Annotated in this window: 56 protein-coding genes and 1 pseudogene (1 of these 57 only partly in view); 31 read left to right on the top strand and 26 right to left on the bottom strand. The window is 74.2% G+C overall.

Annotated features, from left to right (window positions below; all coding sequences use genetic code 11):
• The 4 genes from ABZY13_RS28585 to ABZY13_RS28570 form a co-directional block, all read right to left on the bottom strand.
• Nucleotides 1-1496, bottom strand: the 5' portion of a protein-coding gene (locus tag ABZY13_RS28585; RefSeq protein WP_356635748.1) for an NHLP family bacteriocin export ABC transporter peptidase/permease/ATPase subunit. The gene continues 724 nt to the left of window position 1, outside the view; only the first 1496 of its 2220 coding nucleotides appear in the window; its start codon is at nt 1494-1496; its stop codon lies off the left edge, out of view.
• Nucleotides 1493-2299 (bottom strand): HlyD family efflux transporter periplasmic adaptor subunit, encoded by an 807-nt coding sequence (locus ABZY13_RS28580; RefSeq protein WP_356635746.1) that lies wholly within the window; start codon nt 2297-2299, stop codon nt 1493-1495. The genes ABZY13_RS28585 and ABZY13_RS28580 overlap by 4 nt, the downstream gene beginning before the upstream one ends.
• Before the next feature lie 94 nt (nt 2300-2393).
• Entirely contained in the window at nt 2394-2609 is a 216-nt protein-coding gene (locus tag ABZY13_RS28575) for a type A2 lantipeptide (RefSeq protein WP_356635744.1), read from the bottom strand.
• 440 nt (nt 2610-3049) lie between these two features.
• The gene (locus ABZY13_RS28570; protein WP_356635742.1) at nt 3050-3463 is read right to left on the bottom strand and encodes a PaaI family thioesterase; all 414 of its coding nucleotides are present in this window, start codon (nt 3461-3463) and stop codon (nt 3050-3052) included.
• Between the two features lie 155 nt (nt 3464-3618).
• Between ABZY13_RS28570 and ABZY13_RS28565 the strand changes: the two genes are divergently transcribed.
• On the top strand, nt 3619-3783 hold the full coding sequence (locus tag ABZY13_RS28565) for a hypothetical protein (protein ID WP_356635740.1): 165 nt from the start codon (nt 3619-3621) through the stop codon (nt 3781-3783).
• Nucleotides 3784-3831: 48 nt separating this feature from the next.
• On the opposite strand, the gene ABZY13_RS28560 is transcribed toward ABZY13_RS28565, so the two are convergent.
• Entirely contained in the window at nt 3832-5967 is a 2136-nt protein-coding gene (locus ABZY13_RS28560) for a SpoIIE family protein phosphatase (RefSeq protein WP_356635738.1), read from the bottom strand.
• A gap of 246 nt (nt 5968-6213) precedes the next feature.
• On the opposite strand from ABZY13_RS28560, the gene ABZY13_RS28555 reads away from it, so the two are divergent.
• The 5 genes from ABZY13_RS28555 to ABZY13_RS28535 all read left to right on the top strand — a co-directional run bounded on the left by ABZY13_RS28555 (nt 6214) and on the right by ABZY13_RS28535 (nt 11154).
• Nucleotides 6214-8688, top strand: coding sequence for a SpoIIE family protein phosphatase (locus ABZY13_RS28555; protein ID WP_356635736.1), 2475 nt, complete (start codon nt 6214-6216; stop codon nt 8686-8688).
• Nucleotides 8689-8759: 71 nt separating this feature from the next.
• The gene (locus ABZY13_RS28550) at nt 8760-9155 is read left to right on the top strand and encodes a CBS domain-containing protein (protein ID WP_356635734.1); all 396 of its coding nucleotides are present in this window, start codon (nt 8760-8762) and stop codon (nt 9153-9155) included.
• A 72-nt stretch (nt 9156-9227) separates the two neighbouring features.
• Nucleotides 9228-9548, top strand: coding sequence for a DUF6479 family protein (locus ABZY13_RS28545; protein ID WP_356635732.1), 321 nt, complete (start codon nt 9228-9230; stop codon nt 9546-9548).
• Between the two features lie 89 nt (nt 9549-9637).
• Nucleotides 9638-10609 (top strand): dTDP-glucose 4,6-dehydratase, encoded by a 972-nt coding sequence (gene rfbB / locus ABZY13_RS28540; protein ID WP_356635730.1) that lies wholly within the window; start codon nt 9638-9640, stop codon nt 10607-10609.
• Nucleotides 10610-10635: 26 nt separating this feature from the next.
• Nucleotides 10636-11154 carry a metallophosphoesterase gene (locus ABZY13_RS28535; protein ID WP_356635728.1) on the top strand — a complete coding sequence of 173 codons (519 nt, stop codon included), beginning with the start codon at nt 10636-10638 and terminating at the stop codon, nt 11152-11154.
• 9 nt (nt 11155-11163) lie between these two features.
• Here ABZY13_RS28535 and ABZY13_RS28530 read toward each other — a convergent pair whose 3' ends face one another.
• On the bottom strand, nt 11164-12432 hold the full coding sequence (locus ABZY13_RS28530; RefSeq protein ID WP_356635726.1) for a YncE family protein: 1269 nt from the start codon (nt 12430-12432) through the stop codon (nt 11164-11166).
• Between the two features lie 151 nt (nt 12433-12583).
• On the opposite strand from ABZY13_RS28530, the gene ABZY13_RS28525 reads away from it, so the two are divergent.
• A complete protein-coding gene (locus tag ABZY13_RS28525) occupies nt 12584-13243 on the top strand; it encodes a TetR/AcrR family transcriptional regulator (RefSeq protein ID WP_356635724.1) in 660 nt (219 codons plus the stop codon).
• 84 nt (nt 13244-13327) lie between these two features.
• On the opposite strand, the pseudogene ABZY13_RS28520 reads toward ABZY13_RS28525, so the two are convergent.
• Nucleotides 13328-13681 (bottom strand): annotated as a pseudogene (locus tag ABZY13_RS28520) (nuclear transport factor 2 family protein); the annotation flags it as partial.
• A 151-nt stretch (nt 13682-13832) separates the two neighbouring features.
• Here ABZY13_RS28520 and ABZY13_RS28515 point away from each other — a divergent pair.
• The gene (locus ABZY13_RS28515; protein ID WP_356635722.1) at nt 13833-14084 is read left to right on the top strand and encodes a hypothetical protein; all 252 of its coding nucleotides are present in this window, start codon (nt 13833-13835) and stop codon (nt 14082-14084) included.
• Nucleotides 14085-14101: 17 nt separating this feature from the next.
• On the opposite strand, the gene ABZY13_RS28510 is transcribed toward ABZY13_RS28515, so the two are convergent.
• The gene (locus ABZY13_RS28510; RefSeq protein ID WP_356635720.1) at nt 14102-15856 is read right to left on the bottom strand and encodes an ABC transporter ATP-binding protein; all 1755 of its coding nucleotides are present in this window, start codon (nt 15854-15856) and stop codon (nt 14102-14104) included.
• 114 nt (nt 15857-15970) lie between these two features.
• Between ABZY13_RS28510 and ABZY13_RS28505 the strand changes: the two genes are divergently transcribed.
• The 3 genes from ABZY13_RS28505 to ABZY13_RS28495 all read left to right on the top strand — a co-directional run bounded on the left by ABZY13_RS28505 (nt 15971) and on the right by ABZY13_RS28495 (nt 18723).
• Nucleotides 15971-17059 carry an S-(hydroxymethyl)mycothiol dehydrogenase gene (locus ABZY13_RS28505; protein ID WP_356635718.1) on the top strand — a complete coding sequence of 363 codons (1089 nt, stop codon included), beginning with the start codon at nt 15971-15973 and terminating at the stop codon, nt 17057-17059.
• A complete protein-coding gene (locus ABZY13_RS28500; RefSeq protein WP_356635716.1) occupies nt 17059-17688 on the top strand; it encodes an MBL fold metallo-hydrolase in 630 nt (209 codons plus the stop codon). Before ABZY13_RS28505 ends, ABZY13_RS28500 begins: the two co-directional genes overlap by 1 nt.
• Before the next feature lie 120 nt (nt 17689-17808).
• Nucleotides 17809-18723, top strand: a complete 915-nt coding sequence (locus tag ABZY13_RS28495) for an SDR family oxidoreductase (protein WP_356635714.1) — start codon at nt 17809-17811, stop codon at nt 18721-18723.
• Here the strand turns inward: ABZY13_RS28495 and ABZY13_RS28490 are convergent.
• Nucleotides 18714-19253 carry a hypothetical protein gene (locus ABZY13_RS28490; protein WP_356635712.1) on the bottom strand — a complete coding sequence of 180 codons (540 nt, stop codon included), beginning with the start codon at nt 19251-19253 and terminating at the stop codon, nt 18714-18716. The genes ABZY13_RS28495 and ABZY13_RS28490 overlap by 10 nt on opposite strands.
• A 143-nt stretch (nt 19254-19396) precedes the next feature.
• Between ABZY13_RS28490 and ABZY13_RS28485 the strand changes: the two genes are divergently transcribed.
• A complete protein-coding gene (locus tag ABZY13_RS28485; RefSeq protein ID WP_356635710.1) occupies nt 19397-20092 on the top strand; it encodes a L,D-transpeptidase in 696 nt (231 codons plus the stop codon).
• Nucleotides 20093-20214: 122 nt separating this feature from the next.
• On the top strand, nt 20215-20406 hold the full coding sequence (locus tag ABZY13_RS28480; protein WP_356635708.1) for a hypothetical protein: 192 nt from the start codon (nt 20215-20217) through the stop codon (nt 20404-20406).
• Between the two features lie 34 nt (nt 20407-20440).
• Here ABZY13_RS28480 and ABZY13_RS28475 read toward each other — a convergent pair whose 3' ends face one another.
• Together ABZY13_RS28475 and ABZY13_RS28470 are read right to left on the bottom strand one after the other, a co-directional pair.
• Nucleotides 20441-21769 (bottom strand): S1 family peptidase, encoded by a 1329-nt coding sequence (locus ABZY13_RS28475; RefSeq protein WP_356635706.1) that lies wholly within the window; start codon nt 21767-21769, stop codon nt 20441-20443.
• Nucleotides 21770-21883: 114 nt separating this feature from the next.
• A complete protein-coding gene (locus ABZY13_RS28470) occupies nt 21884-22714 on the bottom strand; it encodes an SAM-dependent methyltransferase (RefSeq protein ID WP_356635704.1) in 831 nt (276 codons plus the stop codon).
• Nucleotides 22715-22871: 157 nt separating this feature from the next.
• Here ABZY13_RS28470 and ABZY13_RS28465 point away from each other — a divergent pair, with 157 nt between their 5' ends.
• Nucleotides 22872-23255: a PPOX class F420-dependent oxidoreductase gene (locus tag ABZY13_RS28465; protein WP_356635702.1), complete on the top strand. Its 384-nt coding sequence runs from the start codon at nt 22872-22874 to the stop codon at nt 23253-23255.
• A 37-nt stretch (nt 23256-23292) separates the two neighbouring features.
• Here the strand turns inward: ABZY13_RS28465 and ABZY13_RS28460 are convergent, their stop codons facing one another.
• Together ABZY13_RS28460 and ABZY13_RS28455 are read right to left on the bottom strand one after the other, a co-directional pair.
• Nucleotides 23293-23619: a zinc ribbon domain-containing protein gene (locus tag ABZY13_RS28460; RefSeq protein ID WP_356635762.1), complete on the bottom strand. Its 327-nt coding sequence runs from the start codon at nt 23617-23619 to the stop codon at nt 23293-23295.
• 311 nt (nt 23620-23930) lie between these two features.
• On the bottom strand, nt 23931-24539 hold the full coding sequence (locus ABZY13_RS28455) for an ANTAR domain-containing protein (RefSeq protein ID WP_356635700.1): 609 nt from the start codon (nt 24537-24539) through the stop codon (nt 23931-23933).
• 131 nt (nt 24540-24670) lie between these two features.
• Here ABZY13_RS28455 and ABZY13_RS28450 point away from each other — a divergent pair, with 131 nt between their 5' ends.
• Complete coding sequence (locus ABZY13_RS28450) at nt 24671-25024, top strand: helix-turn-helix domain-containing protein (protein WP_356635698.1); 354 nt, start codon at nt 24671-24673, stop codon at nt 25022-25024.
• 21 nt (nt 25025-25045) lie between these two features.
• Here the strand turns inward: ABZY13_RS28450 and ABZY13_RS28445 are convergent, their stop codons facing one another.
• The 4 genes from ABZY13_RS28445 to ABZY13_RS28430 form a co-directional block, all read right to left on the bottom strand.
• Nucleotides 25046-27433 carry a SpoIIE family protein phosphatase gene (locus ABZY13_RS28445; RefSeq protein ID WP_356635696.1) on the bottom strand — a complete coding sequence of 796 codons (2388 nt, stop codon included), beginning with the start codon at nt 27431-27433 and terminating at the stop codon, nt 25046-25048.
• 81 nt (nt 27434-27514) lie between these two features.
• On the bottom strand, nt 27515-27895 hold the full coding sequence (locus tag ABZY13_RS28440) for a hypothetical protein (protein WP_356635694.1): 381 nt from the start codon (nt 27893-27895) through the stop codon (nt 27515-27517).
• A gap of 265 nt (nt 27896-28160) precedes the next feature.
• Nucleotides 28161-29081 carry a MurR/RpiR family transcriptional regulator gene (locus ABZY13_RS28435; protein ID WP_356635692.1) on the bottom strand — a complete coding sequence of 307 codons (921 nt, stop codon included), beginning with the start codon at nt 29079-29081 and terminating at the stop codon, nt 28161-28163.
• Nucleotides 29082-29449: 368 nt separating this feature from the next.
• Nucleotides 29450-30088 (bottom strand): nucleoside/nucleotide kinase family protein, encoded by a 639-nt coding sequence (locus ABZY13_RS28430; RefSeq protein ID WP_356635690.1) that lies wholly within the window; start codon nt 30086-30088, stop codon nt 29450-29452.
• Between the two features lie 77 nt (nt 30089-30165).
• On the opposite strand from ABZY13_RS28430, the gene ABZY13_RS28425 reads away from it, so the two are divergent.
• Nucleotides 30166-30930 (top strand): beta-phosphoglucomutase family hydrolase, encoded by a 765-nt coding sequence (locus ABZY13_RS28425; protein WP_356635688.1) that lies wholly within the window; start codon nt 30166-30168, stop codon nt 30928-30930.
• A 23-nt stretch (nt 30931-30953) separates the two neighbouring features.
• On the opposite strand, the gene ABZY13_RS28420 is transcribed toward ABZY13_RS28425, so the two are convergent.
• Nucleotides 30954-31169 (bottom strand): hypothetical protein, encoded by a 216-nt coding sequence (locus ABZY13_RS28420; protein WP_356635686.1) that lies wholly within the window; start codon nt 31167-31169, stop codon nt 30954-30956.
• 306 nt (nt 31170-31475) lie between these two features.
• On the opposite strand from ABZY13_RS28420, the gene ABZY13_RS28415 reads away from it, so the two are divergent.
• Nucleotides 31476-31949 (top strand): DUF5709 domain-containing protein, encoded by a 474-nt coding sequence (locus ABZY13_RS28415; protein WP_356635684.1) that lies wholly within the window; start codon nt 31476-31478, stop codon nt 31947-31949.
• Nucleotides 31950-32309: 360 nt separating this feature from the next.
• On the opposite strand, the gene ABZY13_RS28410 is transcribed toward ABZY13_RS28415, so the two are convergent.
• Entirely contained in the window at nt 32310-32516 is a 207-nt protein-coding gene (locus ABZY13_RS28410) for a hypothetical protein (RefSeq protein ID WP_356635682.1), read from the bottom strand.
• Nucleotides 32517-32636: 120 nt separating this feature from the next.
• On the opposite strand from ABZY13_RS28410, the gene ABZY13_RS28405 reads away from it, so the two are divergent.
• On the top strand, nt 32637-32960 hold the full coding sequence (locus tag ABZY13_RS28405) for a hypothetical protein (RefSeq protein WP_356635681.1): 324 nt from the start codon (nt 32637-32639) through the stop codon (nt 32958-32960).
• Between the two features lie 120 nt (nt 32961-33080).
• Nucleotides 33081-33368: a GlsB/YeaQ/YmgE family stress response membrane protein gene (locus ABZY13_RS28400; protein ID WP_356635679.1), complete on the top strand. Its 288-nt coding sequence runs from the start codon at nt 33081-33083 to the stop codon at nt 33366-33368.
• Between the two features lie 81 nt (nt 33369-33449).
• On the opposite strand, the gene ABZY13_RS28395 is transcribed toward ABZY13_RS28400, so the two are convergent.
• Nucleotides 33450-34337 (bottom strand): Gfo/Idh/MocA family oxidoreductase, encoded by an 888-nt coding sequence (locus tag ABZY13_RS28395; protein WP_356635677.1) that lies wholly within the window; start codon nt 34335-34337, stop codon nt 33450-33452.
• 336 nt (nt 34338-34673) lie between these two features.
• Here ABZY13_RS28395 and ABZY13_RS28390 point away from each other — a divergent pair, with 336 nt between their 5' ends.
• The 9 genes from ABZY13_RS28390 (at nt 34674) to ABZY13_RS28350 (ending at nt 47719) form a co-directional block, all read left to right on the top strand.
• Nucleotides 34674-35600, top strand: coding sequence for an alpha/beta hydrolase (locus ABZY13_RS28390; RefSeq protein ID WP_356635675.1), 927 nt, complete (start codon nt 34674-34676; stop codon nt 35598-35600).
• Between the two features lie 221 nt (nt 35601-35821).
• A complete protein-coding gene (locus ABZY13_RS28385) occupies nt 35822-39340 on the top strand; it encodes a LuxR family transcriptional regulator (protein WP_356635673.1) in 3519 nt (1172 codons plus the stop codon).
• A gap of 62 nt (nt 39341-39402) precedes the next feature.
• On the top strand, nt 39403-40677 hold the full coding sequence (locus tag ABZY13_RS28380) for a helix-turn-helix domain-containing protein (RefSeq protein WP_356635671.1): 1275 nt from the start codon (nt 39403-39405) through the stop codon (nt 40675-40677).
• Between the two features lie 1093 nt (nt 40678-41770).
• Nucleotides 41771-42553, top strand: a complete 783-nt coding sequence (locus tag ABZY13_RS28375) for an ABC transporter ATP-binding protein (RefSeq protein WP_356635669.1) — start codon at nt 41771-41773, stop codon at nt 42551-42553.
• Nucleotides 42550-43350 (top strand): ABC transporter ATP-binding protein, encoded by an 801-nt coding sequence (locus tag ABZY13_RS28370; RefSeq protein ID WP_356635667.1) that lies wholly within the window; start codon nt 42550-42552, stop codon nt 43348-43350. Before ABZY13_RS28375 ends, ABZY13_RS28370 begins: the two co-directional genes overlap by 4 nt.
• A complete protein-coding gene (locus ABZY13_RS28365; RefSeq protein WP_356635665.1) occupies nt 43347-44243 on the top strand; it encodes a branched-chain amino acid ABC transporter permease in 897 nt (298 codons plus the stop codon). The genes ABZY13_RS28370 and ABZY13_RS28365 overlap by 4 nt, the downstream gene beginning before the upstream one ends.
• A gap of 46 nt (nt 44244-44289) precedes the next feature.
• Entirely contained in the window at nt 44290-45411 is a 1122-nt protein-coding gene (locus ABZY13_RS28360) for a branched-chain amino acid ABC transporter permease (protein ID WP_356635760.1), read from the top strand.
• The gene (locus ABZY13_RS28355; RefSeq protein ID WP_356635663.1) at nt 45408-46685 is read left to right on the top strand and encodes an ABC transporter substrate-binding protein; all 1278 of its coding nucleotides are present in this window, start codon (nt 45408-45410) and stop codon (nt 46683-46685) included. The genes ABZY13_RS28360 and ABZY13_RS28355 overlap by 4 nt, the downstream gene beginning before the upstream one ends.
• 206 nt (nt 46686-46891) lie before the next feature.
• Entirely contained in the window at nt 46892-47719 is an 828-nt protein-coding gene (locus tag ABZY13_RS28350) for an SAM-dependent methyltransferase (protein ID WP_356635661.1), read from the top strand.
• Nucleotides 47720-47773: 54 nt separating this feature from the next.
• Here ABZY13_RS28350 and ABZY13_RS28345 read toward each other — a convergent pair whose 3' ends face one another.
• A complete protein-coding gene (locus ABZY13_RS28345; protein WP_356635659.1) occupies nt 47774-48694 on the bottom strand; it encodes a helix-turn-helix transcriptional regulator in 921 nt (306 codons plus the stop codon).
• A 93-nt stretch (nt 48695-48787) separates the two neighbouring features.
• Entirely contained in the window at nt 48788-49009 is a 222-nt protein-coding gene (locus ABZY13_RS28340; RefSeq protein ID WP_356635657.1) for a DUF397 domain-containing protein, read from the bottom strand.
• A gap of 228 nt (nt 49010-49237) precedes the next feature.
• Here ABZY13_RS28340 and ABZY13_RS28335 point away from each other — a divergent pair, with 228 nt between their 5' ends.
• The 3 genes from ABZY13_RS28335 (at nt 49238) to ABZY13_RS28325 (ending at nt 52033) form a co-directional block, all read left to right on the top strand.
• Nucleotides 49238-49780, top strand: coding sequence for a hypothetical protein (locus ABZY13_RS28335; protein ID WP_356635655.1), 543 nt, complete (start codon nt 49238-49240; stop codon nt 49778-49780).
• 134 nt (nt 49781-49914) lie between these two features.
• On the top strand, nt 49915-51681 hold the full coding sequence (locus ABZY13_RS28330; protein WP_356635653.1) for an ABC transporter ATP-binding protein: 1767 nt from the start codon (nt 49915-49917) through the stop codon (nt 51679-51681).
• A gap of 112 nt (nt 51682-51793) precedes the next feature.
• On the top strand, nt 51794-52033 hold the full coding sequence (locus ABZY13_RS28325) for a DUF5133 domain-containing protein (RefSeq protein ID WP_356635651.1): 240 nt from the start codon (nt 51794-51796) through the stop codon (nt 52031-52033).
• A gap of 15 nt (nt 52034-52048) precedes the next feature.
• Here the strand turns inward: ABZY13_RS28325 and tgmB are convergent, their stop codons facing one another.
• The 4 genes from tgmB to ABZY13_RS28305 all read right to left on the bottom strand — a co-directional run bounded on the left by tgmB (nt 52049) and on the right by ABZY13_RS28305 (nt 55178).
• Nucleotides 52049-53032, bottom strand: coding sequence for an ATP-grasp ribosomal peptide maturase (gene tgmB / locus ABZY13_RS28320; protein WP_356635649.1), 984 nt, complete (start codon nt 53030-53032; stop codon nt 52049-52051).
• A gap of 16 nt (nt 53033-53048) precedes the next feature.
• The gene (gene tgmA, locus ABZY13_RS28315) at nt 53049-53240 is read right to left on the bottom strand and encodes a putative ATP-grasp-modified RiPP (protein WP_356635647.1); all 192 of its coding nucleotides are present in this window, start codon (nt 53238-53240) and stop codon (nt 53049-53051) included.
• 333 nt (nt 53241-53573) lie between these two features.
• Entirely contained in the window at nt 53574-53891 is a 318-nt protein-coding gene (locus ABZY13_RS28310; RefSeq protein WP_356635645.1) for a YkvA family protein, read from the bottom strand.
• A 114-nt stretch (nt 53892-54005) separates the two neighbouring features.
• Complete coding sequence (locus ABZY13_RS28305; protein WP_356635643.1) at nt 54006-55178, bottom strand: hypothetical protein; 1173 nt, start codon at nt 55176-55178, stop codon at nt 54006-54008.
• Nucleotides 55179-55353: the final 175 nt, after the last annotated feature.

The following is a 55353-nucleotide window of genomic DNA, read 5'->3' as shown; positions in this document are numbered from 1 at the left end:
CGCGCCGACCCGTCCGTCCTGCGGGCGTACAGCGGGTCCGCGCGGAAGTCCTCCACGTCCTTCAGCCGTGCCACGTCCGCCGCGAAGTCCTGGATGCGGCCCGCGACGCCGTTGAGCCGGGTCAGCGGCGCGGTGAAGCGGGTCACCAGCGCCTGGAAGGCCACCAGCAGACCGACCGAGACGTGCCCCTCGATCGCCCGCATCCCCCCGATCCACAGGATCAGCGCGCTGTTCAGCGTCGCCAGCGTCGGCGCGACCACGCCCAGCCAGGCGCTCGGCACGCCGAGGCGCTGCTGCTCCTCCAGCGTCGTGGCGTGCTGTCCGGCCCACTTGCGGAAGTAGCCGTCCTCGCTTCCGGTCGCCTTCATCGTCTCGATCAACTGGAGGCCGGTGTACGCGGTGTTGGTCAGCCGCGCGTTGTCCGCGCGCAGCTTCGCCGTACGGGTCGCCCGCAGCCGTACGACGACGCGCAGGGCGACGACGTTGAGCAGGGCCACGCCGACGCCGACGAAGGTCAGCTGCGGGTCGTAGGTGTAGAGCAGGACGGCGTACAGCACGACGACCACCGCGTCCACGCCGGCCGTCGCGAGGTCGCGGGCCAGCGTCTCGGCCACGGCGTCGTTGGACTGGAGGCGCTGGACCAGGTCGGCGGGGCTGCGCTGGGAGAAGAAGGTGACCGGCAGCCGCAGCAGATGACGCAGGAAGCGGGCGCTGGACAGGGTGGAGGACACGATCCGGCCGTAGTGCAGATTGGCCTGCTGGAGCCATGTCAGCACCAGGGTGAGCAGCACGCAGGCGGCCATGGACGTGAACAGCACGCCCAGCAGGGAGGTCTGACCGCCGATCAGGAACGTGTCGATGTAGGTGCGGCTCAGCGCGGGCACCGCGGCGCCGACCAGGACCAGCAGCAGGCTCGCCAGTACGGCGGCCGGCAGGGTGCCGGCGGTGCCGCGCAGCCGGGCGGGCATCGCGCCCCACACCCCCGGCCTCCGGCCGCCCTCGGTGAAGCCGTCGCCGGGCTCCATGGTGAGCACGACACCGGTGAAGCTGCCGTCGAACTCCTCCATCGGCACGAAACGCCGCCCCTTGGCGGGGTCGTTGACGAAGACGCCGCGGCGGCCGTAGCGGCGGCCCATGCCGTCGTAGACGACGTAGTGGTTGAACTCCCAGAACAGCACCGCGGGCGCCCTCACCCCGGCGAGCGCGGCCAGGTCCATCTGCATGCCCTTGGCGGTCAGGCCGTAACCGCGGGCCGCCTTCAGCAGGTTGGAGGCGCGCGAGCCGTCGCGCGAGACGCCGCACGCGATGCGCAGTTCCTCCAGCGGGACGTGCCGGCCGTAGTGGGCGAGGACCATGGCGAGGGCGGCGGCGCCGCACTCGACGGCCTCCATCTGGACAACGGTGGGCGTGCGCACCGCCTTCCGGCGGCTCTTGGGGACCGCGCGCCGGGGCGGGGCGGCGCGGCGGCGGCCCCGGGTCTCCTGTGCGGTGGTCACGGCAGCAGCCAATCGACGGGACGCCGATCGGCCAGCCGGATCGAGCCGGTGGCCATGGTCATGGAGGCGAGCGCGTACGGCGGCCCGCCCGCCGACGACCACCGGTAACCGCTTTTCGTCCTGGCCGACTTCTCCAGGCGGACCAGGACGGCCACCGGGCGGCCGTTCCGCGTGAGCTGCTCGCCGAACCGGTCGTCGCCGAGGAACCGCGCGATCGTCTGCGCGGACTGCGGGGAACGGCCGACCGACTCGACCCGGCCGCGCAGCACGCCGTACCGCTGCGCGGGGACCGACTCCACGGTCAGGTCGACGGGCGCGTTCGAGGGGATGGCGCCGGCGTCGTGGGCGGGGACGTACACCGTCGCGTAGAGCGGGTCGCCGGCGTGCGCCGTCTTCTCGACGGCGGCGACGTTCGCCCCGGTGGTGACGATCCGGCCGAGGTCGGCGGCGAGCGCGGTCACGCGGCCGGCGGCGAGGGTGCGGACCTCGGTCTCGCCCCGCGTCGTGCGGACCCTGATCAACGGGGAGCCGGCGGGGAGCCGTTCGCCCTCCTCGGCGAGCACGGCGGTCACCTGGCCCGCGACGGGGCTCTGCACGAGGTAACTGCCCCTGCCGTGGGTCAGCACGGCGGGCGCGGCGACGGTGGTGGCGACCGATCCGGTCACGGCCCACACGGACGCGGCGGCCAGCGCCAGCACGGTCACGGCCAGGACGAACCGGCCCTGCGGCCGGGCGAGACGGACCGGGAGGTCCAGCTCCTCGGGCGACTGGAGCTTGGCGAGGGCCTGTTGGCGGAACTGCACGGGACTTTCCCTCACCGGGTGGACGTGCGGGACGGCAGCCGCCGAGTCCCGGAGCCGTGGGGGAGACTCCGGGACCCGGCGGCACTCGGGCGGGTCAGAGACCGGCGACCAGGCCGGTGATCGGCGCGGTGTTCAGGCCGGTGACGCCCTCGACGGTGCCGACGGCGGTGTTCAGCACGCCGGAGACCGGGGCGATGCCGTCCACCAGGCCGGTGACGGTGCCGACGGCGTTCACGTGCAGACCGCCGGAGACGGCGTCGAGGTCGGCGTCGGAGATCTCGGCGGTCTCGACCTGGGGGGTGGAGTTCATGGTGGAACTTCCCTTCGTATGAATGCTCTTCAAGGGGGAGCGGCCTCGTCCGGCGACGGACGGGACGGCCGCGAACCGCGGCGGCCGGGGCGCCCTGCGGCTGCGCGGTGCGATGGATCAAAGCACGCGCCGACCGGGCCCTTCCACTCGATCACCGCTCCCACCAGGGCTGTTGCGGTCCGGCTTGGGGCACTGGTGCAGGGCCGGGCACGGCTTGTCGGTGACTTCTTCACACCGTGTCCGGCATCGTCGCGGACTCCTCACGCGCCGGCCCTGCGGCGAACCCGGCACTTGGCCCACAACGGCGCGACCCGGACGGAACGCCGGTAAAGGTCCTCGCGCGCCGGTGACTTGGTTGGGCACGGGATGTGCAGATTCGCTGAAGCGGGGATTCCGTTCCGGATGGACACCACAGGGTCAGGGGGCGATCGCGGAGCGTGTCAGCCGAGCAGGGCGTAGACGGTGGTGGCGCGGGCCGCCAGTGCGCCCGTCGCCTCGGCCGTCAGCGCGATCTCCGCGAACGCCGTCCGCCGCCCCAGCTTGGTCAGGACCGCCTCGACGAGGACGTCGCAGTCCGTCACCGGGCGCTGGAAGGACGTCGACTGCTGGACCGTCGTCATCGGACCGTAGGCGCCGCGCGCCGCGGAGACGGCGATCACGGTCGCGGTGTCGGCGGCGGCCATCAGGGCCTGCCCGGACAGCCCGCCGCCCTCCCGGGCCAGCCGCGCCGACCAGGGCAGCCGCAGCACCGCCCGGTGATCGCCCAACTCCACGACCGACAGGCCCAGATCGAGGACCCAGGGGGCGAAGTTGTCGGTGAGAATGCGGTCCGCCTCGGCGGTGGTCATCGTCATGGGGGGATTGTTCCCGGCCGGACGCCCCCGCGCGCGGCCGATGGGCCGATCCGGTGACGCGAACCGGCCCCCGCGGCAGCGCAGTTGAACGCCCAGGGCGGCCTCCCGCGTATCAGTGGCCATCCAGGCGCCCCCCAACAGGAGGTCGAAGAGTCGTGAGTCACCATCGAATACCCCGGCACAGGGCCGCGATCACGGTGGGCGGCGTGGCGGCGCTCGGGGCGGCGGCCCTCCTGCCGCCGAGCGCCGGCGCGTCCCAGGACGGCGCCCGGGACACGGCAGCGCCCAGGACCCGGGCGGCCCCGGCCCGGCCCGCGTGACCGAGCGGTCCGTGCGGGTGGCTGAGCCGCCGGGGTCCGCCGCATGGCTCAACCGCCCGGCCCCGCCCGCAACAGCAGCAGCGCCACGTCGTCGATCCGTTCCGGCGCCCCCGCCTCCCGCCCCACCAGCACGTCGGCCAGCTCGTCCAGCGGCAGGTCCCCGGCCTGCGCCAGCCGCCGCCCCAGATCGGCGAGCGCGTCCTCGATGTCGACGCCGGGCGCCTCCACCAGCCCGTCGGTGTAGAGGGCGAGCACGGAACCGGGCGGCAGCTCCACCTCGGTCGTCGGATAGCTCGCGTCGCCGTCGATGCCGAGCAGCGGGCCGCCGGCCAGGTCGAGCACCCGCACCCGCCCGTCCGGCCGGCGCAGCAGCGGGGGCGGATGACCGGCGCGGGCCATCACGACCCGCCCGCGCGCGGGGTCCAGCCGCAGGTACAGACAGCTGGCGAACAGGTCGGAACCGAGGTCGATCAGCAGCCGGTTGGTGCTGCGCATGACCTCCTCCGGGGCCTGGCCGACGGTCGTGTACGCCCGTACGGCGGTACGGATCTGGCCCATCAGCCCGGCCGCGGTCACGTTGTGCCCCTGCACGTCCCCGATCACCGCCGCCGCGAGTCCTCCGCCGACCGGCAGGACGTCGTAGAAGTCGCCGCCGATGTCCATGCCCCGGGTGCCCGCCAGATAGCGGGCGGCAGCGCCGATGCCGGGCAGGGGCGGCAGTGACGGCGGCAGCAGGGCGGCCTGGAGGCCGTGTGCCAGCCGGTGCTTGGCGTCGTAGAGCAGCGCGCGTTCCAGGGCGAGGGCGATCAGCCCGCCGAGGCTGGTGAGCACCGCGCGCTCGTCCGCGGGGAACGGGTGCGGTTCGGCGTAGGCGAACACGCAGGTGCCCACCGGGCGGCCGGAGGCGATCAGCGGCAGATACGCCCAGGCGGCGAAGCCGTCCGGAGTGGCGTGGCGCAGCGGGTACAGCCGCTCCAGTTCTTCGCGCGACTCGAAGAAGGCGGGGACGCCGCTGTTGAGGACGTGCACCCCGGGCGTCGGCGCGCTCATGGGCACACCGTCGAAGCGTTCCACGACGCGCGGGTCGGGATAGCCGCGGTGGCCGAGCACGTGCAGCCGGTCGGCCCGGGAGCCGAGGATCACCAGGGCCCGGCCGCCGATCGCCGGGGTGATCTCCTCGGCGACCAGCTGGACGACGTCGTCCACGCCCGCCGCCTCGGTCAGGGAACTGGCCAGGCTGAGCACCTGCGAGATCGTGACCAGGCGGGAGGGCGCGTCGTCGGCGGGGGGCCGGGCCCGGTTCATGTCGGACACGGCCTTCGCCCGGGTCACGCGGACGGTCAGGCCCGTCGTGCTGGGGTACAGCCGGAACGACAGCCACTCGCCCGGCGGGCGCAGCGCCACGAACGAGGTGGGCTGCTGACTGAACAGGGCGGCCCGGTAGCGGTCCTCGTAGGCCGGGTCGTTGAGCCAGGGCGCCACGGCCCACAGCTGGGTGCCGAGCATGCGGGAGACGGGCACGTCGATCAGCTCGGCCGCCGCCGTGTTCGCGTACGCCACCCGTCCGTGCAGGTCGAGCGAGCACAGCCCGTACGGCAGCCGCGCCACCATTTGCGCGGCCTCGACCGTGCCGAGGGCGCCGGCGAGGGGGCCGGACGGCGCCGCGGCCAGCAGGTCGGGCTCCGGCATCACCGGGCGGCTCTGCCCGGCGGCCCGTTCCAGGCGTACGGCGAGCCGCTCGCAGGCCGCGGTGAGGTGCTCGCGCTCCCGGTCGGTCAGCTCCTGGGGGTGGGAGCCCGGCCAGGTGACGAAGACGGCCCCGTGGACCGTCGTCGAGGTGGCGACCGGCAGGGCGGCCAGGGCGAAGGGGTAGGGCAGGACGACCGCGACGCGGGGGTAGCGGCGGGCCATGTCCTCCTCGCCGCCGACCCACACCAGCCGCCGCTCGCGCGCCGCGTCGGCGACCGGGAGGCGGGCGTTCAGGCCGACGCGCTCCCAGGGCGCGGCGAACGCCCTCGGCAGCCCCGCCATCATCGCCATCTCCAGCACGGGCTCGTCCGGGGAGAGCAGGTAGACCGCGCCGGAGTGGGCGTCGACGCCGTCCATCATCGTGGCCAGCGCCAGCGACAGCAGCGGGCTCCCGGCCGGTGCGGTCCGCCCCACGGCCGTTCGCCCATCGGACATGCCGCCACCTCCTCGCCGCCGCGCAACGTCCCCAGCCCCAAATCTCCCTCCCCGCGCCCCGGCGCGCACGGCGAGCGCGGCGCGCGGCGGCCCGCTCCGCGCCGGTCACGTGTCCCGGCCACGCGCGGAGCGCGCCCCGCGCGCGGCGCGCAGGGCGCGGGACCCGGCCCCGTCCGCCGCCCGGAGTCGCCGCGTCGGTGCGCCGGACGCGCACAGGGGCTGCGCGTTCGTGGCATACGCGCTGTAATGACGGACGTGGTCAGTGACGGCGCTGCGGAACGCGGAACCAGGGTGCTGCGTGCCGAGGACGCCCTGCACACGCTCATGGCCGATCCCGACTCACCCGTCCGGCCCAGGCGCGTCCTCGAGCTCGCGCTCGTCTTCGCGGGCGCCACCTTCGCCGGGGTGTACACCCCGGGCGGCGACGGCGGCGACCTGCTCTGCCTCGCGGAGTCCGTCGGAGTGCCCCGCACCCTGTACGGGCTGCGCGACGGCTACGAGCTGCCCGGCGGATCCCCCCTCGCGGACGCCTACCGCACCGGGCGACCGGTGTGGCTGGGCCCCGGCGAGCTGGCCGACCGCGCCGAGTCCCGGCGGACCGGCTCGCGGGGCTTCTCGCTGGCGGCGCTGCCCGCACACCCCGGCGACGGCGGCGGCTGCCTGGTCGCGGTGAGCGAACGCGCCGACGGATTCGACCCGGAGGACCGCAAGTGCCTGGAGCTGATCGCCGACGCCGTGGGCCTGCCCGTCCCCGTGGCCCGCGCCGAGGGCGGCGAGCTGCCGCCGGACGCGTTCAGCCTCGCCATGGACAGCGGCCGGGTGGAGGTCGGCGACCGCATCCTGGAGCTGTTCGGGCTCACCCGGACCGAGTTCGACGGCAAGGTCGAGACGCTGCTCGGCCACACCGTTCCCGAGGACGTGCCCGCCCTGATGTCCGTGGTCGAGGCCGACCACATGACCATCGGCGAGCGCGAGCTGGAGTTCCGCGTGCTCCAGCCCGGCGGCCGGCCCGCCTGGCTGCGGCTGCGCGGGCGGCTGCTGCCCGGCGGCGAGGGCCGCCCGGCCCGCCTCGTCGGCACCGTCGACGACGCCGCCAAGCTCCGCTCCGGCGTCACCGACGTCGCCCGCGTCCAGCGTCTGGCCGCCGCCCTGGCCACCGCCGGCACCGTCCGCGACGTCAGCCAGGCCGTCGTGACCGCCCTGCGCCGCCCGCTGCACGCCGACCGCATCGCCCTGGCCGAACTGGAACACGACCGGCTCGTCGTCACCGTCCTCGACCCGCCCGAACCCGAGGCATGGCCCGACGTGTGGCGCCTGGAATGGCGCACCGAATGGCCCGACGCCCCGGTGCGCGACATGCCCACCCTCGCCACCGCCCTGCGCGAGGGCCGCGCTCAGATCTGGCCGGCCGGCACCGTCCTGGAGCCGGCGCTCGCCGAGGTCGGCCCCGGCGGGCTCGCCGTGCTGCCGCTGCCCGCCGGCGACCGCATGGCCGGCGCCTGCCTGATCGGCTGGGACCGCCCGCACGAGTTCGGCCCCGACGAACGCGCCCTGCTCACCGCCTCCGCCGGCCTCGCCGGACAGGCCCTGATGCGCGCCCACGCCTTCGACGCCGAGCACGAACTCGTCGGCATGCTCCAGCGGCAGCTCCTGCCCCGCCGCCTGCCCAGGCTCCCCGGCGCGGTCGCCGTCGCCCGCTACCTGCCCGCCACCGCCGGCCTGGAGGTCGGCGGCGACTGGTACGACGTCATCCCGCTGCCCGACAACCACGTCGCGCTCGTCATCGGCGACGTCCAGGGCCACAGCGCGGGCGCCGCCACCCTCATGGGCCAGATGCGCACCGCCCTGCGCGCCTACGCCGTCGAGGGCCACCCGCCCGACGTGGTCGTCTCCCACGCCAACCGGCTCCTCGTCGACATGGAGACCGACCTCTTCGCCACCTGCGCCTACGTCGACGTCGACATGGAGGAGGGGTCGGCCTGGTGCGTGCGCGCCGGGCACCTGCCGCCGGTGCTGCGTCACCCGGACGGCGGTACGCACATCGCCGAGGCCGAGGGCGGCCCGCCGCTGGGCGTCGCCGACCGGGCCGACTTCCCGATGAGCCCGCTGCGGCTGCAGCCCGGCACGCTGATCGCCCTCACCACCGACGGCCTGGTCGAGTCGCCGCGCTCCGACATCGACGAGGGCATGGCCCGCTTCGCCCACGAGCTGGCCGTCTCCGACCCCACGCACCTCGGCCTGGTCGCCGACGCCCTGCTCGGCAACGCCCAGCGCGACGACGACGTCGCCCTGCTGCTGATGCGCTACGACGGGATGGCCGTACGCCCGCGCCGGGAGAGCTGGACGGTCTGGCGGGTGCCGGAGGCCGTACGGCACGCCCGCCGCTTCGCCCGGCGCTCCCTGCGGGCCTGGAGCGTGCCCGAGGACGAGACGGACGCCGCCCTGCTGGTCGTCTCCGAACTGGTCACCAACGCGCTGGTCCACACGGGCGGCCAGATCCGCCTCGACCTGACGCTGGTGGGGGAGCGGCTGCGCGTCGCCGTCGCCGACTCCTCGCCGCGCACGCCGGTGAAGCCGACCAACATCGGCTGGGAGGCCACGGGCGGGCGCGGTCTGCTCCTGGTGGAGGCCGTGTCGGCGGCCTGGGGGGCGGTGCCGGTCAGTGGCGGGAAGCAGGTGTGGAGCGAGATCTGCTGGGGCGGTGACGACCCGGGACACTGAGGGGTACCCGGGCCGCACGGACCGCCGACGACCGGGAGGCGCCCGCCAGGGCCCAGTACGTCCGCGACATCATGACCTCGGCTCCGGTGACCGTCGAGCCCCGGGCGTCCGTCGCCGCCGTCGCCCGCGTCATGCGCGACCAGGACCTCGGCGCCGTGCTGGTGACGGACGGCGAGCGGCTGCGCGGCCTGGTCACCGACCGCGACCTCGTGGTGCGGGTCCTCGCCGAGGGCGCCGACCCGGAACGGACCACCGTGGCCCGCGCGTGCAGCGACGACCTGGTGACCGTCCGGCCGGACGACGCGCTGGACCGGGCCGTGGGCACGATGCGCGAGCACGCGGTGCGCCGGGTCCCCGTCGTGGAGGACGGCCGCCCCGTCGGCATCGTCTCCCTCGGCGACCTGGCGATGGAGCGCGACCCGGACTCGGCGCTCGGCGACATCAGCGCGGCCCGCCCCAACACCTGACCGCCCCGGCCCCCGGGCGATCCCGGCGCCGACGCCGGTCATCGACCCGTCGACTGCGGGTACCCGTGGGGAATGAACACGAGCGCTCACGAGCTTGCCGCATCCGACTTCGCCTTCGGCGCGGCCGCCATTCTCATCGGCGGCGTCGTCATCACCGCGGCCCTGATCTGGGCCGTCCTGCTCGGCATCAAGACGCGCCGGCGCGAGCCCCGCCGTCCGCGCCCCGAGGAGCAGCCGAAGCTGCCGCCCACCGGCGCGGTCCACGAGGTGTACGAGCAGCGCGAACCGGACGAGGTCCGGCCGGCCCCCGACGGCCGCCGCCTCGGCCCGCACGACCTGACCTCCGGCGGAACCCGGCGCGACGACCAGGACCGCCCGCGCTGGAGCGCCTAGCCGCACGGACGGGCCGCCGGCAGCGGCGCGAACCACCGTGACGAACCCGGTTGCGGCCCCGGTGACCAGGGCAGGGTATGAATCCCCTCATGAACCTCCTGGTCACCGGGGCCGCCGGCTTCATCGGTTCTGCGTATGTCCGCTCCCTGCTCGACGCCGGCACGGCCCGTGTCACCGTGCTGGACAAGCTCACCTACGCCGGTTTCCGCGACAACCTGCCCGCGCGCCATCCGCTGCTGGAGTTCGTGCACGGCGACATCTGCGACGCCGCCCTCGTCGACCGGCTGACGGCCCGCGCCGACCAGATCGTGCACTTCGCGGCCGAGTCGCACGTCGACCGCTCGATCCAGGGCGCGGGCGCGTTCGTCCGCACCAACGTGCTCGGCACCCAGACACTGCTGGACGCCGCCCTCCGCCACGGCACGGCCCCCTTCGTGCACATCTCGACCGACGAGGTCTACGGCTCCATCACGTCGGGCTCCTGGCCCGAGGACCACCCGCTGCGCCCCAGCTCCCCCTATGCCGCGTCCAAGGCTTCCGCCGACCTGCTCGCCCTGTCCTACCACCGCACCCACGGACTCGACGTCCGCGTCACCCGCTGCTCCAACAACTACGGCCCCCGCCAGTTCCCCGAGAAGATCGTCCCGCTGTTCGTCACCCGCCTCCTCGGCGGCTGCCGGGTCCCGCTGTACGGGGACGGGCTGAACGTGCGCGACTGGCTGCACGTCGAGGACCACTGCCGGGCCGTGGAGCTCGTGCGCGCCAAGGGCCGTCCCGGCGAGATCTACAACGTCGGCGGGGGCACGGAGCTGACCAACAGGGAACTGACCGCGCTGCTGCTCGACGCCTGCGGAGCCGGCTGGGACAGGGTCGAGCACGTCGAGGACCGCAAGGGCCACGACCACCGGTACTGCGTCGACTGGACCAAGGCCCGCACCGAACTGGGCTACCGCCCCCGCCGCGACCTCGCCACCGGCCTCGCCGAGACCGTCGCCTGGTACCGGGACCACCGCGCCTGGTGGGAGCCGCTCCTGGCCCGCGCCGGGAGCGGGCGGCCCTGAGCCGGTGACCGTCCTAGGGTGGAGGCGTGCGTCTGCTTCTGATGTCCGACACCCATCTGCCCAAGCGCGCCAAGGCCCTCCCGGACCGGCTGCTCGCCGAACTCCCCGACGCCGACGTGGTGTTCCACGCCGGGGACTGGGTGGACGCCGCCACCCTCGACCTGCTGGAGAGCCGCAGCCGCCGGCTTGTCGGGGTCTACGGCAACAACGACGGTCCCGAACTGCGTGCCCGGCTGCCCGAGGTGGCCTACGCCGAACTCGGCGGGCTGCGGTTCGGCGCCGTCCACGAGACCGGCGCCGCCCAGGGGCGCGAGGCCCGCTGCGCCGCCCGCTTCCCCGAGCTGGACGTCCTGGTCTTCGGGCACAGCCACATCCCCTGGGACACCACCGCCCCGACGGGCCTGCGGCTGCTCAACCCGGGCTCGCCCACCGACCGCCGCCGTCAGCCGTACTGCACCTACATGACCGCGACCGTGGCGGACGGCCGGCTCACCGACGTCACTCTGCACCGCCTGCCGCCCCGCCGGCCCGGCGGGGCGGGCTGAGCGGGCGGTTCAGGGGCGCGGGCCGCTCCAGTCGGCGGGGACGCGGGCCAGGCGCACCCGCTGGGGGTGGTCGCCGACCGGGACCGAAACCGTCTTGCGGCCGGTCGCGAAGTCGATCGCGGTGACCTGGTCGGCGCCGCTCTCGGAGACCACGCACGCCCTGCCGTCGCCGCTGACGGTCGCCCAGTAGGGCTTCGAGACGGTGACCAGCGGGCCCTCCTGGAGGGTGGTGCGGTCGACCACGGTGGCGTAGTCGTCCATCGTGCCCGCGACGCACAGCTTGGTGCCGTCCGGCTTCATGGTGATGCCGTGGTGGCGCGAGTCGTTGATCCAGGTGGTGCGGTCCTCGCTGGTCGCGGGGTTCTTCGGCAGCGTCTTGGTGCGGGTGATCCGGTCGGTGGCGACGTCGTACTCGAAGAAGCCGTGGAAGAACGACACCTGGAAGTACAGCTTGCTCTCGTCGGGACTGAAGGCGGCGGGGCGGACGGCGTCCGAGTAGGCGCCGAGGCCCGCGGCGTCCAGCCGTTGCCGCATGTCGATCACCTTGACCTGCCGGAACGTCGTGGTGTCCACGACCGTGATGCGCCGGTCGCCCTTCGTCCAGTCGAGCCAGGGCGCGTCCAGAGAGGTGTTGACCTCGCCGATCGACATGTTCCACAGGTACCGGCCGTCCCGGCTGAAGACGTTCTCGTGCGGTTTGTCGCCGGTGGCGAACGAGCCGAGCTGCCGGCCGGTGACGATGTCCAGGACATGCACCGTGTTGGAGGTGGAGGCCGAGACGGCGACGCGGGTGCCGTCGGGGGAGACGGCCATGTGGTCGGAGCGGTAACCCGACACCGGGAATCGCCAGTTGACGGCCCCGGTGGCCAGGTCGATGGAGACGACGTCGGCGAAGCTCGGGCGGGAGACGACCATCGCGGTGCCGTCCGGGGTGGCGTACATGTCGTCCACGTACTGGTCGTGGCCCTCGCCGACGCCGTTGCGGATCGCGGTGTAGTAGATCCAGCGGATCGGGTCGGCCTTGATCTCCGCCAGCCGCTGTTCCTTGTCGGGGATCACATCGACCCGGCCGATCCGGGAGAAGTCGCCGGACGACTCGATGACGTCGGCGGTGCCGTCCCAGTTGTTGCCGACGAACAGCACCTCGCGCAGCGCCGCGGCGGACCGGTCGGCCGCCGGTGCGGAGGGGGCGCCGGCGGAGGCGGTCGCCGGGGCGGCGAGGGTGAGGGCGAGGGCGGCGGCGATGGAGCACACGTGCCTGGTGCGGATGGCAGGCATGACTGTCTCCTCTGGCGTGATCACGCCGAGTGGGGGAAATCTGAAAAGGGGGCCGTTCAGAGTCTTCCTACTGGAAAGTAAGGAAGAGGCGTCCTGTTCACAAGACCGCGTGCACGACAAAATCGGCCAACGGAGGCCGACGGGAGGGACGTTGACGGGCAGGCTCAGCGGACCGAAAGGCCGCTACGGCGGCAGATCGGCCGAGGAACGGCAGGCGGAGCGCCGCCGGCGCTTCCTGGACGCGGCACTCCGGCTCTTCGGCGACACGCCCGGCTACCGCTCCACCACCGTCGCCGCCCTCAGCGAGGCCGCGGGACTGTCCACCCGCCAGTTCTACGAGGAGTTCCGCAACCTCGAGGACGTCCTGGCCGCCCTCCACCTCCAGGTCAACGACTGGGCCGAGCGGGCCGTGCTGAAGGCGGCGGCCGAGGCCGAGGGACTGCCCGTCGAGGACCGGGCGGCCCGGATCTTCCGCGCCTACGCCGCCGACGTCACCGGCGATCCCCGCCGGATCCGCATCACCTTCGTCGAGATCGTCGGCGTCAGCCCCCGGCTGGAGCGCCAGCGCCTGGCCCGCCGCTCCCGCTGGGTCGACATCATCTGCGCCGAGGCGACCGCGGCGGCCGACCGCGGCGAGGCCGTCGTCCGCGACTACCGGCTCGCCGCGACGGCGTTCATCGGCAGCGTCAACGGCCTCCTCCACGACTGGAGCGCGGGCTGGGTCCCGGCCACGCTGGACGAGGTGGTGGACGAACTGGTGCGGCAGCTGCTGGGCATCCTGCGGCCCAGCGGATGGCCCGGGGACGGCTGAGACGGCGGCGGCCCCGGACCCCCCGAGGGCGACCGGCGGTGCCGTGCATGCCGCGTCGTCCGCGTCACTCGTCCCGGGCCCGGATATCGTCTGCTCGGCGATCTTCCCGTCGCGCGGCCTGATCATCGACTCGGCCGGCACCCGCGCGCCGCCCGGGTACGCGCGGGACTCGCCGGAACACCGCGCGGTCGCCCTGGACGACGCAGTCCTCCAGCGTGTGCGACGTCTCGCGGGCGTGGACGTCATCCGGCAGCTCGGCGATCCCCTCCCCTCCCCGCTCCGCAGCGTGCGCGGACGGCCGGGCCGGGTGTTCCGGTCCACGACGCGCGCCCGCGCGTCGTCGGCGTAGAGCGACGGCAACGTCGCGGCGTCGTGCCCTTCGATGCCCCGCCGCAGCGCGTCGGTGCCGAAGGCGGGACCTGTCGCAGTGCCCGTCACGACCTCCTGCGAGGGGGCGCGGCCCGGCGAGGGCCTCACTACGAGCGTCCTCGCCCCACGGGCCCCGGCAAGCCCGGCGTGCGCTCCGCCTGACGGGTGAGGGACGCCGGGTGGCCGTGTCCGTCCGCCGCCGCCCGGCGTTGCTCAGGACATGATCTCAACACGTCGTATCATCGCCGCCGTTGGTCTCGCCGCCGGGTTCACCGGCCTCGCCGCCCCGCTCGCGGGCGCCGCCGAGACCGGGGCCCTGACCAGCGCCCCGCTGACCGCGCTCGACTCCCTCGCCGTCAGCGAAATCCCCGATGAGCACAAGGACGACGTCCCCCGGCCGTCCGACCAGCTCAGCCCCGTGACGGGCGCCGCCGCCCCGGTCACCGGCCTGGTCCCGGGCCAGGGCCACTGAACCACCCGCCCGGCCGGCTACCCGGCCGTGGCCAGGAACTGCGTGGCCGCCAGCTCCGCGTACAGCGGGTCGGCGGCCACGAGTTCGCGGTGGGTCCCCACCGCACGGACGCGGCCCGCGTCCATCACCACGATCCGGTCGGCCATCGTCACCGTGGACAGCCGGTGGGCGACCACCAGCACCGTCGTCGTCCGGGCCACCTCGGCGACGGTGTCCCGCAGCGCCGCCTCGTTCACCGCGTCGAGCTGCGAGGTGGCCTCGTCGAGCAGCAGCAGCCGGGGACGGCGCAGCAGCGCCCGCGCGATGGCCACCCGCTGACGCTCACCGCCCGACAGCTTCGTGCCCCGGTGCCCGACCAGTGTGTCGAGGCCCTGCGGCAGCCGCTCCACCAGCCCGTCCAGCCGCGTCGTCTTCAGCACCTCGGCGACGGCGCCCTCGTCGGCCTCCGGATTGCCCAGCAGCAGGTTGTCGCGCAGGGTGCCCGAAAGGACCGGCGCGTCCTGTTCGACATAGCCGATCACCGACCGCAGCCGCGCCTGCTCCCACTCGGCGACGTCCCGGCCGTCCAGCGTGATCACGCCCGCCTCCGGGTCGTAGAACCGCTCGATCAGGGAGAAGACGGTCGTCTTACCCGCGCCGGACGGGCCGACGAACGCGGTCATCCCCCGCGCGGGCACCGAGAAGGTCACCCCGTGATGCACGTACGGGAGATCGTCGGCGTAGCGGAAACGGACGTCGCGGAAGGCGACCGAGGCCGGCTCGGCGCCGTGCGACGGCAGCGCGACCGCGGCGGCCGGGGGCTCCGCGGGCAGCCGCAGCGCCTCCTGGATCCGCGCCAGGGCCGCGGCGCCGGTCTGGTACTGCGTGATCGCGCCGACGACCTGCTGGATCGGCGACATCAGATAGAAGACGTACAACAGGAACGCCACCAGCGTGCCGACGTCGACCGCACCCGTCGCCACCCGCGCCCCGCCCACCGCGAGGACCGTGATGAACGCGATCTGCATCGCCAGTCCAGCCGTGTTGCCGGCCGCCGCCGACCACTTGGCGGCACGCACGCTCTGCCGCCAGGACTCCTCGGCCGCCGTGTGCAGCGCCCGTTCCTCCCGGGCCTCCGCGCCGGACGCCTTCACCGTCCGCAGCGCGCCCAGCACCCGCTCCAGCGAGGCCCCCATCACACCGACCGCGTCCTGCGCCTGCCGGCTGGCCCGGTTGATGCGCGGCACGATCACCCCGAGGACCGTGCCCGCCGCGGCGATCACCGCCAGCGTCACCGCCAGCAGCACCGGATCGACCAGTCCCATCATCACCACCGTCGCCACCAGCGTCAGCCCGCCCGTGCCGAGGCCCACCAGCGAGTCGGTGGTGACCTCGCGCAACAGGGTGGTGTCCGAGGTGATCCGCGCCATCAGGTCGCCCGGCTCGGTGCGGTCCACGGCGGATATCCGCAGCCGCAGGAGATACGACGACAGGGCGCGCCGCGCCCCGAGCACCACCGACTCCGCGGTGCGCCGCAACACGTACGAACCCAGCGCGCCCACCGCCGCGTTGGCGACCACCAGCCCGGACATGAACAGCAAGGCGCCCGTGATCGGCCGGTCGTGGGACAGGTCGTCGATCAACTCCCGTGCCACCAGCGGCAGCAGCAGCCCGGTCGCCCCGGTGACGAGCGACAGCACCGCGCCCGCGAGCAGAGCCCGGCGATGCGGCCGTACATAGCCGAGGAGGAGCCGCCAGGTGGGCGGGGCGGTCTCCGTCTGTGCACTGCTCACGCTGCTCCTTCGCCGCTCGGACTGGAGTTCAGGCTACGCCGTCGTGCGCCTGCCGATCAGGTGCGCGTACGGTCGGTGGAGACGGACACCAGGCACAGGGAAAGGGCCAGCAGCATGACGCAGGAAGTGCGCGGCGTGATCGCTCCGGGGAGGGGCGAGCCGGTGCGGGTCGAGACGGTTGTGGTGCCGGATCCGGGGCCGGGGGAGGCGGTGGTGCGGGTGCGGGCGTGCGGGGTGTGCCATACGGATCTGCATTACCGGGAGGGCGGGATCGGTGACGACTTCCCGTTCCTGCTGGGGCACGAGGCGGCGGGGGTCGTGGAGGCCGTGGGGGAGGGGGTCACGGAGGTGGCGCCCGGTGATTTCGTGATCCTGAACTGGCGTGCGGTGTGCGGGCGGTGCCGGGCGTGCCGGCGGGGGCGGCCGTGGTATTGCTTCGACACGCACAACGCGGTGCGGCGGATGACGCTGGCGTCCACGGGGCAGGAGCTGTCGCCGGCACTGGGCATCGGGGCCTTCGCGGAGAAGACGCTGGTGGCGGCGGGGCAGTGCACGAAGGTGGATCCGGGGGTGGCTGCGGAGGTTGCGGGGTTGTTGGGGTGTGGGGTGATGGCCGGGATCGGGGCGGCGGTCAACACCGGCGACGTCGGTCGCGGTGACACGGTCGCGGTGATCGGGTGCGGTGGTGTGGGGGACGCCGCGATCGTGGGGTCGCGGCTGGCGGGGGCGGCGCGGATCATCGCGGTGGATGTCGACGACCGCAAGCTGGAGCTGGCGCGCAGGGCGGGTGCCACGCACACGGTCAACTCGCGGGAGACGGACGCGGTGGACGCGATCCGCGAGCTGACGGGTGGTTTCGGCGCGGATGTGGTGATCGATGCGGTGGGCCGTCCGGAGACGTTCCGGCAGGCGTTCTATGCGCGTGATCTGGCGGGGACGGTGGTGCTGGTGGGCGTGCCGACGCCGGAGATGCGGGTGGAGCTGCCGTTGCTGGACGTGTTCGGGCGGGGCGGGGCGGTGAAGTCGAGCTGGTACGGCGACTGCCTGCCCTCGCGGGACTTCCCGGTGCTGGTGGATCTGCATCTGCAGGGGCGGCTGGATCTGGGGATGTTCGTGTCGGAGACGATCGGGCTGGACGAGGTGGAGCAGGCGTTCACGCGGATGCACGAGGGCGACGTGCTGCGTTCGGTGGTGGTGCTGTGATGCGTGCGCGGATCGAACGCCTCGTCACCTCCGGGACGTTCAGTCTGGACGGCGGGACGTGGGAGGTGGACAACAATGTGTGGATCGTGGGCGACGACCGCGAGGTGGTGGTGATCGACGCGGCGCATGACGCGGACGCGATCGCGGCGGCGGTGGGGGAGCGGCGGCTGACCGCGATCGTGTGTACCCATGCCCACGACGACCATGTCAACGCCGCTCCGGAACTGGCGGAGCGTACCGGCGCGGTGATCTGGCTGCATGAGGACGATCTGCCGCTGTGGCGGCAGACCCATCCCGGCCGCGCCCCCGACGCCCGCCTGAGCGACGGCCAGGTCATCGAGGCGGCGGGGGCGGATCTGCGGGTCATCCACACGCCCGGTCACGCGCCGGGGGCGGTGTGCCTGTACGACCCGGCCCTGGGCGCGGTGTTCACCGGGGACACGTTGTTCCGGGGTGGTCCGGGGGCGACGGGGCGGTCGTACTCCCACTTCCCGACGATCATCGACTCGATCCGGGACCGGCTGCTGACCCTGCCGCCCGGGACGAAGGTTCTCACCGGCCACGGCGACCCGACCACGATCGGCGACGAGGCCCCGCACCTGGACGAATGGATCGCCCGCGGCCACTGACCGCCGGTGATCCCCCAGAGAGGTGATCTCCCCGGAAAAGGCGACAGAGGATGTCCGGCTTACCCGTCACTCTCGACGACGTCGAAGGCGAGAGCACGAGAACAGCACAGGAGGCCGGACATGTCGGAGCCGTTGCGGGGCAAGGTGGCGCTGGTCGCGGGGGCGACCAGGGGCGCGGGGCGCGGGATCGCGGTGGAACTCGGGGCGGCCGGGGCCACCGTCTACGTCACCGGGCGCAGCACCCGCGCCCGCCGCTCCGAGTACGACCGCCCGGAGACGATCGAGGACACCGCCGACCTGGTCACCGCGGCCGGCGGCCGGGGGATCGCCGTCCCCGCCGACCACCTCGACCCGGCGGCCGTCCGCGACGTGGTCGACCGGATCGCCGGCGAGCAGGGCCGGCTGGACGTCCTGGTCAACGACATCTGGGGCGGCGAGACCCTCTTCGAATGGGACAAGCCCGTCTGGGAGCACGACCTCGACAAGGGCCTGCGGCTGCTGCGGCTCGCCGTCGAGACCCACGCGATCACCAGCCACCACGCCCTGCCGCTGCTGCTGCGCCGGCCCGGCGGGCTGGTCGTGGAGATGACGGACGGCACCGCCGAGTACAACCGCGACCACTACCGCGTGAACTTCTTCTACGACCTCGCCAAGGCGTCCGTGCTGCGCATGGCCTTCGCCCTCGGCCATGAACTCGCCCCGCACGGCGCCACCGCCCTCGCCCTCACCCCGGGCTGGCTGCGCTCCGAGATGATGCTGGAGCACTACGGGGTGCGCGAGGAGAACTGGCGCGACGCCCTCGAGAACGTCCCGCACTTCGCCATCTCCGAGACGCCCCGCTATGTCGGCCGGGCCGTCGCCGCCCTCGCCGCCGACCCGGACGCGGCCCGCTTCAACGGGCAGTCCCTCTCCAGCGGCGGGCTCGCACGGGTCTACGGCTTCACCGATCTCGACGGCAGCCGCCCGGATGCCTGGCGCTATCTGGTGGAGGTGCAGGACGCGGGCCGGCCGGCCGACACCACCGGCTACCGCTGACCGTTCGCGGGCGGCAGCGGCCGACGCGCCGCGTGACCCGGCGGCAGCGCGAGATCCGCGCGCACGGCCGCGTAGTAGCGCTCGCGCGCGGCCCGCTGCCGCTCCAGCAGCGCCCGCCAGGCCGCCGGATCGCGCCTCTCCTCCCGGAGGAACCGCTCCATCTCCATCACCACGACGACCCACTCCCGCGCCCGCTCCACCACCTCCGGGCTGCCGAGCAGGATCAGCGCCTCGCCCGACGGGTCCCGTCCGACCGTCGCCTCCGCGAACAGCGGCTCGGCCTGCTGCGCGGTGAGGGGATGGGGATGCGGGTCGTTGCCGAGGTGGGACGCCACCCGGTAGGTCAGCGTCACCGTCTTCTTCAGCGCTCGCGCGTACTCGGCGTACACCGACAGCCGCCGCTCCTCCCACCGGGCGGCCTGCTCCCGCCGGAAGCGGACCTGGTCGCCCCGTACGACCACCAGATAGGAGCCGAGGGCGCCGATCACGACACCGAGGAGCGCGGGCAGTTGTTGTACGAACGCGGACATGATCGCCACGGTAGCCCTCGCCGGCAGCCCCGAATGTCACCGTTCGGTAGCAGTCGAGGTTGGCCTACAACCCGGTTTCCCTACAGGCCGTCCAACTGGCATGGATGGTGCGAGACCCGCACCGCGGACCGAAAGGCTGGCTCATGGGGGACATGCGCAGACGGGCGACCGTCGTTCTCGGAACCACCGCGCTGATGGCGCCGCTCACACTCGCGCTGGGCACCGCGCCCGCGCAGGCGGCGAGTTGCACGACGCAGACAGGGCCGTACCAGAAGCAGGTCGAGAAGTTCCTCGGCCGCCCGGTCGACGGCGTGCAGTCGTCGACCGACTGCAAGGCGATCCAGGCCTTCCAGACCAAGCACGGCATCCAGCCCAACGCCGGCTACGCGGGGCCCGTCACCTGGGGTGTGATGGACCTCATGAACAAGCAGAAGGCGGTGGGGAACACGCCGAACAAGGCCGGCAAGTGCCCGGTCAACAAGGGCCGCATCGCCTGCGTGAACCTGACGCTCCAGATCAGCTGGATCCAGGACGGCAGCCGTCTCGTGTACGGCCCCGTGCCCGTGCGCACCGGACGGGACGGGTACGAGACCCGCACCGGCCTGAAGAAGATCTACTGGCGCAACATCGACCACCACTCGACCATCTACGACGTGCCGATGCCCTACTCCCAGTTCTTCGACGGCGGCCAGGCCTTCCACTCGGCGAGCGTGAGCATGTGGAACCCGCCGGGCTCCCGCGGCTGCGTCAACATGACGAAGACCACGGCCCAGAAGTACTGGTCGCTGCTGAAGACCGGCGACGACGTCTTCGTGTACGGCCGCAAGCCGGGCACCTGACCGGTCACCGGCGGACGCCGGAGCGCGGCGACCGGTTCAGGCGGTCGGACGTGATCAGGGACACGGCCCGTTATGTCCGGTTCGTGCCTGATGGCTCACATCGCCTTCACCTCGGTCGCCGTATGCTTCACAACATGTCCACCAGTGTTGAAGCCGTTTCCGAGCGATCGGCCGCGGAGGTCAACGAGGAGATCCGGGCGCTGTGGCGCCGGGCGGGCGGGACCCTGAGCACCGAGCAGCGCGAGCAGTACCAGCGCCTCGTCATGGAGTGGGCCGCCGCGGTCCCCGACCCGGACCCGGCGCAGGCGGCCTGAGCCGTCCTTCTCCTCGTCTCCGTCACCGATCTCCTCATCCCCACCCTCGTCCCCAGGTCGCCGCGTACCGGCGCCGGTAGTCCCTGCGGTCCAGCTCCGTGCGGAGGCGGCGGGTCGCCGCCAGCGCCACCAGGCTGCCGGCGACGATGAGCAGGCCCGGGCCGGTGCTCCCCGGGTCCGTCAGCCGCGACGGCGCCGTCGAACCCGTGCCGCCGCCGGCCGCCGCTCCCGCCGGGGCCCCCGCGCTCGCCGCGTCGTCCCCGGCGGCCGGAGGCGTCGCCGTGATCAGCCGGACGCCGAGGGCGGTCAGCGCCGGCGTCACCGGCTGGAAGTACGTCGTACCGCCCGCCCGGCAGTCCCCGTTGCCGCCCGAGGTCACCCCCAGCGCGATGCCTCCCGCGAACAACGGCCCCCCGCTGTCTCCCGGTTCCGCGCACACGTCCGTCTCGATCAGCCCGGTGACCGTGCCCTCGGGGTAGTTCACCGTCGCGTCGAGCGCGGTCACCCGGCCGTCCCGCAGCCCACTGGTGCTGCCGCTGCGGAACACCCGCTGCCCCACCGACGCCTCGCCGGTCCCGGTGATCCGCACGCCCCGGTCGCCGCCGACGGCGACCACGTCGGCCCCGTCGCCCGCCCGCCCGGCGTCGTAACGCACCAGCGAGTAGTCGTCGCCGGGGAAGCTGCCGTCCACCGTCCGGCCCACCTGCCGCCGGGCGGTGGCGTCGGCGAACCACACCGAGCCGTTCGGACCGCAGTGCCCGGCGGTCAGGATGTAGTCGCGCCGCCCGTCGGTGACGTTGAAACCGGCGGAGCAGCGGCCTGCGGTGGACAGGATCGGACGCGCCCCGTTCAGGCGGGTGGTGAAGACGCCCCCGGTGCGCTCCATGCGCACGAAGCCGCCGATGCCCTGCGCGACCTCGGTCAGCTCCGACCAGTCGGCGGCGGAGACCGTGTGGTCACCGCGCACCACGACCTCGTTCGACCGGTAGTCCACCGTCCAGGCGGTGCCCGCCACGCGCGGCGCCGAACCCAGCGCCCGGGTGGCCGACATCAGCTCGCGCATGCTGTGCCGGACGGCCTTCGCCCGCGCCCCGGCCCGCCGCACCTCACCGGCCGCGTCCTCGTCGGTGACCGCGACGACCCGGCGTCCGTCGGCGTCGATCCAGCTGCCCGCCGTACGGGAGGCGCCCAGCCGGGCGACGAGGCCGGTCGCGGGATCCGCGAGGGCGCGGGCGGAGCCGCCCGGCGCGCGGGGCGGCTCGCTCGCCACGGCGTGCGCGATCATGGCCACCCCGAGCAGGAGGCCGCCGACCGCCGTCAGTCGTGCCGTGCGCCGGACGATCCGTCGTCGTGCGTGCCTCATGGATGGCTCCCGAACCCGAACGCGCGGCGGCAGGCCGCGGGGCGCCCGGGTGCTCGGGCGCCCCTTCTCCGTACGGGCCGGGGTCCGGCCGTGTTCAGCGCCGGGCGGCGCGCGTCAGCGCTTGCGGGCCACGCCGCCGAACATGGCCACCTCGTCCGGCAGCGATCCGTCGCCGCCCTCCGGACGCCAGCGCGAGCACGACACCACACCCGGCTCCAGCAGCTCCAGCCCGTCGAAGAAGCGGGCGATCTGCTCGCCGGTGCGCTGCGTCAGCTTCGGGGTGCCGTGCTCGTTCCAGAACTTCACCGCCTCGTCCACGTCGGGCATCGACGGCGAGGTGATCGTGTGCGACAGCACCAGGTGGCTGCCCTCCGGCAGCGCGTCCACCAGTCGGCGGACCACCCCGTACGGGTCCTCGTCGTCGCCGATGAAGATGACCACGCCGAGCAGGATCAGACCCACGGGCTTGCTGAAGTCCAGGGTCCTGGCGGCGTGCTCCAGGATCGTGTCGACGTTGCGCAGGTCCTCGTCGAGGTAGTCGGTGCGGCCCTCGGGCGTGCTGGTGAGCAGGGCGCGGGCGTGCGCCAGGACCAGCGGGTCGTTGTCGACGTACACGATCCGCGCGTCCGGGGCGAGCCGCTGGGCCACCTCGTGCGTGTTGTCGGCGGTCGGCAGGCCCGTGCCGACGTCCAGGAACTGGCGAATTCCCGCCTCTTCGACGAGGTGGCGCACCGCGCGCCCCAGGAAGAGCCGGTCCGCGCGGGCGTACTCGCCTATGCCCGGATGCAGCTGCCGGATCTGGTCGCCGGCCGCGCGGTCGACCTCGTAGTTGTCCTTGCCGCCCAGCCAGTAGTTCCAGATGCGCGCCGTGTGCGCCTGGGCGGTGTTGATGCGTTCGCGCAGCGACTCGGCCACGCCGTCGGCGGCGTGCGGGTTCTCGGTCACGGTGCAGCTCCTGGGGGTGCCTGTGCGGTGATTGGGGGTGCCTGGTGCGGCGTCAAGATGCAATCTAGACCGATGAGTTGATCTTTGCCGAGTCCTGAGCGATTTCCGCCCGTCCCGGGACGGGTGCCGGAGCGCCCGGAACGCCTAGACTTCGGGCATGAACGACACGGCGGACCGGCTGGGCGTCGGCAAGTATCTGCTGCTCACCAGCTATCGCAAGGACGGCACCCCGGTCCCGACCCCCGTCTGGGTGGTCCCCGACGGGGACGCGCTCGGGGTGTGGACGGCGGCCGATTCCTGGAAGGTCAAGCGGATCCGCCGCCGCGCCGACGTCCTGGTCGGCCCCTGCGACCTGCGCGGCAACCCGACGGGGGAGCAGGTCCCGGCCACCGCGCGGATCTGCGACCCGGGCACCACCTCCCGCTATCGCGCCCTCATCGCCCGCAAGTACGGCGTCACCGGACGGCTCACCCTGCTCGGCAGCCGGCTGCGGCGCGGGCTCGACGGCACGGTCGGCATCCGCGTCACCCTCGCCGACTGACGCGGTAAGCCCCGCGCCGGACACCCTGCCGGGCCGGTCACGTCCAGGCGCGGTAGGGCTCGTCGACCAGCTGGAACACCGGCTCCCCGCGCACGGGGTCCTTGGCCGTGGACAGCCGCACCCGGTCCCCGCTGTGGATGCCGACGGGCGGGCCCATGACCCGGCCCCGCACCACGAAACCCTCGGCCATCTCGATCAGGGAGACGTTGCGCGCGGCCGGGGTGTTGCGGTGCACCACGGTGGTGTGGCGGACCGTGCCGACGCCCGCGCTGCGCTCGGTGCGCAGGTCGCTGCCCTGGCAGACCCGGCACAGCAGCCGGTGGTACATGACGGTGCCGCACCAGGTGCAGCGCTGGAAGAGCATGGCGTCCGAGTCGCCCCTCCGGTGCTCGAGAACGCCCGCCGCGGAGCCGAAAGCCTGCTGAGCGGCGCTTCCTGATGACGTCTGGTACACGCTGTAACTCCCTGCGCTCGGCCGGAAATCCGCGTGCGCGGCGCCCGCACACGCATGTGCGCGGCTCACCGTGCCACCGTGCACGGCCGACAGCGTATGGCACTGAGTGTCAGGCGTAAAGGTACTGGGTACCGCCAAATCCGGCCTGCGTTCCGGTGCTCTTCTACTCGGCAGGAGGCTCAGGGGGTGGGGGGTGTCGGACCGCCGGGCGATGGTGGCACTCAGTGCCCATCGGAGGCCGACAGCCGGGCCACCGCGGCGGCCACCTGCCGCTGCGTCTCCTCGGGCAGCGGGTCGCCCTGCACGGCCGTCACCAGGTCCTCGGCGAGCCGGTGCAACTTGGTGTTGGTGTGCTGCGACACCATCACCAGGACGTGCCAGGCGTCCTGCGGACTCAGTCCGAACGACGCCATCAGCACCCCGCGCGCCAGGTCGATGGTCGGGCGCGTCCGCATGGCGCGCCGCAGCTGGGCGACCTCCGCCCCGAGATCCTCGCGGTCGTCGCCGTCCGCGGCGCCGGGTCGGAATAGCGGCCGGGTCCCCGTCAGGGTGAACAGGCGTTCGACGACGGGGCCGGCGGCACGGACGGTCACGGTCTTTCCTTCCGCCACTGCGTGCTCCCGGACGCCGAGCAGGACATTGAGGGCCGAGCAGTCGCAGAAGTCCACGTCGCCGAGGTCCAGGTCGAGGCCCTCCGGCGACGTCGTGAGGGCGGCCTCCAGGGTGCCGCGCAATACGTCGCCCGACTGCAGCCCCAGCTCCCCGCGGACCTTCACGATCGTCCGGGCGCCGTCGGGCCGCCTGTCGATCACCGGCGCGTCGGGCCGCATGACCGCCTCTCCCTCGTGATTCCTGCCTGCCGTCATTCCCAGCGTCTGCCCCGAGGTGTCACGCGTCAAGCGATACACGAAACAGATTTCGCGTTTTGAAATACGGGAAGCAGAGGTCCTATGATGGCCGCATGGGTGCAGTGCCTGAGCCGCATACCGGATGGACCTTCCTCACCAACCACGCACGCGTACTGGCCGCCATCGCCGATGATCGCAACGCCCGCGTGCGGGACATCGCGGCGTACTGCCGACTCACCGAGCGGGCTGTGCAGAAGATCATCGCCGACCTGGAACACGCCGGATACCTCTCGCACCGGCGCGAGGGCCGGACGAACACGTACCGCATCGAGCCGGACAAGGTGCTGCGGCACCCGGCGGAGGCGGGGCTGACCGTCGCCGCCCTGCTCGCCCTGCTGGTGAGGGACGAGGCGGACCGCGGCCGGGAGGTGGCGGACAGTGGCGCCGCGGCCGTCGCCGACGGCTGAACCGGACGGCCGCCGCCGGGGTCAGCGGTGTGCGACGTCCGCCTCTCGCGGGACACGGACGTCGACCACGCAGACGTCGTCGCGCAGTTCGCCCTCCAGCATCGCGTCCAGCAGCGGGGCGAGCGAGCCGGGCTCGTCGGTGTGCTCCGCGCCCATCGCCCGCGCCAGCCGCTCCAGGCCGAGGTCCAGCCCTTCGCCGGGCCGCTCCACCAGACCGTCGGTGTAGAGCAGCAGCCGGTCGCCGGGCTCGAGCAGGCACTCCGCCTCCTCGTACGGCGGCGCGGCGCACGCCCCGAGCAGCATCCCGCGCGGCCGCTCCAGCCGGCGCACCTGTCCGGCACGCAGCAGCACCGGCGGCGGGTGACCGGCCTGCGCCCACACCAGCCGGCGCTCGTCGGGCCGGTAGAGCGCCAGCACCATGGTCGCCGTGCCGTGCGCGTCCCGGGAGTGCAGCAGCAGGGTGTTGAGCCGGCTCAGCGCGCCGGTCAGCGAGGACCCCGTGCTGACCATGCCCTTGGCCGTGAACCGGAGCTGGGCCATCGTGGCGACGGCGTCGATGCCGTGTCCGGCGACGTCGCCGACGACGAACAGGGCCGAGCCGTCGGCCAGTTCGATGGCGCTGAACCAGTCGCCGCCGACGTGGATGCCCGACTGCGCGGGCAGATAGGCGACCTCGACCCGCAGTCCCGCCGGGCGCAGCGGCTCGCTGGGCAGCGGCAGCAGCGCGTGCTGGAGCCGGCCGGCCAGCTCCCGCTCGGCCTGGAGCACGCCGTGCTGGGCCAGCATCGCCCGCTCGCTCTCCACCAGGGCGAGTTCGGCGCTGCGCTGCGCGGTGAGGTCCTGGAGGAAGCCGTGCACCTCGACGGGCGTGCCGTGCGGGCCCGTGACCGCCTCCGCCACGATCCGCAGATGCCGTACGCCGTCCCGCGTCTCGATCCGGAACGGCACGGCGGCGGGGGTCCCCGCGCGCTCCAGTTCCCCGAGGGCCCGGGCCAGCGCCGGCCGGTCCTCGGACAGGGCCAGGCCGGGCAGGTCGCCCAGCGGGACGGGGGCGGCCTCCGGATCGCGGCCGAGCACGGTGAAGACCTGCGCGGCCCAGGCGGCCTCGCCGGTGACCAGGTCCCAGCTCGCCCAGCCCAGGTTGCCCAGCCGCTGCACGTCCGCCAGCCGCTGCTCCTGCCGCTCGGCGGGATCGTGCCGCGTCCAGCCGACGACCAGGCCGGCGCCCAGGCGCGTCACGCGCACCGACCGGACCGACGGCTCCGCGGACCCGTCCGCCGGCTCCTGCCCCGCGAACGGTTCCCCCTCGTACGGTCGGCCGGTGTCGAGCACGTCGAGGCACCGCCGCCACAACGGCCCGTCCGCCAGCGGCGGCCAGCAGTGCAGGACCCGCGCGCCGAGCAGCTCGCGCCCGGTGCGGCCGTCGGCGGCGGCAGCGTCCGGGGTGGCCGCGTCGACGCGGAAGTCCTCGACGTCGCCGGAGGGGCCGCGCAGCGGGGTGAGCAGCAGCGCGGACCCCGGCAGCGCGTCGAACACGGCCCGCACGGCCCCGGCGGCGTCGTCGCCGACGGACGCCGTCCGGGCCTCCGGGGCCCGCAGCCGCCCGGCGCAGCGCCGGACCACGGCCCGCAGGTGCTCGCGGGCGCGCGCGGTGAACGGCCCCGGACGGGAGCGAAGCACCCCGACGACGCCCTCGGCCGCGTTTCCGTTGGGCACCGGCAGCCACGCCCGCGACTGCCATCGCTCCGGAGGGTCGCCGATCAGCGGACGCCGGCGCTCCCGGTCGATGTCCTCCACCCAGCAGGCCTGTCCGGTGGTCAGCGCCTCCAGCGGCGCGAGCCCGTCCAGCGGCGGCACCCGCTGCCACTGGTCGGCCAGCACGTCGCCGATCCCGGCGTGCCCGAGGAGTTCCAGGCCGCCGGAGGGCAGCCGCCCGAAGACCATCACGGCGTCGGCCGCCACCGTCCGCGCGAGATGCTCCAGCAGCCGGCGCGCCAGTTCCTGCGGGGAGGCGACGCCCGACAGTGCCGCCCCGAGCCGCGCCAGGTCATCCGATGCGTCGCCGCCCGGCGCACGGGAGAGGGGCACGGTGGGGGAGGCGCCGGGAGGCGGAAAGCCCCGGGCGGGCGGGGGCGCGGGAGCGCCGAAGGCGCCGAGCGTGATCCAGCACTCCTCGATCAGGGTGCGGTCGGCCGCCCGGGCCCGGCCCAGCAGCTCCTGGTGCGCCGCCTCCGCGGAACAGCCGGCGAGCGCCATGACGGCGCCCTTGGCGCGTTCCAGGATCGCCGACGTGGCCGTCAGGTCCCGTAGCCGGTCCGTGTCGGCACGCTGACGGATCACGCCGCCCGTCGATCCGACCGTGTCGGATCCGGCGCCGGACTCCGCGGGAAGGGCGGGCTCGCTCGTCACCGAACGAGCATCGCACAGTCGTCCCGCCCGTAGCGCGGGCTTGACCGCACGTCGTGATGCGCGTACGGCCGCACCTGCGGCTCAGCGCGCCGCGTTGCGATGGGCGAGCGCCTGCGTGACGGCGCGCACGCTGCGCGCGAGATGCTGGAGCTGGCCGACCTCGGCCGCGTACATCGTGATCGTGTGTTCGATGACCGACTCGGGCACCCCGAGCCTCGGCAGGTCGGCGCGGGCGGTCTGCAGGGCCGTGCGGGCGATCCGGATCTCCTGCTGGACCTGGATGTGCGCGTGGCGGGCGAGCAGCACCGGGTGCCGCATCAGCGCCGGGTAGCCGGCGTAACGGGCCGGCACCAGCTCGCGCAGCCATTTGGCGGCGGACCGCTCCCAGTCGTAACTGCCGGGGGTCTTCACCTGGCACGGCCAGTCCGGGCCTGGGCGCGTGGACGTCAGAGACATGATCATCGCTTCCGGTGTGCTGGTCGCCAGGGCGGTCCGGCGGCGCGGACGGGGAGGGCGGCCCCGGCCTAGGGGATGGCCGGGACCGCCCGGCCGAACACCCGGGCACCGCCGTGGGTAGGGGACGACGGCTCGGATGTTCGTGCTGCGGCCCGGTGAGCCGGGCGGGGGTGCGGCCCGCGAGCAGTATTTATATATGCCGTCCGGTTTGCAAGACGTATGAAAACATTCATGAATGACGGGATCCCGACGGTCCCCGGACCGGCCCGGCTCAGTCCCGCAGAAAGAACTGGTGCTGGTCGGAGAGCTGCTCGTAGGCGTCGAGGCGCGCCTGGGTGCGTTCCGGGTCGGCGTCGGTCATGGCCTGAAGCAGTGCCGCCGCCATCACGCCGGGCGCCGCGTACGAGTCGAAGACCAGCCGGGAGCCCGTGCCGGTGGCGAAGGTGACGTCGGCCGCGTCGGCCACCGGTCCGAGCGCCAGGTCGGTGATCAGCGCGACCCGCAGCCCGGCATCGCGCGCGACCCGCACCGCCGCCAGCGTCTCCTGCGCGTGCCGGGGCAGCGAGAACGCCAGCACCCATGTCCCGCCCGCCTCCCGCGCCTGGAGCAGCGCGTCGTACGCGACGCTGCCGCCCCGCGTCACCAGCCGCACGTCGGGATGGATGCGCCGGGCCGCGTACGCGAAGTACTCGGCCAGGGAGACCGAGATGCGCAGCCCCAGTACGGTCAGCGGCGTCGACTCCGACAGCCGCCTGCCCGTGTCGACGACCCGCGCGGGATCGGCGAAGTCGCGCCGCAGGTTCTCCAGGTTCTCGATCTCGGCGTCCACCGCCGCCTGAAGCTCGTTGCCGCTCTCCTCCTCGGCCGCGACCGGGCCGCCGGCCAGGGAGCCGAGCGCGATCGTCTGGAGCCTCTCCCGCAGCGCGGGGTAACCGCTGAATCCGACCGCCGCGGCGAACCGTGTCACCGAGGGCTGGCTGACTCCCGCCCGCTCGGCGAGGTCGGTGATCGACAGGAACGCCGCCTCGGTGAGGTGCTCGATCAGGTACTGCGCGATGCGCCGCTGCCCCGGCGACAGCCGCGGCCGGTCGAACAGCGCCCGGAGCTGGGAGGCGGGAGCGGCCGCTTCCGCCACCGTCCTCCCCGAGGTGATGGCGGACGCCTGTGCGCGTGCCTGCTGCGGCGATGGCACCGGTGCGCCTCCTTCGTCTCCCCAACGGAGCTTCAACATAGCTCACGCACCGTGGCGGAAATGCCGCCCGGCCCTTCCGGAACAGGGGGGTGGGAGGGGGCGGGTGAACAGGCGTCCCGTCGTGCGGCGGCGGGCGGCAAGCGGCAAGCGGCGGGCGGTCGGTGGCAGGCGACGGGGGGTGGGTGCGGGTGCGGGTGGGTGCGGGCGGTGCCGGTGCACGCGGTGGGCGGAGTCCGGCTCGACGCGTCCGGACCAGTCTGCGGTACGGGGGCGTGTGCAGGACCGCACCGTCGTCCCGAGAAGGGGATCACACGTCACGCGGGGCCACCCGCGAAGAGCCGCGCCGCCGCGGGCATTCATCGGACGGCCTAGGAGACGGTGACCACCAGATCCGCGCGTGCCCGCGTGCCGGCGACCAGGTCGGCGTTGCGCTGGTCCGGGCCCTGGGCCCAGGCCGCCGCCTGCTCGGGGTTCTTGCCGAACCGTTCGTGACGGGCGGTCAGGCGGCGGATCCGCTCCGGCTCGGCCGTCTCGCAGAACCACACCTCGTCCAACTGCGGGCGCACCCTCGCCCACGCGCCCGTGTCCAGCAGCAGGTAGTTCCCCTCGGTCACCACGAGCCGGGCCGCCGGCGGCACCGGGATCGCGCCGGCCAGCGGCTGTTCCAGGTCCCGCTCGAAGGCGGGGGCGTACACGGTGTCGTCGCCGTCCGCCTCCTCCCGCAGCCGCCGCAGCAGCGCCGCGTACCCGGCCGCGTCGAAGGTGTCCGGCGCGCCCTTGCGGCCCCGGCGGCCGAGCCGCTCCAGCTCGGCGTCGGAGAGGTGGAAACCGTCCATGGGGACGGACGCGGCCCAGGGCTCGCCGTCGCCGTTCAGCTCCCGCACCAGCCGCTCGGCGAGCGTCGACTTGCCCGAGCCGGGAGCGCCGGCGATGCCGAGCAGGGCCCGTCGGCGGCCGGTGGCCAGGGCGCGGGCGCGGGTGAGGAGGCCGGGGAAGGTCACGGACACAGGCAGAGTCTGCCATCCGCGTGCCGTCCGGCCCCCGGCGGCCACCGGACGGGACCGCGCGGGGAACGGTGTCCGGTATGACGCAGCTCGGACTTCCCCGCCACATCCAGGCCTGTCTCTTCGACCTCGACGGAGTGATCACCAGGACGGCCGTCGTGCACGCGGCCGCCTGGAAGGAGACGTTCGACGCCTTCCTGCGGGAGCGCGACGGCGCGGCATTCCGGCCCTTCACCCCGTCCGACTACGACGAGTACGTCGACGGGCGCCCTCGCGCGGACGGCGTCCGCACCTTCCTCGCCTCCCGCGGCGTCCGTCTGCCCGAGGGCCGCCCCGACGACCCGGCGGACGCGCCGACCGTGCACGGCCTCGGCAACCGCAAGAACGCGCTCCTGCTGGAGCGGATCCGCACCGGCGGCGTCGAGGCCTACGACACCACCCTGCGCTACGTCGCCGCCGTCCGCGCCGCCGGGCTGCGCACCGCCGTCGTCTCCTCCAGCGCCAACTGCCGCGACGTGCTGCGCGCGATCGGCGCCGAGGACCTGTTCGAGGTACGGATCGACGGCGTGGTCGCCGCCGAGCGCAGCCTGCCCGGCAAACCCCGCCCCGACACCTTCCTGGCCGCCGCCCGGGACCTGGGCGTGGCAGCACGGCGGGCGGCCGTCTTCGAGGACGCCCTGGCCGGGATGGACGCCGGACGCGCGGGCGGCTTCGGGTACGTCGTCGGCGTCGACCGCGTCGGACAGGCCGACGCCCTCCACGCGCACGGCGCCGACCGGGTCGTCGCGGACCTCGCCGAACTGGCCGAACTGGCCGACCTGGACGACCTGGACGACGGGGACTGACGACACGAAGGCGCCGTGGCGCGTCACACCTCGTGGTGGGCGAACAGCTCCAGGTGTCCGCACTTCGGGCACCGGTAGGCGTCGATCTGGAACCGGGTCCGCCCGAACCGCTTGGCCCCGCCGAACAGACCGCGCTCCAGGGCCCCCGGGATCCACCGCGCGAATCCCTTCGACCCGTCGCCGGAATCCTCGACGAAACCGGCCTCCAGCCCCGTGGCGTCACACTGCGAGCACTTCATGCCCCCATCCTTCCCGCCCACGGCCCCCGCCCGCGGAATGCCTTCCCTCTCTTCCGGCCCACGGCGTCCGCACCCCAGACTCCGACGGGCGGCGTCCACACACCAGCCTCCGACCGACGGCGTTCGCCCTCCCGCACCCGGCCCACGGCGCTCGCCGCGACAGTAGTCGCACCGGCAGTTCGAACAGGGCGTTCAGGATGGTTTCGGCGGGCCGCGCCGGGCCGCATCGGCGATCTTGCCGGGCGAGCCGGGATTGGGGCGTGCGGATCGGGAAACGCGGGACTGCGGACATGGAGGGAGACAGCCATGGGCACCAGCCCCGAACCGATGGCCGACGACGCCTACCAGCCCACCGGGACCAATGAGGAGCAGGAGGACGCCGCCCCCCTCGACATGCAGGACGCGCTCGACGAGCGGACCTACGACGACACCCTGGACGAGGGCTACTCGCCCCCGGAGAAGCCGCTCGGCGTCACCAAGCACGGCACCACGGCCGCCGAGCAGCAGGAGGGCGAGACCCTGGACCAGCGGCTCGCCCAGGAACGGCCCGACGTCGGCGAACCGCAGGGCGACGGCATCGGCGACCTGCCGGACGGCGAGGGAGAACCGGTGGACCCGGAGGCGGGGCAGGACCGCGCCGGGCGCCTGGTGGCCCCGGACGAGGGCCTGCGCACGGACACGACCCGCGAGGAGATCGCCGACGACGTCGGCATCGACGCGGGCGCGGCGGGCGCGGAGGAAGCGGCGGTCCACGTCGTGGAGGACCGCGACCTGCCCTGACAGGCGGTCGCACGGTGACACGCCGACCCCGGCCCCACGGATCGCCCGGGGGGCCGGGGTCGGCGTGCTCCCGCGGTGCATCGGCGGGGCCGGGACTGCCGAGCGCGGCCTTCGGCGGTCGGGCGCGGGCGCGGCCGGCTTGCTGTAGGAGCGTGGCGGGGCCCGTCGCCCGGCCGGCCCCGCGAGACCGCCGACAGCGCCTCGGCGGTCTCCTCCGGGCCGGGCCGATGCGCCGGCCGTACCGTTCCGGCCGCTGGAAGCGGCCCGGACACGACGTGATGCGCGACGCCCGGCCGGGACGGCCGGGCGTGGACGGACGACCAGGGCGCGCCCCTGGTCGCCTTCGGCGCGGGCGCCCGGTTACGGCAGCAGCTTGTCCATCGCCGCCGGACCCTCCTGGTCCAGCTTGCGGCGGGCCCATTCCAGGTTCTTCGGGGTGATGTCCTTGCCCGAGGCGAGGACCAGATCCTCGGGGGACACGTCGGTGCCGGTGCGGGTGTGGAGCAGTGCGTCCGGGGTGACGCGGTCGGCGGGCTGCCGGGAAGCTTCGGGCTGTGGCGTCGACATGATCTCTGCTCCTCCGGTCCGGGGATGTGCTTCGGTCCCGTGTACCCACAGGGGCGACAGGGTCCACTAACACCATTCATCCCCGAGGCGCGCCGCGCATCCGGAGGCCAGGCTGGGCGCATGGGATTCGAGAACGACACCTGGTACGTGCGCAGCGGGGACGACCTGGTCGGGGAGATCGCCGTCGACGACGCCGACTTCCCGTGGCTGGCCGGACGGTTCACCCCCGGCCCGGCCTACCCCGCCGTACGGGACCTGTTCGCCCGCGAACTGGCCCTGGCCGAGCGGGACGACGGGGACGACGACGGGCACTGGCGGGAGTGGGAGACGGTGTACGAGGAGATCGGCCGGCGCGTCTCGCTGTCCTCGCCGGACGGCCCCGTCGCGGACTTCCTGCTGCACATCCGCGGCGACCGCGCCTGGTTCCGCTGGCGCGAGGCCTGAACCGCCGGGCCTGGGGAAACCGTACGGCACCGGACCCGGGGGTCACACATTCCGGGTTTGATGGCGCAATCTCGGCGCATCCGGTAAGGGAACACATTTCCGAAGGATTGTGGAGGAGCCGTGGGCATCATCGCCTGGATTCTGATCGGACTGCTCGCCGGTGCGATCGCCAAGCTGCTTCTGCCGGGCAAGGACCCGGGCGGAATCATCGTCACCATGCTGATCGGCGTCGCCGGCGGTCTGCTGGGCGGCTGGCTGGGGAAGGTCATCTTCGGCGTCGACTCCATCGACGGGTTCTTCGACCTGTCCACCTGGATCGCCGCGATCGTCGGCTCCCTGATCCTGCTCGTGCTCTACCGGGCCATCGCGGGCGGCGGCGGCCGTCGGCACACGCACCGTCACGCCTGACGGGCGAGGCGCCCGGAAGGGCCGCACCGGCCCGGCTACGCGGGGGCACGGAACGCATCGCCGTTCCGTGCCCCCGCGCCGTCAGGTCGTGGACCGGCCCAGCTCCTCCTCCACCGCGGCGAGAACCTCCGTCACCCGCAGCCCGAACGCCGCGTCGCACGCGTGCGCGCGCCCGGTGCGCGCCGCGGCGAGCAGCGCGTCGGCGGCCCGGCCGAACGCGGTCACCGGCGGGTCGGCGGCCTCCGGCAGATACGTCACCCCGGACTCGCCGCGCAGCTCCACCAGCGCTCCGGCCGCCGCGGGCGGCGCGTTCAGGCTCAGCACCAGCGTGCCGGTCGCGCCCCCGGCGTGCTCCAGCACGGCGTGCACCGTGCCCTCGGCGCCGCGCGCGGCCGCCGCCACGCGCGTCACGTCCCCGAGGACGGGCAGCAGTACGGACAGCGCGTGCGGGCCGACGTCCCACAGCCCGCCCTTCTCCCGCCGCCACGGTGACGCGGCGAACGGGCTGTCGCTGGTGAACACCGCGCCCAGCCACTGCGCCCGCGCGACGAACCAGCCACCCCGCTCCGTCTGTTCGGCGATCCAGGCGTCCGGCTCCGGCTGGAAACGGGTGGTGAAGAAGACGACCGAGGCGACCTGCGCCTCCTCCACCGCCTCGACCACGGCCCGGCCCGCCTCGACCGACACGGCGACGGGCTTGTCGAGCAGCAGATGACAGCCCGCCCGGGCGGCCCGCACCGCCAGTTCCGCCTGGATCGCCGGGGGCAGGGCGACCGCGACGGCGTCCACGTCGGCGAGCAGGGCGTCCACGTCCTCGTAGGCGCGTGTGCCGTGACGTTCCGCCAGTTCCCTGGCCGCTTCGGGGCGGCGGCCCCAGACGCCGGTGAGTTCCAGCTCGTCGTGCCCGCTCAGGGCGGGGGCGTGGACCATCCCCGCCCAGGGGCCGGTGCCGAGCAGTCCGATCCGCATGCCGCTCCTCTTCCCTCGTCACAGTGGTCGTTCCTGCCCGGCGAGCGTTTCACACCGGCGCGACGGCGGCACAGCCGAGGCCCGGCCACGGGGGAGGGGCCCGCGGGGACGGGACGGGGGAGGGACGGCCGGCGCGAGCCCTCGTCCGGCGCGTCGGTCGAATCCTCGTCGATGACTGGTGACATTGCCGGTCCCCGGGCCGGTGCTTCCCGCCGACAGTGGCACGGCCAGCCAGTCGGCGGCGCCCGCCCCGCGCACCGCGGGGACCGACCCGTGTCGTGTCCCCGAGTGCCGCGTGCGGTGGGCGGCTCGCCACGACCGAGAGGACGACTCGTCGTGCAGCAGCACTCCGTCCCCAGCACCGCTTCCCCCGCCACCCGGCCCTTCCGGCGCACCGGCCGGCTCGCCGGCGCCGCCGCGGCCGTCGCCGCCGTCGTCGGGCTCACCACCCTCACCGGGCCCGGCGCGCACGCCGCGGACAACCCCTACGAGCGCGGCCCGGCCCCGACCAACGCCAGCATCGAGGCCACGCGCGGCCCCTACGCCGTCTCGCAGACCTCGGTCTCCTCCCTCGCCGTCACCGGCTTCGGCGGCGGCACCATCTACTACCCGACCAGCACCGCCGACGGCACCTTCGGCGCCGTCGCCATCTCGCCGGGCTTCACCGCCTACGAGTCCTCCATCGCCTGGCTCGGCCCGCGACTGGCCTCCCAGGGCTTCGTGGTGTTCACCATCGACACCAACACCACGATGGACCAGCCCGACTCCCGCGGCGACCAGCTGCTGGCCGCGCTGGACTACCTCACCCAGCGCAGCTCCGTGCGCAGCCGCGTCGACAGCACCCGCCTCGGCGTGATGGGCCACTCCATGGGCGGCGGCGGCAGCCTGGAGGCGGCCAAGACCCGGCCCTCCCTCCAGGCGGCCATCCCGCTGACGCCGTGGAACACCGACAAGACCTGGCCCGAGGTCAGGACGCCCACCCTGATCGTCGGCGCCGACGGAGACACGGTCGCCTCGGTCTCCAGCCACGCCGAGCCGTTCTACAACAACCTGCCCTCCACGCTCGACAAGGCGTACCTGGAGCTGAACAACGCCTCGCACTTCACGCCCAACTCGTCCAACACGACGATCGCGAAGTACAGCATCAGCTGGCTGAAGCGCTTCATCGACAACGACACCCGCTACGAGCAGTTCCTCTGCCCGCTGCCGCGGCCGAGCCTGACGATCGAGGAGTACCGGGGCAACTGCCCGCACACCTCGTGATCCGCTCCTGATCCGCGGGTGACGAGGCGGCGGCCGCACCTCGGCGGCCGCCGCCTTCGCGTTGGGCCACTGCACGGGCGGACCGGCGCCTCGTTGGGCGCCCGCACACGTCGTACGTCCCCGGCGGCGGGAGAACGGGCAGGTGACCGCCCGGATACGCCGCCGGGGCAACCTGGACCCGACCCTTCCACTACGCGTTACCCGCGCGTAACGTCGCGGGAATGACCGGACAGACGACCGCGAGGACGGCACCCCGGCTCCACGGACGCGACAGCCAGCTGCGCGCCCTTGCCGCGCTGTTGGAACGGATCGGGACGGGCAGCGGCGTGCTCGTCGTGACCGGGGAACCCGGCCTCGGCCGCACCGTCCTCCTCGACCACGCCGCCCGCTCCTTCTCCACCGGTCCCGTGCTCCATCTGCGGGCCGACTCCGCCGGGACACCACGGCCCTACGACGGCCCGCACGCGCTGTGCAGGGCCGCGGCGGCCCTCACCGGCAGCGACCGCGCCGCCCCCGACGGCCGCCCTCCCGCCCCCGGCCGCACTCCCACCGGCGGTCACCCTCCCGCCGGCGGCCTCCAGGATGCCGAGACGGTCGCCCGGACCCTGCTCGAAGCGCTGCGGGCCGCGGCCGGACCCGCCCCGCTGCTGGTCTGCGTGGACGACGTGCACCTGTGGGACGCCCCGTCCCGCGCCGCGCTCGCCGGGGCCGCCCGCCGACTGCACACCGCCGGCCGGGTGGGCCTGCTGCTCACCACGGGCGGACACCGGCCCGCGCCCGACCGGGAGCTGGCGGGGCTGCCCGTCCTCGCCCTGCACCCCTTGTCCGACACGGACGCGGGCGCGCTGCTCGACGAGGCGACCGGCGGCGGCGTGACCGGCCCGGTCCGCGGCGAACTCCTGACGGAGGCGGCCGGGAACCCCGCCCTCTTGCTGGCCCTGCTGGACCGGCTGTCCCCCGAGCAACTGGCCGGCCGCCGGACTCCGCCTCGTCCCCTGGCCGACGCCGCCGTCCTGACGAGCGTCGCCGGATACCGGCCGGGCGGGACCTGGACCGAAGCGGACGACCTGGCGCTGACCGTGGCCGCCGCCCTGCGCGAGGCGGACGCGCAGTCCGCCGACGCCGGCCTCGTCCTGACCGCCCTGGGACGCCCCGCGCCCGTCCCCGAGACGGTCGTCGCCGCCGACGGCGGCTTCCACTTCGCCTCCGACCTGGTCCGCCGGGCCTGCTACGCCGCCGCGCCCCCCAGTCGGCGGCGCGCCGCCCACCGCGCGCTCGCCCACGCCCACGAGAGCGCCGGACGCCGCCCGGCCGCGCTGCTGCACCGCGCCTGGGCGACGACCGCGCCCGACCTTCCCGTCGCGGCCGAACTGTCGGCGGCGGCCGACGACCCGGCGCTCCCCGCCTCCCACCGACTGCGCGCCGCCGCCCACGCCCGCGCCGCCGAACTGACCCCCGCGCTGCCCCTGCGCGCCGCGCGCCATGTGGCCGCAGCCGAGCAGGCCCTGCTCGCCGGCAGCCCCCGCCGCGCCCTCCGGCTGCTCGCCGAGGTCCCCGACGGCGTGGTCCCGGCAGCGGTCCGCGGGCGCGCCGAACTGGTGCGCGGCCTGGCCGAGCGGTACGACGGCCCGGTGGCCGACGCCCACGCCTCCCTCCTGGCCGCCGCCTCACTGCTGGCCGCGGACGACCCCCCACGCGCGGCCGCAGCGGCCCTGGCCGCCGCGGACGCCGCCTGGACGGCCGGCCGCATCACGGACTGCCACGAGGCCCTGACGGCCGACGACCCGGCCGGCGCCATCGGCCGTCTGCGACTGCCGGGTCTGGAGCCGCCGGTCCGGCCGGCGTCGGCGGGCGTGGTCGCGGCGCGCAGCGCCGGTCGCCGTGAGGCAGCTGAGGAGGTGTGCGCGGTGTGCGGGGCGCTGTCCGGGGGCGACCGCGAGGTGGTGTGCGGAATGCGCGGTGCTGGCCTGTCCGGGGGTGAGCGAGTGCGGTCCGCGGGATCGGTGTCCGCGGCACCGGTGTCGGCGTCGGTGGGGTGCCATGCGGCCGGGGGAGAGGGACGCGGCGGCTTCGGTGCGGACGCCGCCTCCGGCGGGGGCTGTCCCCGGTCCGTGCCGCGGGTGACCGGCGGCGAGGGGTTCGGAGGGCTGGAGACGGAGGGTGTGCGGCGCGACGGCTTCGGTGCGGACGCCGCTTCCGGCGGGGGCTGTCCCCGGTCCGTGCCGCGGGCGGCCGGTGGTGAAGGGCTCGGCGGGCCGGAGGCCGCGTCGCGGGCGACCGGCGGCGACAGGCCGGGCATGCCCGAGGCCGCAGGCGCGCGGCGCGACCGTCTCGGTGCGCAGGCGCTGCCAAGCCGGGACCGCCCGCGTACCGCCGCGGCAGTCCTCGCCGCCGGCGACAGGGGCCGCACGGCGGACGGCCTGCCCGCCTTCGACGTCGCCCGTCCTGCCCCGGCCGCGGCGAGCGGGAGCATCCCGCACGCCGCCTCTCATGCTCACGGGCACCGCCCGCTCACCGTCGCCGCGGCCCCTGATCCGACCGCCGACTACCGGGTCGGCATGCGGGCCGTGCTGGAGGCACGGTTCGACCGGGCGGCGGCCCCCCTCGGCCGGGTCGTCCGGCACGCCCTCGCCGCCGACGACGCCGAGGCCCTCCTCCGCGCCGCCGCTGCGGCGCTGCTGCTCGGCGACGCCGCCACCGCCGCCCGTGCCGGGGCGAGGGCGCTCGCATCGGCCCGCACCCACGGATCCGGCGCCGTCGAACCCCGGGCGCTGGAGTACCTCGCCTACGCCGAACTGCGCGCCGGCTGCCACGCCCAGGCCCGCACCCACGCCGAGGAGGGACTGCGCGCCGCCGAACGGGCGGGCCAGCGCAACACCGCCGCCCACCACCACGCCGTACTCGCCCTGGCGGCGTCGATCGAGGACGAGTCGGCCGTCGTCGCCCACCACGTGACCGCCGCGCTCGCGACGGCGCGCCGGCACGGACTCGCCCAGGCCGCCGCGCTCGCCCACTGGGCCGCGGCCCGCGCCGACCTGGGCCGTGGCCGTCCCCTGGAGGCGGCCGACCGGCTCGGCCCGCTCGTCCTGCCCGGACCGAGGCGCGGCCACTTCGCGGTGTGGATGCTCGCCGTGCCCTGCTTCGTGGAGGCGGCGGTGCTCGCCGGACGCCCCGACGACGCGCGCACCGTCGTCGGCGAGTTCGCCGCCTGGGCCGGCCTGGGCGCCGACCCGCAGGCCCCCGCCCTGCTGGAACGCTGCCACGCCCTGCTGGCCGCCCCCGACCGGGCCGACGCCCTCTACCTGCGCGCCCTCGACCTGCACGACGCCGCGGCCGGGGACTTCGAACGGGCCCGCACCGAGCTGGCGTACGGCAAATGGCTGCGGCGCCGGCGCCGGCTGCGGGAGGCGCGGGACCGGCTCGGGGCCGCGCTGATGGGTTTCGAGCGGTGCGGCGCCGGCGCGTGGGCGCAGCAGACCCGGGGCGAACTGCGGGCCAACGGGGCGGCGCCGAGCGGCGACGGGGCCGGCGCCCTGGACCGGCTGACGCCCCAGCAGTGGCGCGTCGCGCGGTGTGTGGCGGCCGGCGCCACCAACCGCGAAGTGGCCCGCACGCTGTCCGTCAGCACCCGGACGATCGACTACCACCTGCGCAATGTCTTCGCGGTTCTGGGGGTGCGATCCCGGGTCGAGCTGGCGCGTATCGTCGGCCGCGCCGAAAAGTCCGGTGCACAACCCTAGGGACCGACCGGACGGTATGCCATCCTTCGGGGCAGCACGAGTCACCCTGGGGGAGGACCGCGATGCAGCCAGCCCTTCGGCCGAGAACGACGCTGCGGCCCGGACCGGGAGCCGTCCCGCCCACGCGGACGCGCACCGGCCGGTCGTTGATGGACGCGGACGCCCTGCGCGTCCTGCACCGCGCTGCCCGCGTGCTGCTGGACGACCTGCCCGAGCTGACCGACCGGCTCGTGGCCCAGCTGCAGGAGCAGGAACCCGCCTACCGGTCCGCCGTGGCGAGCGATCCGACCGGGACCTGGCAGGAGGTGCACCGGTCCCTGCGGCACAGCGTGGCCTCGCTGCTCGACCCGCGTGGCGCCCGGGACGCCGCCCTGCGCTGCTCCTGGCGGATCGGCGCCGTCCGCGCGGAGCAGGGGCTGCCGCTGGACGCGCTGCTGCACGCGTTCCGGCTCGGCGGCTCGCTGGTCTGGCAGGGTCTGGTCGAGGAGACGGCACGGTCGGCGCCGGAGGACGTACGGCTGCTGGTGCACGTGGCGTCCGACGTGTGGAACTTCGTCGACGAGCACTGCACCCTCGTCGCCGATGCCTACCGGCAGGTGGAGCGGCAACTGGCCTGGCGGCGCGAGAACCGGGCGCGGCTGCTGCTCGCCGCGCTGCTCGACGGCACCAGCAGGATCGCCGACCTGCCCGAGGCCGCGAGCGTGCTCGACCTGCCCGAGCAGGGGCGGTACGCCGTCGTGGCGGTGGCCGCCGGGCCGGCCGTCCTCGGCACCGGTGAGGTCAGGGCCGCCGCCGTGCCCCCGGGTGTGCAGGTGCACTGGCACACGGGCGCGGAGGTGGACTACGGCATAGTCCTGCTGCCCGAGGGGGAGTCGCCGTGGGCCGGGGGTGACACCGTGGACACCGCTGCGGGGGTGCGGATCGGCATCGGCGGTGTCGTCGAGGGGCTGGCCGCGGTGGGCGACGCCCGCAGACTGGCGGACACCGCGCTCGAGATCTGCCCCGAGGAAGGCGGCACGATCAGATTGGACGAGCACCTTCCCGCGGCCCTCGTCGTCTCCTCCCCGGAGCTCGGCGCGGCGCTCGCCGAGCAGGTCCTCGGACCGTTGGACCGGCTGGAGCCGGCCGACCGCGAGGTCCTGCTGGACACGCTGGCGGCGTGGTTCGCGTGCGACGGCTCCGCGCAGCGGGCGGGGCGGCAGCTGTACTGCCACCGCAACACGGTCCTGAACCGGCTGCGCCGCTTCGAGCAGCTCACCTCCCGCTCCCTGGCCCGCCCGTCCGACGTCGTCGAGATCAGCCTGGCCCTGACGGCCCGTCGCCTCCTGCGCGACTGAGGACGACTTTCGGCCGACTTCGCCAGGAGTCCAGGGACCCGGAAGCCCCAAAGCCCAGCGGTCCAGGAGGCCGGGCGTCGCGGCTCGGGCGGCGAGCCCGTACGCCGGGCGGGCGCGCCTCCCGCGGGTTCCGGCCCGCCGCCTGTGGCATCCGCCCAACGCCCGACGCCCGACGCCCGACGCCGGTCGCGTCCGGCCCGACGCCCGTCGGCGTCCGCGCGGGGCCCCGTGAGGTCGGCGTGCGACGGCTGCGATGGCGATCCGGCGCCCGGGGTGCGCTCCCGGCCCACCTGCCGCCCGCGGGTTCCCGCTCGGGCCGGCTGCTCGGCGCTGTGCTCGGGATGTCCCCGCACCCCCTGCAACCGCCCCGGTCGGGGCGCTCGGCACCGCACCCGCCGCGTGGGGACCCCGACCCCGTCGCGCCCTTGGCCGTCCCGTGGGTGGGCCCGCCCCTTCGCGGGCGTCCGCCGACCCGCCGCGTCCGCGCCGACACGGCGGGTCGTGACCTCCCCGGCCACTGCCGCGTCGAACGCGTCCGTGCCGCGGTCCGGTGACGGCGCTTCGAGCCGTCTCGCGCGACTCGGTGCCGACTTCGCCCACGGCGACCGCGCCTTCGGGCACCGGGTCCACGCCACCTCCGCCCCCTCCCGCACCGCCCCGCACGCCCCTCGCGCCCGCACGCCCAGCCCCGGAGCTCCACCACCTGCCCGCCCCGGACACCCGCCCCGGTTGGGCGCTCGGCCCCCGCCCGCCGCACGCGGGCTCCGGTCCCGTCACACCGCCGCCTACGCGGCCCGCCGTTTCGCGCCCGCACGTCCACCGGCGGGCCCACCGCCCCGCCCACTGCGACACCTCCGCCTCCATGCCGCGCACCCCGACCGGCCCGCCCCGCAGCCGGGTCCCGCCCCCGCAGCCGACCCCCGTCCCCCGCCCCCGCCGCCCCCTGGGCACCCACACAAGCCCACCGCCCCCCCGTTGTAACCGCGCAGCGACCACCCGCCTCAGCCTGTACCGGCGTCGGCCCCCCGTGCTGTCGTGAGCGCTCATTCCCCCGAAGCCCGTGCCGTCCGTGGCGCGGATCCGAGGAGCCGTGATGCCCGAAGCACCACCGGACGAGCAGACCGCTCTGCGCGTCGAGAACCTCGACGTGACGTACGGCCGTTCCCTGTCCGCCCTCCGTAACGTGTCCCTCACCGTCCCGCCCGGCGGCGTGGTCGCCCTGCTCGGCGCCAACGGCGCCGGCAAGTCGACGCTGCTGCGGGCGGTGTCGGGGACGCTGCGTCTGCACCGCGGCGCGATCACGGCCGGCCGCATCCACTACGGCGACACCGCGCTCGACGGTCAGGACCCGGTCGCGGCGGTCCGCGCCGGCGTCGTCCAGGTCCCCGAGGGCCGGCGCGTGTTCGCCGGGCTCACCGTCGAGGAGAACCTCCGCTCCGGCGGCCTGGGTCTCGGCCGCCGCAGCCCCGCCCTCGTCCGGGAGGCGCGCGACCGGGTCTTCACGCTCTTCCCCCGCCTCGCCGAGCGCACCGGCCAGGCCGCCGGCCTGCTTTCCGGCGGCGAACAGCAGATGCTCGCGATGGGCCGCGCCCTGATGGCCGCCCCCCGCCTGCTGCTGCTCGACGAGCCCTCCCTCGGGCTCGCCCCGCTCATGGTGCAGCGGATCGCCGAGGTGATCCGCGAGATCAACGCCCAGGGCACCGCCGTACTCCTCGTCGAGCAGAACGCCGGCATGGCGCTGTCCCTCTCCGACCACGCCCATGTGCTGGAGGTCGGCGAGGTCCAGCTGTCCGGCCCCGCCGACGAACTGGCGCGCACCGACGCGGTGCGCCGCCTGTACCTGGGCGAGGCCGCCGACGACCAGGGGGCGGCGTGACGACTCGCAGCTCCACGCCACCGGTCCTCGAAGTCCGCGACGTCACCGTCCGGTTCGCCGGACTCACCGCCCTCGACGGCGTCTCCCTCACCGTCGCCCCGGGCACCGTGCACGCCGTCATCGGCCCCAACGGGGCGGGCAAGTCGACCTGTTTCAACGTCCTTTCGGGCCTGTACCGTCCGGCAGCCGGCTCCATCCGGCTCGGCGACGTGGAACTGACCCGGCTGGCCCCGCACCGGATCGCAGCGCTCGGCGTCGCCCGCACCTTCCAGAACATCGTCACCACCGAGGGCACGGTCGCCGACAACCTGATGCTCGGCCGGCACGCCCTGTCCCGCGCCGGATTCGCCGCCAGCGCCCTGCGCCTGCCCGGCGCCGTCCGCGAACAGCGCGAACACCGGGCGCGAGTCCGGGAGATCGCCGAACTCGTCGGTCTCGGACCGCACTTCGACACTCCCGTCGCGGTCCTGTCGTACGGCGACCGCAAGCGCGTGGAGTTCGCCCGCGCCCTGTGCCTGGAGCCCCGCGTGCTGCTGCTCGACGAGCCCGTGGCCGGCATGAACGCCGAGGAACGCGCCCGCACCGCCGAGGTGGTCCGCGACGTGCGCGCCCGGCTCGGCCTGTCGGTGGTCCTGGTGGAACACGACATGGGCCTGGTGATGCGCCTGGCCGACGAGGTCACCGTCCTCGACTTCGGCCGGCGCATCGCCCACGGCACCCCCGAAGAGGTCCAGCGCGACCCCGAAGTGCTGCGCGCCTATCTCGGCACCGGCAACCCCGAGGAGGAGGCGGCATGACCGAACTGCTCGACCACGTGCTCAACGGGCTGGCCCTCGGCTCGGTCTACGCCCTGGTCGCCCTGGGCTTCGTGATCATCTTCAAGGCGTCGGGCGTGCTCAACTTCGCCCACGGTTCCCTGCTGCTGCTCGGCGGCTACCTCACCGCCGTACTCCACGACGACCTCGGCTTCGCGGGCGCCCTCGCCGTCGCCGTCCTGGCCACCGCCCTGGTGGCCGGCGCCGTCGACCGGCTCCTGCTGCAGCGCGTCGGCCAGGACGCCCAGGCCGCGCACGTGGCCACCATCGTGACCATCGGCGTCGACATCGTGCTCGTCACCGATCTGGCCCGGCGCATCGGCGGCGACCTGCTCTCCCTCGGCGACCCCTGGGGCGACGCGGTGACCGAACTGGGCCCGGTGACCGTCGCGGACAGCCGGATCGCCGCCATCGCGGTCTCCGCCCTCGTCATCGCGGGCGTCTTCGCCCTCTTCCGCTTCACCTCCTGGGGCCTGTCCCTGCGGGCGGCGGCGGAGGACGTCGAGGCCGCCTCCCTGATGGGCGTCCGGCTGGTGCGGGTGCGCACCATCGCCTGGTGCCTGGCCGGCGCGCTGGCCGCGCTGGCCGCGGTGTTCCTCGTCGCCTTCCCCGCGCCCGGACTGGAGCGCACCACCGGCCAGATCGCCCTCAAGGCATTCCCGGCCGCCGTCCTCGGCGGCATGGCCTCGCCCACCGGCGCCCTGGCCGGCAGCCTGCTCATCGGCCTCACCGAGTCCCTCGTCGCCGGCTACCAGACCCAACTCCACGTCCTCGGCGAGGGATTCGGCGATGTCGCCCCGTACGCCGTGATGGTTCTGGTGCTCCTCGTGCGCCCCACCGGACTGTTCGGCGCGAAGGGAGCCGTCCGTGTCTGACCACCAGCCCGCCCGCGCCCCCAAGGCCGGCCCCGCCCGCCCGGGCATCCCGGCCCCCCGGCGCCTGCTCGCCCTCGCGCTGCCCCTCGTCCTGCTGTGCGCCCTGCCCTTCTACCTGGACGCCTTCTGGCTGCGCATCGGCCTGTTCGCGATGGCCGCCGCCATCGGCGCCGTCGGCCTCAACCTGCTCTCCGGCACCGCCGGCCAGCTCTCCCTCGGCCACGCCTTCTTCCTCGCCGTCGGCGCGTACGGCTACTCCTGGCTGGCGGGCGACCCCGGGCTCGGCCTGCCGCCCCTGCTCGCCCTGGTGCTGGCCGTGCTGCTCACCGGCGTCGCGGGCGGCCTGTTCAGCCCCGTCGCCGGCCGGGTGCGCGGTATCTACCTCGGTGTCGCCACCCTCGCGCTGGTCTTCCTCGGCCACCACATCCTGCTCACCGCGGACTCCGTCACCGGCGGCTTCAACGGCCGCTCCGTGCCGCCGCTGACCGTCGGCGGGTTCGCCTTCGACGACACCTCCGAACTGACCGTGCTCGGCGTGCCCTTCGGCGCCGAGGAACGGCTGTGGTACCTGGGGCTCGCGCTGTTCGCCCTCACCTGGTTCACCGCCCGCGGACTGCTGCGCGGACGCCCCGGCCGCGCCCTGGTGGCCGTGCGCGACAGCGAGACCGCGGCGGCCGTGATGGGCGTCGACGTGGCCCGCTACCGCTCGGCGGCGTTCGTGGTGTCCTCCATGTACGCGGGACTCGGCGGCGCGCTGCTCGCCCTGGGCTTCCGCCGCATCGTGCCGGACTACTTCGGCCTGCTGCTCTCCGTCGACTACCTCGCCATGATCGTCATCGGCGGCCTGGGCTCCGTGGCCGGCGCCACCGCGGGCGCGGTCTTCGTCACCGCCCTGCCCCTGCTGATGACGCGCTACGCCGACCAGCTGCCGTTCGTCGCGGCGCCCGGCTCCGGCGACGGATCGGTCGGCCCCACCGAGGCCGCCCGCTACCTCTACGGCGCGGCGATCGTGCTCGTACTGCTGTACGCGCCGGACGGACTGCACGGCCTGACCGGCCGGCTCCGCGCCCGTCTGAGCCGGAGGCGAACCCGGCCCCCGGCGACGGACTCCCCACCCTCCACTCCTCCACCCGCCTCAGCCGTTCGAGCCAAGGAGCACACCCCGTGAACCTCACGCACCACAGAACCCGCACCTCCCGCATCCTCCTCGCCTCGGCCTTGTCGGCTCTGCTCATCGCGGCCACCGGCTGCAGCTCCAAGGGGGAGGACGAGAAGCCGACGGCCGGCGCCGACGGCGTCAAGACCGGCCCCGGCGTCACCGAGAAGACCATCCGGCTGGGCGCCCTCACCGACCTGACCGGCCCCTACGCCACCCTCGGCAAGAGCATCGTGCAGGCGCAGCAGATGTGGGCCGAGGAGGTCAACGCCGACGGCGGCATCTGCGACCGCAAGGTCGAGATCGTCGTCGAGGACCACGGCTACGACGTGCAGAAGGCGGTCACCGCGTACGCCGACATGTCCTCGGACGTCGTCGCGCTGCCCCAGGTCATCGGCTCCCCGGTGGTCGCCGCGCTGATCGACGACATCGAGAAGGACAAGGTGCTCACCTTCCCGCAGGCGTGGGCGGCCTCCCTGCTCGGCAAGGAGTCCGTGCAGGTCCTCGGCACGACCTACGACATCGACATGATCGCCGCCGTCGACTACCTGACCCGCACCAAGGGGCTGAAGAAGGGCGACGCGATCGGACACGTCTACTTCGAGGGCGACTACGGCGCCAATGCGCTGGAGGGCTCCGAGTGGGCCGCGGAGCAGGCCGGCCTGAAGGTCGTGGACCAGAAGATCAAGGCCACCGACACCGACCTGACCGCCCAGGTGTCGGCGCTGCGCGAGGCCGGCGTGAAGGCCGTCCTGATCAGCGCGGGTCCCGCCCAGACGGCGTCGCTCGCCGGCGTGGCCGCCTCCCGCGGACTGCAGGTGCCGATCGTCAGCAGCGCCCCGGGTTACGCGCCCCAGCTGATGAAGACCCCGGCCGCCAAGGCCCTGGAGGCCATGGTGCACGTGGTGAGCGCCGCGCCCGCGGTCAGCGCGGACATCGTCGGGGTACAGCGGATGGTCGCCTCCTACCAGAAGAAGTACCCGGGCTCGCCGGTCGACTCCGGTGTGCTGTCCGGGTACAACGCCGCCAAGCTGCTGGGCGACGACCTGGAGAAGGCGTGCGCGCGCGGCAGCCTGGCGCGTGAGGACGTGGTCGCGGCCCACCGGTCGCAGGACCGCGCCGACACCGGCCTCGGCACCCCGCAGAACTTCTCCGACGTCTCCCGCCCGGCGAGCCTGTCCGCCTACATCCTCAAGCCCGACGCCAAGGCGGTCGGCAACATCGTGATCGAGGAGGACGCCAAGGAGATCCCCGGCGCCGAGGACTACCTCGCGTCGAGGGGCTGACGACGGTGCCGCCCGGCCCGCGGCACGGGGCGCGGGCCGGGCGGCGTGCCATCGACGCGGAAGAGGACGGGCAGCGCGGCGGACGGCCGCGAGGCGTTCCGCGATCATGCGCACGCGGACTGGCACCGGCGATCGTCCACTCCCTAGGATGGCGGACTGCCCGTCGTTTCCACCGAGTTGGCGCTCGGCACCGAGCTGGGGGATGCATGCACACCGACAAACCGCTGTCCACGGAGATCGACGCCAACGTCCCGACCGCCGCGCGTATGTACGACTACTACCTCGGCGGCAAGGACAACTACGCCGCCGACCGCGCGGCGTGCGAGCAACTCGACCAGGTGGTCCCCAGCACCCGCCGGCTGGCGGTCAACAACCGCCGCTTCCTCCAGCGCGCCGTGCGGACGCTGACGCGGGAGTTCGGCATACGCCAGTTCGTGGACCACGGCTCCGGCCTGCCCACCCAGGACAACGTCCACCAGGTCGCACAGAGCGTCGACCCCACGGCGCACGTCGTCTACGTCGACAACGACCCGATGGTCCTGGTGCACGGCCGCGCGCTGCTGGAGCAGGACGAGCGCACCTGCGTGATCCACGCCGACCTGCGCAGGACCGACGAGATCTTCGACCACCCCGACACGAAGCGCCTGATCGACTTCGACGAGCCGGTCGCCGTGCTGTTCAACTCGGTGTTCCACTGCATCCCGGACAGCGACACCGACGGCCCGCAGGCCGTGGTCCGCCGGGTCGCCGAGCGGCTCGCCCCCGGCAGCTTCCTGCTGATGTGCCAGCTGGTCAGCGCCGATCCCGAGGTCCGCGCGTTCGTCACCGACTTCATGCACCGGGCCACCCAGGGCAGCTGGGGCCGCGTCCGCGAGGAGAAGGACGTGGCCGCCCTGTTCGAGGGACTGGAGATCCTGGAGCCCGGACTGGTGGAGGTCTCCACCTGGCGCCCCGACTCCGAGGTGTCCGCGCCCCGCCAGCTCACCCACGAGTGGATCGAGTTCGGCGGCATAGGCAGGATTCCGCCGAAGTAGCCCGGCCCGCGGGCCGTGGCGCAGCCTCCCGAGCCGGCCGCCGGACGGGACGGCTCAGCCGGCGGCGTAGCGGCTCTCCATGGTCCGCTCCAGCAGGGCCAGCGACTCGCGCGGCGTGAGCGCGTCGTCGGCCAGCCGGTCCAGGACCAGACGGTACTGCTCGGTGTCGTCACGGTCCTCGAGGAAGTTCGCGCTCTTGATGTGCTCCAGATAGACGACGTCGGGCAGATCGAGGCCGTCGAAGCGGAGATAGGTGATCGGGAACGACGGGGCCGAGGCGTTGGTCACGTCCAACGGCACGATCTGCACGGTGACATGGGGGCGGCGGGCCATCTCGATCAGATGGGCGAGCTGCTCGCGCATCACCTCGCGGCTGCCGAGCACGCGCAGCAGGACCGCCTCGTCCAGGATCGCCCACAGCTGCGGCGGATCGGCGCGGTGCAGCAACCGGGCCCGCCTGGTGCGCAGTTCGACCCGGCGGCGCACCTCCCGCGGTGACGCGACCGGCAGTCCGCGCTCCACGACCGCCCGGGTGTACTCCGGGATCTGCAGCAGGCCGGGGACGTGCTGTATCTCGAAGGTGCGGATCGCGGCCGCTCCCTCCTGGAGCCCGACCAGCCGGTCGAACCACTCCGGCATCAGCCGCTTGTCGTAGCGCTGCCACCAGCCGGGCTCACCGGCCCGCCGCAGCAACTCGAGCAGCACCGACGTCTCGTACTCCTCGACGCCGTAGAGCCTGAGCAGCGCCCGGACGTCGGCCTCGGTCGGCGGCCTGCGGCCCTTGCCGGACTCGATCCGCGACAGCTTCGCGGGGCTGAAGCCCACTTCCCGCGCGGCCTGGTCCTGGGCGAGCCCGGCCTCCTCGCGCAGGCCCGCGAGCTGCACGCCGACGAGCATCTTGAGCAGGATCGGGGCGGGTTCGGCCCGGTCCAGATAGGGCCGGAGACGTGAGATGCGCTGCGATTCGGCGGACATCCTGGCTCCCTGCGGACCGGCGGAAGTGACCGTCACGTTACCGTACTTCGCCGGTCCGCAGCAGACGGGGACGCCCTGCGACGAGCGGGGGTCCTACAGGAGATGGTCGAACTCGCCGTCCTTGGCGCCCGCGACGAACGCGGCCATCTCGGCGGCCGTGTAGACGAGCGCGGGACCGTCGGGATGGCGGGAGTTGCGCACCGCGACGGCCCCGTCGGCCAGAGCGGCGACCTCGACGCAGTTCCCCTCGGCGTTGCTGTGGCGGCTCTTGATCCAGCGGGCGTCCAGCGCGCTGGCCCGCACTCCGTTCGGCATCGGTGACACCGTGACCTCCCTGGCGTTGGCTTGGCCGAAGACCTACCCACATTCTCGCGCAATTTCTCATGCAATTGCACGGGCGCGTCGGCGACGTGAATAATGGCCGCGGCGCAACCCACGGAGGGCCGACCGATTCTGACGTCGCATCAGCGACCGCGCCGGGAAAGAGGCCGGCTCCGAAGGTCCTCCCCGTCCACATGACCGCCCGCGGAAAGGCCGGAAGCCATGCCCACCGCTTCGACGGGACAGCAGAGCGACGAGCGCACCGACCGCGAGACGACGACGGGCGTGCCCCGGGTGCCGCCCCTCGGCGCGCTCGGCGAGGTGCCCTGGCACGAGCTGCGGGACTCCAGCGGCTCGGCCGCCGCCGTCCCCCTGCTCCTCAACAGCATCGCCTGGGGCGCCACCGACACCGCCCACTCCGCCTTGGACGAGCTGCGCGGCCGTGTCTGCCAGTACGGCTTCGTGACGGAGCAGGCCACCGCGGCCACCGTGCCCTTCCTGTGGGAACTGGCCCGGATCCCGCAGGTCGCCTGTCGGCCCGGGATCCTCGGTCTGCTGCGGAACATCGCCGACGCCCGCCAGTGGGAGCACACCGCGGCCGCCTACCCCAAGCTGCTCAACCACCGCGAGAACCACGTCGTCTGGGAGCGGGCAGCCCGCGACGCCGTGCACGCCGGACGCGGCGCCCTCGCGGCCCTGCGGTGCGACCCCGACCCCGAGGTCGTGCGCGCGGCCGGCGAACTCGCCCTCGCCCTCGGCGACTGACCGGGCCGGGCGCCCGGCCCGGTCTCATCCCGCGGACGGCACCCGCGCCGTGGGCCCCACCCGGTGTACCTCTGATCGCCGTGGGCAGGAAGCGCTTGCCCGCCACCAGGACAGACCGGAGAGGACCACCGCGGATGGCGTCGCTGTCGGAGCGCCCACTCGACCACCGCTACCAGGGTGAACACCCGGTACGCACACTCGCCTACCTGTTCCACGCCGACCGCTGGCGGCTCGCCGCCGCCGTCGGAGTCTTCACCGTCAAGCACAGTCCGGTCTGGCTGCTGCCGCTGATCACCGCGTCCATCATCGACACCGTCGTCCAGCACCAGCCGATCAGCAGACTGTGGACCAGCACCGGGATCATCATGTTCATCCTGGTGGTCAACTACCCCCTGCACGTCCTCTACGTGCGACTGCTGTACGGCAGCGTCCGCCGCATGGGCACCGCCCTGCGCTCCTCGCTGTGCACGCGGATGCAGCAGCTGTCCATCGGCTACCACTCGCGGATGAGCGCCGGCGTCCTCCAGGCCAAGGTCGTCCGGGACGTGGAGACCGTCGAGCAGATGGTCCAGCAGACCGCCGAGAACGGCCTCGGCGCGCTCACGGTCCTCACCGGCGGACTGATCATCATCGCCGTCCGCACCCCCGAGTTCGTGCCCGTCTTCCTCATCGTCGTGCCCGCCGCCGCGATTCTCGTGGCCCGGCTGCGGTCCCGGCTGCGCTCCCACAACGAGCACTTCCGCCACGAGGTGGAGGCCCTGTCGTCCCGGGTGACCGAGATGACCCGGCTGATACCGGTCACCCGCGCCCACGGCCTGGAGGGCAAGGCGCTGCGCCGGATGGACGGCACCCTGCACCGGCTGCTGGCCTCCGGGATGCGCCTGGACCTCATCAACGGCAAGTTCGGCTCGCTGGCCTGGGTCCTCCTCAACGTCGTCGGCGTCCTCGTCCTGGCCGGCGCGGCCCTCATCTCGTACTACGACGTCTGGGGCGTCACCCCCGGCGACGTCGTCATGCTCAGCGCCCTGCTGACCACCCTCACCGGCTCCACCACCACCCTGGCCGGCCTGGCCCCGGTGATCACCAAGGGCCTGGAGTCGGTCCGCTCGGTCGGCGAGGTGCTCCAGGCGCCCGAACTGGAGGACAACGAGGGCAAGGCGGAACTGACCGAGCTGCGCGGGGCGGTCGCCTTCGAGCAGGTCGGCTACGCCTACGACGGCGGGCGGGCCGCCGTACGGGACTTCACCCTGTCGGTGCGGCCCGGCGAGACCATCGCCCTGGTGGGTGCGTCGGGCGCGGGCAAGTCCACCGTGCTCAACCTCGTCATCGGCTTCATCCGCCCCACCTCCGGACGGCTGCTGCTCGACGGCGCCGACATGAACACCCTCGACCTGCGCACCTACCGGCGGTTCGTCTCGGTGGTCCCGCAGGAGTCGATCCTCTTCGACGGCACCATCCTCGAGAACGTCGCCTACGGCATGGACGACACCGACGAGGAGACGGTCCGCGCGGCGCTGCGGGACGCCAACGCGCTGGAGTTCGTCGACCGGCTCCCGCAGGGCCTGGACACCCTGGTCGGCGAGCACGGCGCCCGTCTCTCCGGCGGCCAGCGCCAGCGGCTCGCCATCGCCCGCGCCCTGATACGCGATCCCAAGGTGCTGATCCTGGACGAGGCGACCTCCGCCCTCGACACCCGCTCCGAGGCGCTGGTGCAGGAGGCCCTCGCCCGGCTGCTGCGGGGCAGGACCACCTTCGTCGTGGCGCACCGGCTGTCCACCGTGCGCGGCGCGGACCGGATCGTCGTCATGGGGGACGGCCGCATCCAGGAGATCGGCACCCACGACGAACTGCTGAGCCGGGGCGGCGCCTACGCGGCGCTGCACAGCGGCCAGGCAGCCTGAGCGGCCTGCCGGGCAACGGAATCGCGTCAATCGGACAGCGGTCCGGACGGAAGGTGATTGCTGTGGCGCATGCCGGGCATACGGAGCGCAAAGTTCGAGAGAGGGGCGCCCCGTGCTTGTTCCGGATCCGAAGGTCGTCAGAGAGCTGCTGACCCGGTATGCGTCGCTGCGCATCGCCCAGGCCGAGAAGGAGACGCCGGCGAGGGCTCGGGAGTTGGACGACGTCAGTTACACCCTGTGCGTGATGATGGGCGAGTGCGAGCTCAAGGACGCGATCGCAAAGGCCGACGCCCTGCTGACCGACGGCAGGACGCCGGACACGGACGGCGAGAGCGGGCTGCTGGCCGTGTGAGGCGGACCCACCCGGTCAGCGGACCGTCGTACTGCTGCCGTCGACCTGTCTCGGCAGGTCGCCCGGGGGACGGGCCAGCCACCGCGCGATCGTGCGGGCGATCGGCTGGCCCGTGTCCGCCTCCACGAAACCGAACTGCCCGGACTGGTTGCACTCCAGGAACCACCAGGTCCCGTCGGCGTCCTCGACGAAGTCGAAGGCGCCGTACGCCAGTTCGGCCTGTCGCATGTACGCCCGCACGCCCTCGGCGACCCGTGCCGGCGCCTCCACCGGCCGCCAGGGGCAGGGCCGGGCGGCGAACCGGCCGTCCACCTCGTCGGGATCCGCGTCCGGGGAGACCGCCTGCCGGGCGGCCAGCATCCGGGCGCCGACCACGGTGAGCCGGATGTCGGCCCGCTTGGCGATCCGCCGCTGGAGCAGGGTCGGTCCGAAGGCGACCGCCTCGAAGTCGGCGTCCGGGGCCACGCGGCTGGTCGGCACCGCGCGCGGGGGCTCCTGGGGGTGCGCCCCCGACACCGGCTTGACCACCAGGTCCGGGAACCGCGCCGCGAAGTCCCGGGCGGCCTCGGGAAGCGTCGTGATGAGCGTCGCCGGAACGGGCAGCCCGACGCGCTGGGCGAGCCGGAGCTGCCAGGGCTTGTACCGGGCCCGGCGGGCGGCGTCGGGGTGGTTCATCCAGCGGGTCCCGCTGCCGCGCAGCATGCCGTAGAGCGCCTGCCCGGACTCCTCGGTGAGCCACTCGGACGGCTGGGCCACCCGGGCGGCCGGGGTCCCCGGCCGCCGCACCCACACCGAACGCAGCGCGTCCAGGCTCACCAGCCGTCCGGCGGACGACAGATGGCCGCGGAAGCCGCCGTGTGCGTACTCGCCGGAGAGCGCGACCCGGCCGGTGAGGTCGGCCGGGTCCAGCCTGACCACCGGGACGCCGGCGGCGTTGAGGTGCACCACCACCATGTCCGCCGTGACGTCCTGCTCGCTGGTCAGGATCAGTACGGTCATCGTCGACGGTCCGCGGTCAGTCGTCGAAGTGCGTCTTGGAGCCGGCCGTGGACGTCGTGGTGCCCAGCTCCCGCAGCAGGGCGAGGTCGGTGGCGGCGATCCGGCCGTCGCGCAGCACGTTCAGCTGCAGTCCGGGGTCGTAGGCGTAGGGCGTGGCGACGGCCAACTCCGCCGCCGGGCGTGCGTAGTCGAGCGCGAACGGTTGCATCGTCTCTCCCTCGTGGGTGTTGCCCCGGCCGGGCCGCCGGCCTGCCATGTCGTCGTTTCCCGTGGGGTACGCCGGGGCTTCCATGGACTTATACGAGTCGAACGAGTGAATGGTTTCCTTACGCTCCGTGAGCGGCGGCGGTTCGGTCGCTCTGCACCTGAGACGGCGGAGGAGGCCCTCCGGTTGACCGATCGTGGAGCACGCGTACCGCACACCCGCCTCGACAGGCAGGCGCGTGGACGCGGGATGGGGCGTGAAGTGCTCGGTGGGGCGTGAAAGTGGTGCGGTTCTTCTCGGTGCGCGCCCGCGGCGGGGCGTGCATCTGCCGTGCCGTCAGGCCGCATCCCCGGGCCGGTGACCCGCGGGGGTGGCCCGGCGGCCGGTCGCGGCGAGGGGGGCGCGGAGCGTGCGCAGGGCGAGCAGGAGTACGCCGATGTCGTCGAGGTACACCGGGTCGGGCAGCAGGTCGGTCGGCAGAACGAAGTACAGCACGGCCCCCCAGAAGACCCAGCGGGGACCGGTCGGCAGCCCGGCGCGCCGCAGTCCGCGGCGTGCCCGGACCAGCCGGACGAGCAGCGCCACGGCCGCGGCGAGCAGGACGGCCGCGAGGAGCACGGCGACGACGACGAGCACGGTGGTGCTGTTCTCCACGGGCCCTCCTCAGTCCGGCGCGCACACCGGCGCGTCCCTTCCTTGAATGCCCGCATACGGTCCCTGTATTGCCTGCGGCACGCGGGTGTGACCCAATCGGCGTGCCCGCGCGGGTCAGCCGACGGTGTCGGTCCGCTCCCCGGGAGCCTCCTGGGCGGGCGCCGGGAGGGCGGGGCGGGCGGGGCGGGCGGACTTCCGGCCGGTCCGCAGCCGGTCGAGGGTGCGGGTGAGCTGCTGGAGCGGGGAGGCGCCGGCCGCCTCCCGCGTCTGCCCGGACGTCTGCGGCGGGGGATCGCCGGCCGACTCGCGGTAGGCGGCCAGCGCCTCGTGGGCCCGCTCCGCCGCCTCCCGGTACAGGTCCCGGGACCTGGTCATGGCCTCCAGCGCCTCGGCGTACATGGCGACGAGCGCGCGCTGGCGGTCGAGTTCCTCCTCCAGCGTGAGCAGGTGCCAGTCGTCGCGGAGTGCGGCGAGGACGGTGTCCGCGCCCCGGGGCAGCGGCCTCGCCGAGGCGGCGAAACGCCGCACCGCGTCGCTCAGTTCGGCCGGTTCGCTGCCGTCCAGGAAGACGGTCCGCACACAGAAGGCGGCGGCGTCGTAGCTCTCGGCGGCGGGTGCGCCCGGCAGCACCACGGCTCCGCCGCGGGGCACCTCGACGCCGAACTCCCGCAGCGCGTAGTTGACCTTCCGCAGCTGCTGGGGCGCGGCGCGGTGCTCGACCACCAGGTGGCGCAGGCCGGGGGGCATCAGCCGGGTCAGCGGCAGCAGACCGCGTGCGTCGGGCGTCATGGCCTCGTGCACCACGACATGAACGGCCCAGGAGTCCCGCGCGGCGGCCCGCAGCACCCGCCGCAGGTCCTTGTCGTCCTCGGGGAGCGCGTTGACGTGCCGCAGCCGCAGCCCGGCGTCGGCCGCGTGGTCCCAGCCGGTGCCCGGCGCTTCCGGCCAGAACACGGTCGCGGGCGACGGCCACCGCGGGTCCCAGGCGGCCTCGGCCTCGGCGGCCAGCACCCACTCCCGTTCCGCTCCGTCGTCCCCGGGCCCACCGGTGAGCGTGAGCCGGGCCCGCACCGTCACACCGCCGCCCGCCTCCCACCGCGCCTCGAACACCCGGTCCCCGGAGTCCTCGGCCGGGGGCAGTTCGAGGAAGGCGCGGATGGCCCCGCTGTCCTGCTGCTGTCGCAGTCGCCGGCAGAGCAGATCGTGGGCGCCGGATCCGACGTGGCGGCCGCGAGCCAGCCACACCGTGGGGGGAGTGGTCGTACGGACAGTGCTGGAGGTCGGCATGAGTCCATCTGTGAACGGGGGCGGGGGCGATTGCCAGTATCGTCGCCGCAGGTCGCCCCCGTTGACCCGGGGGTCACCCGGGAGGGTGACAGCGTCGGGTTCCGGCCCGGCGGACGCGTCCGCCGGGACCCGAACGCGGGCGTGGGGGGTGACCACAACCCACCCCGAAACCGCC

Source organism: Streptomyces sp. NPDC006610, from assembly GCF_040611575.1.
Lineage (GTDB): Bacteria > Actinomycetota > Actinomycetes > Streptomycetales > Streptomycetaceae > Streptomyces.
This window is presented reverse-complemented; position numbering and strand designations above follow the sequence as displayed.

What these genes read in the sequence shown, in the direction of transcription:
- ABZY13_RS28575 (WP_356635744.1), bottom strand. Translation starts at nt 2,609, where the DNA reads ATGAACTCCACCCCCCAGGTCGAGACCGCCGAGATCTCCGACGCCGAC.
- ABZY13_RS28570 (WP_356635742.1), bottom strand. Translation starts at nt 3,463, where the DNA reads ATGACGATGACCACCGCCGAGGCGGACCGCATTCTCACCGACAACTTC.
- ABZY13_RS28560 (WP_356635738.1), bottom strand. Translation starts at nt 5,967, where the DNA reads ATGTCCGATGGGCGAACGGCCGTGGGGCGGACCGCACCGGCCGGGAGC.
- ABZY13_RS28555 (WP_356635736.1), top strand. Translation starts at nt 6,214, where the DNA reads ATGACGGACGTGGTCAGTGACGGCGCTGCGGAACGCGGAACCAGGGTG.
- ABZY13_RS28550 (WP_356635734.1), top strand. Translation starts at nt 8,760, where the DNA reads ATGACCTCGGCTCCGGTGACCGTCGAGCCCCGGGCGTCCGTCGCCGCC.
- ABZY13_RS28545 (WP_356635732.1), top strand. Translation starts at nt 9,228, where the DNA reads ATGAACACGAGCGCTCACGAGCTTGCCGCATCCGACTTCGCCTTCGGC.
- rfbB (WP_356635730.1), top strand. Translation starts at nt 9,638, where the DNA reads ATGAACCTCCTGGTCACCGGGGCCGCCGGCTTCATCGGTTCTGCGTAT.
- ABZY13_RS28530 (WP_356635726.1), bottom strand. Translation starts at nt 12,432, where the DNA reads ATGCCTGCCATCCGCACCAGGCACGTGTGCTCCATCGCCGCCGCCCTC.
- ABZY13_RS28515 (WP_356635722.1), top strand. Translation starts at nt 13,833, where the DNA reads ATGATCTCAACACGTCGTATCATCGCCGCCGTTGGTCTCGCCGCCGGG.
- ABZY13_RS28505 (WP_356635718.1), top strand. Translation starts at nt 15,971, where the DNA reads ATGACGCAGGAAGTGCGCGGCGTGATCGCTCCGGGGAGGGGCGAGCCG.
- ABZY13_RS28500 (WP_356635716.1), top strand. Translation starts at nt 17,059, where the DNA reads ATGCGTGCGCGGATCGAACGCCTCGTCACCTCCGGGACGTTCAGTCTG.
- ABZY13_RS28495 (WP_356635714.1), top strand. Translation starts at nt 17,809, where the DNA reads ATGTCGGAGCCGTTGCGGGGCAAGGTGGCGCTGGTCGCGGGGGCGACC.
- ABZY13_RS28490 (WP_356635712.1), bottom strand. Translation starts at nt 19,253, where the DNA reads ATGTCCGCGTTCGTACAACAACTGCCCGCGCTCCTCGGTGTCGTGATC.
- ABZY13_RS28485 (WP_356635710.1), top strand. Translation starts at nt 19,397, where the DNA reads ATGGGGGACATGCGCAGACGGGCGACCGTCGTTCTCGGAACCACCGCG.
- ABZY13_RS28480 (WP_356635708.1), top strand. Translation starts at nt 20,215, where the DNA reads ATGCTTCACAACATGTCCACCAGTGTTGAAGCCGTTTCCGAGCGATCG.
- ABZY13_RS28475 (WP_356635706.1), bottom strand. Translation starts at nt 21,769, where the DNA reads ATGAGGCACGCACGACGACGGATCGTCCGGCGCACGGCACGACTGACG.
- ABZY13_RS28465 (WP_356635702.1), top strand. Translation starts at nt 22,872, where the DNA reads ATGAACGACACGGCGGACCGGCTGGGCGTCGGCAAGTATCTGCTGCTC.
- ABZY13_RS28460 (WP_356635762.1), bottom strand. Translation starts at nt 23,619, where the DNA reads ATGCTCTTCCAGCGCTGCACCTGGTGCGGCACCGTCATGTACCACCGG.
- ABZY13_RS28455 (WP_356635700.1), bottom strand. Translation starts at nt 24,539, where the DNA reads ATGCGGCCCGACGCGCCGGTGATCGACAGGCGGCCCGACGGCGCCCGG.
- ABZY13_RS28450 (WP_356635698.1), top strand. Translation starts at nt 24,671, where the DNA reads ATGGGTGCAGTGCCTGAGCCGCATACCGGATGGACCTTCCTCACCAAC.
- ABZY13_RS28440 (WP_356635694.1), bottom strand. Translation starts at nt 27,895, where the DNA reads ATGATCATGTCTCTGACGTCCACGCGCCCAGGCCCGGACTGGCCGTGC.
- ABZY13_RS28425 (WP_356635688.1), top strand. Translation starts at nt 30,166, where the DNA reads ATGACGCAGCTCGGACTTCCCCGCCACATCCAGGCCTGTCTCTTCGAC.
- ABZY13_RS28420 (WP_356635686.1), bottom strand. Translation starts at nt 31,169, where the DNA reads ATGAAGTGCTCGCAGTGTGACGCCACGGGGCTGGAGGCCGGTTTCGTC.
- ABZY13_RS28415 (WP_356635684.1), top strand. Translation starts at nt 31,476, where the DNA reads ATGGGCACCAGCCCCGAACCGATGGCCGACGACGCCTACCAGCCCACC.
- ABZY13_RS28410 (WP_356635682.1), bottom strand. Translation starts at nt 32,516, where the DNA reads ATGTCGACGCCACAGCCCGAAGCTTCCCGGCAGCCCGCCGACCGCGTC.
- ABZY13_RS28405 (WP_356635681.1), top strand. Translation starts at nt 32,637, where the DNA reads ATGGGATTCGAGAACGACACCTGGTACGTGCGCAGCGGGGACGACCTG.
- ABZY13_RS28395 (WP_356635677.1), bottom strand. Translation starts at nt 34,337, where the DNA reads ATGCGGATCGGACTGCTCGGCACCGGCCCCTGGGCGGGGATGGTCCAC.
- ABZY13_RS28385 (WP_356635673.1), top strand. Translation starts at nt 35,822, where the DNA reads ATGACCGGACAGACGACCGCGAGGACGGCACCCCGGCTCCACGGACGC.
- ABZY13_RS28380 (WP_356635671.1), top strand. Translation starts at nt 39,403, where the DNA reads ATGCAGCCAGCCCTTCGGCCGAGAACGACGCTGCGGCCCGGACCGGGA.
- ABZY13_RS28375 (WP_356635669.1), top strand. Translation starts at nt 41,771, where the DNA reads ATGCCCGAAGCACCACCGGACGAGCAGACCGCTCTGCGCGTCGAGAAC.
- ABZY13_RS28365 (WP_356635665.1), top strand. Translation starts at nt 43,347, where the DNA reads ATGACCGAACTGCTCGACCACGTGCTCAACGGGCTGGCCCTCGGCTCG.
- ABZY13_RS28350 (WP_356635661.1), top strand. Translation starts at nt 46,892, where the DNA reads ATGCACACCGACAAACCGCTGTCCACGGAGATCGACGCCAACGTCCCG.
- ABZY13_RS28345 (WP_356635659.1), bottom strand. Translation starts at nt 48,694, where the DNA reads ATGTCCGCCGAATCGCAGCGCATCTCACGTCTCCGGCCCTATCTGGAC.
- ABZY13_RS28340 (WP_356635657.1), bottom strand. Translation starts at nt 49,009, where the DNA reads ATGCCGAACGGAGTGCGGGCCAGCGCGCTGGACGCCCGCTGGATCAAG.
- ABZY13_RS28335 (WP_356635655.1), top strand. Translation starts at nt 49,238, where the DNA reads ATGCCCACCGCTTCGACGGGACAGCAGAGCGACGAGCGCACCGACCGC.
- ABZY13_RS28330 (WP_356635653.1), top strand. Translation starts at nt 49,915, where the DNA reads ATGGCGTCGCTGTCGGAGCGCCCACTCGACCACCGCTACCAGGGTGAA.
- tgmB (WP_356635649.1), bottom strand. Translation starts at nt 53,032, where the DNA reads ATGACCGTACTGATCCTGACCAGCGAGCAGGACGTCACGGCGGACATG.
- tgmA (WP_356635647.1), bottom strand. Translation starts at nt 53,240, where the DNA reads ATGCAACCGTTCGCGCTCGACTACGCACGCCCGGCGGCGGAGTTGGCC.
- ABZY13_RS28305 (WP_356635643.1), bottom strand. Translation starts at nt 55,178, where the DNA reads ATGCCGACCTCCAGCACTGTCCGTACGACCACTCCCCCCACGGTGTGG.